Here is a 45279-nt window from a genome sequence, read left to right as displayed (position 1 = left end):
GGCACCGGCTCGGTGTCCGTGGCCGCCGGCAGCTACACCGACGCCGTCCTCAACCTCGGCGGCGCTGGCTCCGACACCGTCACCGTCGACACCCAGAATCCGACCCTGACCGTCGACATCGTCGACGGCGCCCTCAACGACGGCGACAACAGCTCGGTTGTCACCTTCACCTTCTCTGAGGCACCGGTTGGCTTCGACGCCTCCGACATTTCGGCAACCCACGGCACCGTCACCGGCCTGGCCGCCACGGGCGACCCGCTGGTCTTCACCGCCACCTTCACCGCCGACGACGGCTTCACCGGCACCGGCTCGGTGTCCGTGGCCGCCGGCAGCTACACCGACGCCGTCCTCAACCTCGGCGGCGCTGGCTCCGACACCGTTGCGATCGACAGGCTCAACCCGACCGTCGTGGTCGACGTCGTGGCGGCTTCGCTCAGCGACGGGACCCCCAGCTCGAACGTGACCTTCACGTTCAGCGAGGCGCCGGGCGCCAGCTTCACCGTGGGCGACATCACGCCGACGAACGGCACGATCACCGGCTTCACGCAGGATACCGCGACCACCTACCACGCCACCTTCACCGCAACAGACGGGGTTTCCGCGACTGGCTCGGTGTCCGTGGCCGCCGGCAGCTACACCGACACCGCCGGCAACGCCGGCAGTGCCGGCTCCGACACGGTTGCGATCGACAGGGAGAACCCTACATTTACGACTTGGACTTACGAGACGTCCGGCGGATCGAGCAAAAGGATTGTTGTGACAGGCGTTTCCGACGCGGTCTCTAGCTTTACCATCACCGATGCCGGAACACCGCTCACCTGGGCTTCGATAGTCAAGAACGGTTCCACTTGGACCTTTACAGATATCGCAAATGGGGCGCAGCTCCAAAACCACACGTTGACCGTAACTGCTACGGATCCAGCCGGGAACACGTTCTCGATAACGCATGCAGCTCCCGCCGGCACGTCCGGCGAGCCTATCAACCTTGCTCTCACCGACCCCTCGCATGAAAGCGCGCTCATCACCGTCACGGTGAAGGATGTGCCTTCGGGCTGGACCATCGACGGCGCGATCCACAACGCCGACGGAAGCTGGACGATCCAGACCAACGACCTGCACGGGCTGACCGTTACCACGCCGGCCAGTTTCACCGGGGCAGCCGTGCTCGATGTCGAGATGACCTGGATCAATGCCGACGGCACCACGGGCACCGCATCGATCGCCGATAATGTCGAGGCCTACGCACCGGGTTCGCCGATCTTTGCCTGGTCCGGCGACGACGTGCTGACCGGCTCGCACGGCAACGATCTCTTCGTCTTCTCGCAACCGATCGGCGCCGACACGGTGCACAATTTCGATGCCGCGGCCGACCAGATCGATCTCATCGGCTATAACGGATTGGCGGACTTCGCCGACCTCCAGACGCATATCGCCGACGATGCCAACGGCAATGCGGTGATCGCACTCGGCGACGGACAGTCGATCACGCTGGACGGCGTGCATTCGGGCGCACTCACAGCCAGTAATTTCGTGTTCGACCAGACGCCGATCGTCAACAATTCAGGCACCATGACGATCGGCGACGGCGCGTTGCTGCCGCTCAGCGGCATTATCAACAACAGCGGCCTCATCTCGCTCGACTCGGCCGGCGGCGATACACTGCTGCAGGTCATCCAGCACGGCGTGACCTTGCAGGGGGGCGGGCAGATCCTGCTGTCCGACAGCGCCGCCAACATGATTTCCGGCACAGGGCCGGACGTCACTCTGGTCAACGTCGACAACACGATCTCGGGCGCCGGTCAGCTGGGCGGCGGCATGCTCAGCCTCGACAACCAGGGCACCATCATCGCCACCGGCTCGCACGCGCTGGTCATCGATACCGGTGGCAGCGTCGTCACCAACTCCGGAACGCTCGAGGCAACGGGTTCTGGCGGCTTGACGGTCGCCGGCGGCCTGGCGAATTCAGGCATGCTCTGGGCCAATGGCGGCGACATCGTGATCCACGGCCAGGTTACCGGTGACGGCGATGCCACCATCGGCAATTTGTCGAAGCTGGAATTCGGCGGCGCCTCGTCAACGGACGTCACCTTCGGACACGACGCTGCCGGCACGCTGCAACTCGACGATTCCTTCGACTACAGCGGACGGATCGGGGGCATCACCAATGATGACAGGCTGGACCTCGGCGATATCCTGTTCGGTGCGGGAACGACGGCCGTCTATCAGGCAAACCAGGATGGCAGCGGCGGAACGCTGACCGTTTCGGACGGCACCCACGGCGCCGCGCTGCATCTGGTCGGCAATTATGATGCGAACGCCTTCAAGCTTGCCGATGACGGCCAGGGTCATACTGTCGTTTCGTACAATCCGGCGGAATTCACGCTGACCGGCATCGGCAATGGAGCGATTTCAAGCGACTTCGTGGTGTGAGCGAAAAGGGCCGCCGGCTACGGCGGCTCCCTGACCTGACGAGTATCGAGTGGGGTTCTGGAAGTGGATAGCAAGTCTCGAATTGTGAAGGATGCGCTTCGGGCATGCCGCCGCTATTTCCTGCTTGCGGCGGCGTTCAGCCTGGCGATCAACCTGCTCTACCTCGCTTCCCCCCTCTACATGCTGCAGATCTACGACCGGGTTGTCACCAGCGGCAGCGAAACCACGCTGGTGATGCTGACCCTGGTGTTGCTGGCAGCCTTCCTTTCGCTGGCGGGTCTCGACCTGGTCCGCGCCTGGATCCTGACGCGTGCCAGCGCCCGGCTCGACCGTCTGCTTTCGGCAAAGATCCTCGCCGCGTCCGTCGAGGCCCCATCGCCCGGTTCCTCGCCGAGCCAGCCGATCCGCGACTTCGATACGTTCAGGCAGGTCATCACCGGCAGCGGCATCCACGCTTTGTTCGATCTGCCATGGTCGCCCATCTACATCGGCATCATCTTCCTGCTGCATCCGTGGCTCGGCTTCTTCGCACTGGGCTGCTCGCTGCTCCTGATCGGCATGGCCGTGCTCAACGAGTATCTCGTGCGCTCGCCGCTGAAGCAGGCCAACGAGCTGGCGACGAACAACTATAACTTCACCGAGATGAGCCTCAGGAACTCCGAAGTCGTTCGCGCCATGGGGATGATCGACGGTCTCATCCGCCGCTGGGGGCGCGACCGCAACCTCGCGCTGCGGCGCCAGGCGGAGGCAAGCGACCGTGCCGCCTTGATGTCGGGCCTCATCCGGTTCCTGCGGCTCACCATGCAATCGCTGATCCTCGGCCTCGGCGCCTATCTGGTCATCGAACGGCAGATTACCGGCGGCACCATGTTCGCGGCGAGCCTCCTGCTGGGCAGGGGGTTGCAGCCTGTCGAGCAGATCGTCGGCCTCTGGCGCAGCCTGATCCTGGCGCGGGCAGCGTTGGCAAGGGTCGAGAGGCTGGTCGACGGGGGCGCGCGCAACGAAAGAGCGTTCAACCTGCCGAAGCCCAGCGGCATGATTTCCGTCGAGCAGGTAAGCTTTGCAATTCAAAGCCAGCAGAAAGTGCTTCTGCGCGACGTGTCGTTTCGGTTGGAAGCAGGCGAGGCGCTCGGAATCGTTGGCCCCTCCGGTGCCGGCAAGTCGACCCTGGCGCGCCACCTTGCCGGCGTCATGCAACCCAGTCGCGGCACAGTCAGGCTGGATGGCGCCGACCTGTCGCAATGGGGGCACGACGCATTAGGTGATCACATCGGCTACCTGCCGCAAGATATCGAACTCTTCTCCGATACCGTCGCCGCCAACATTGGGCGCTTCAAGGCCAATGTCGACCAGGAGGTGATCGAGGCCGCGCGGCTCGCCGGCGTACACGAGATGATTATCCGCCTGCCGCAGGGCTACGAGACGCAGATCGGGGAGGGCGGCGCCGTGCTGTCGGGAGGATATCGGCAACGGATTGCTCTTGCCCGGGCGGTGTTTGGAACGCCGAAACTGATCATTCTCGACGAGCCGAGTTCCAATCTCGACGCCGATGGCGATCGTGCGCTGAGCGACTGCGCGATCGAGCTCAAGCGCCGCGGCAGCACTGTTATCATCGTCTCGCACCGGCCCTCGACCTTGGCGAATGTCGACAAGATCCTGCTGTTGCGCGATGGCGCCGTCGAGGCGTTCGGCATGAGAAACGAGATCGTGGCGCTGCTCAACCAGCGCGCGGCTCCAATGGCGGTGGCGACCCAATGAGCTGTGGTCGGAGAGATCGATGAGCGACAGTGCCCTCACTTACCATAGCCTGCCTGGCGAGTCGGGCATCCTGGCTCCGGATTCCATCCGGGTGCCGGCCTATATTGGCCTGCTGATCATAATGGCCTTTTTCGGCATTTTCGGCGGCTGGGCGGCTTTTGCCCCTCTGAACGGTGCCGTGCTCGCCGATGCCATCGTCAAGGTGGAAGGCAATCGCAAGAGCGTCCAGCACTTCGACGGCGGTACGGTGAAGGAGATCCGCGTTAAGGATGGCGACGTCGTCAGGAAGGGCGACATAATGCTGAAGCTGGACGACACCAGGATTCGGTCCGAGTTCAATCTCTATGCCCAGCAATATGCACTGTTGCGCGCCACCGATGCCAGGATCCGCGCCGAATTGGACGGCAGCCAGGCGGTTGCCTTTCCCAAGGACATCCTCAAGGAGCACCAGGACTACCTCAAGGACGCAATGGCAAACCAGATCGCCGACCTGGAAAGCCAACGCGCCTCGATGGCCGGCGCAAGGCAGATCCTCGAACGGCGCATTGCCGAGCTCGAGGAGCAGATACGGGGCAAGCAGTCTCGGGTCGAATCCTACCGGGCCCAGCTCAAATCGACGATCGGCGAGAAGGCCAGCCTGTCGAAGCTGCTCAAGGCCGGTTTGACGACCCGCCCACGCGTCCTGGAACTGGAAAGGTCGGCCTCGGATTTGCAGGGCTTGATCGATGATAATCTCGGCGCCATCGGCGGCACCCAACAGAGCAAAGCTGAGCTCGAGAGCCAGATCGCACAATTGACCAATGAGCGCCGGACCAAATTGTCGGCCATGCTGATCGATACGCAATCGAACCTGTCCGACCTCATACCCAAGATGTTCGCCGCCCAGGCCGCCATGGACCGGGCCGAAGTGCGTGCACCCTATGATGGCCAAGTGATGGATCTCAGCGTTTTCTCGATCGGTGCGATCGTGGCGCCGGGCCAGACCATCCTTGACATCGTGCCGACCGAGAATTCACTGATCGTCCAGGCACAGGTTCGCGTCGAGGATATATCGAACCTGCGTCCCGACATGGCCGCCGAAGTTCGTTTCACATCATACAAGCAGCGTTCGATACCCATAATTCATGGACGCGTCGCCCGCATTTCGGCGGATCGCATTACCGATACCAAGACCGGCTTTCCCTATTACCTCGCGGACGTAGCGGTCGATCCCGTGGAATTGGCGGCCGCCCCACAGATTGCGCTTTATCCGGGCATGCCGGCGTCAGTCATGATCGTTACCGAGCAACGCACGGCGCTCGACTACATTCTAGGCCCGCTGGTTGTGTCGTTCCACTCAGCGTTTCGCCAGAAATGACGGATCAGTCCATCACCGCACGCGGCGAGAACTCCCGTTAAACAAGTCGCGAAGAATGCGTGTCTCCGCGTTACGGCGCGCCTGCCATCTTGTGAAAAATCGAGGAGACACTCGGATATAGGTGCGGGCGTGATGTGCGCGCTGAATTGGTTCAGCCGCTTGCGAAGCCCAATATAGAAGGCTCTATGCTGTCTCGAGTGATGTCGACCGTCGCAAGGGTGACAGGCAGCTTAAACCGTCGTGGGCCAGCGCTGCCCGGATTTAAATAAAGCACGCCATCCACTGTCTCCATCCTCGGCACATGCGAGTGACCGGACACGATCAAATCGATGCCTTGGGCAACCGGGTCGATCTGCAGCGTCTTGAGATCATGAAGCACGTAAATTGCTCGCCCGGCGAGGCGTACGAGCTCGGTTTCCGCGTATGGCAGCGCCCAGCCACCGGTGTCTACGTTTCCTCTGATCGCGGTAACCGGCGCGATACAGCGAAGCGCCGTGATGATCTCAGGGCGACCGATGTCTCCTCCATGAATGATGTGGTCGACCCCTGCCAGGCAACGCGCCGCCTCCGGCCTCAGCAAGCCGTGCGTGTCCGAGATGACGCCAATTCTGAATGTCATGGCCCTGCCACTAGACGGTGAGGGTGGTGAAATCCGTTGCGATAAGGCTGTTCGCAAACACCTGAACGGCTTCCGCGAGAATTTCTTCGTCGTAATAGCGGCCGGAGATGTGCGTAAGAACGAGCTGCTTTACATCGCTGGTCGCTGCCAGCGATGCTGCCTCCGCGGCTGTCAGATGTCCGTATTCGCGCGCCATCGCTGCATCTCGTTGCAGGAATGTGGCTTCGATGACAAGCAGGTCGGCGCCGCTCACCTTGTCGGCCAATCCATCAGTGGTTTCGGTGTCGCCTACAATGACCAGCTTCTTGCCAGCCTCGGGTGGTCCGAGGACTGCTTCGGGAGCAATCGTTCGGCCGTCGGGAAGAGAAATTGAGCGGCCTTCGGCCAAATCTTTCCGGATCGGACCGTCTGGCACACCGAGAGCTACCAAGCGGTCCGAACGGAGGTGACGACGCGCCGGCGTCTCGAAGACGAAGCCATAGCTGTCGGTGTCGCGATGGCGAACTTGAAAGCAATCGACGGTGAACTCATCCACCTCGAACACGCGTCCGGGGGCAAGCGGCACGAGTTGCAGCGGGATCGGCGCGCGTCCCTTACCCCAAAGGCCAGCGAGCATGCGGGCGACGACGTCAAGAGTGTCTGCGCTGCCATGAATGGTCACATGGTCCTTGCTCTGCCGGAGCCGAAGCGTCGAGAACAAGCCTGGAATCCCGAGCACGTGGTCGAAGTGCGCGTGCGTGAGGAGCAGGCGATCAAGTCGCCTGAATCCGGCGCCGCTGCGCAGAAGCTGACGCTGGGTGCCTTCCCCGCAATCGACCAGCACCCGTTGACTGCCGGCTTCAACGAACAGCGCCGGGTGATTGCGCCCGGCCGAGGGCACGCTGGCCGAGGTCCCGAGGAAGATAAGCCTGAAGGTCATGCGAGCAGTCTACCTCGCGGGCAACGAGACCTCAAAGCGGGCGAAGGAGCGGTCCTTGATAGACTTCGCGTAACCGGCTGGCGCCGGAGATCATTTGTCCGCTTCTGTTTTTGCGTCGAAGCGGTTCACGCGGCTTGCCTAATGGGGCAAGTTTCTTCGATTGCGGCGCCGTCAGAGCTGTATCGAGCAATGCGTCGCGGCCCGTGGAAGATTGCGAGGGTGCCATCCGGGTACTGCCTGATCCTGACCGTGGCTTTGACGAGGTGATGCCGGATCGGGCTGTGCGGCAGCTGTAATCGCAGCCGCGCGAAGGCGACCGTGTTGTCGCGGCAACGACGCGCTCCTCCTCGATGCACAGGATCTGGGCCAGTTGCCGTGGGTCGGCGACGACAAAGGCGCTGTCCTCGATCGCGGGCGGCCTGGCGAAGCGGGCATTGTGAGCCGGCAGGTAAGTCTGTGCGATGAAGCGGTTGGCGGCCTCGATATCGGCAATTCCCGCCAGCGCCAGCTCCCTCCGCAGCCGATCCTGCAAGGTGGAGAACATCCGCTCGGAGCGCCCCCTGGCTTCAGGGGAGTAGGCCGGGATATGCTCGATGCCCAACTGCCGCAGCGCTCGCCCGACCTGGGTCAGCCGGCTCTTGTCGACCGCCTCGCCGGCCTTGAGCGTCACGAAATAGTGGCTGCCGCGATCGGTGTAGAGGCTCGACGGCAATCCCTTGGCGACGAACGTCTCCAGAAGGCCCTGAAAGCTCGATGCCGTGCCTTCCTCCTCGATCAGGAAGGCCGAATAGATCGTGCTCGTGGCATCGTCCATCGTCACGATCAGATCCAGCATCGGCTCACCCGCGAGCCATCGATGGCGGCTGCCATCCTGATGCAGCATCATCCCCTCGCACGGCTTCCGCTCGCGCTTGCGCCGGTGAGCGCCGCGCCGCTTGGCCCGCTCCACCAGGCCTGCCGCATGAAGCTGCGTCTTGATAGAGGTGTAGCCCCAGCTGAAATGGTGATCGCGCAGCAAGTGCTCGTGGAAATGCTTCACATTCCACCCGAGGTAGCGATGGCGATAAAGCTCCAGCATCTCCTCGATCGCTTCCGCAGGCACCCGGCGCGTGGAAAGCTTGCCCAAACGCCGATCCAGCAACCCAGCCTCACCGGCCTCTTCGTAACGGTCGCGGTAGCGGCGAAACTGCCGCTCCGACATGCCCAGCAACTCGCCCGCCTCCATCATCGATAGATCGCCGCCATTCCAGCGGCTCAATACGTCTCGAAACTTCTGCATTCTCAGGTCCTGTAGCCATGCCGCCCGCTTCACCCCCAGCCTCCATTCGCTGGCGATAAAACCGGACAACTCATGTGCTACCTAATCCGGACAACTCATGTGCTTACGACCTGGGCCTGTCCAAACGTTGCGTCGGTGTAAGCAGGCGCTATGGACAGCGCTTGCGAAAAGGCGCTCCGCGCGGCCGGCGGTCATTGAGACCCAGTTCGGTGAAACCCAGCTGAACCAGCGCGTCGGTATTTGCAGGCTGAAGAGCAAGGACACGCTTCAGCGACCCGGCGGCTTCTTCGAAATACTGTTCCTGCCGGGCCTTGACGCCTTGCGCATAAAGACTATCGGCCCGTTTGTCCATGTGCCGCAGTCGCGCAACCGAGATACAGAACCGCGTATCCGGCAAGTGCGACAAGTCGCTTCTGGTGCATCAGACCTTCCCGCCGCGGCTATGATGGCTTGGTGCGACATTCGTGCCCCGCCCCTTCTCCAGGTTTCTTGCCTTCCGTCGCGGAAACCATGTGCTGAAATTTCAAGGCCATGGCCTAGAATGCTTCAAGTGGGAGAATTGTGTCTTCTACAATATCACCTTAAAATATGTTTAAAAAAAATATTATGAGATATACATGTTAGATGACTGAGAGCTATGCTAATGGCGACGGAAATATATACATAGATAATCACGTGTCTTGTCGAGATATATGCGTATGGTTCATATTGTCGCAAATTTTACATAAACATAGACTCGTCGCGGTTTCGTGATCGCCTTGCACTCAAGAATTTTCGGATGTACGTTTGATTTCGGTAAATTAGCCTAAACTGATATATCAGGGGGACAAAATGAACATTTTGTCGAGGTCGGCTTTTTTTGAGGCATTTCAGAAGAGATTAGCCAGCAAAGCAGAGACGCCAATCCCTGGCGTATTTGGTCGGTGGTTGGCGAGTTCGCTGCTGCGGCGCTCGCCGGGGCGAGCCCGACGGCCCAGCAAGACATCAGATCTGCCGAACCTGGCGCTTGAAGCGCTTGAGCCGCGTTATCTGCTGTCGGCCGACATCTTGCCTTTCGCGGTCGACATGAACGACTTGGCCGGCGCCGACTATTCGCTGCGCTATGACAATCTGATCCAGGCGATCCAGATCTATGACAACAAGACGGGTACGCTGGTCGACCAGCGCAACGCGCAACAGATCGACTATATCGTGGTGCACGGCACCGCTGCCGACGACAAGCTCACCATAGACTTCGGCGAAGACTTCCTGGCGGCGCTCGACGTGCGTTTCGACGGTGGTGCCGGCAACGACACGCTTGCCATGACCGGCGGCAGCTTCGACGCCGTGCGGCTGGCGACCGACACCGGCCTGTCAGGCAGCATTGCCGCGCAAGCCGGGGCGTTGACCCATAGCATTGGCCTGGCAAACGTCGGCGCGGTCGAGGACAATACGACGGCCAGCCAGCGCATTTATGCCGACACTTCCGGGCAAGCGCGGGTGATCCGCATCGGCAGTTCAGATGATTCCAGTGACGGTCTGTCGGTGCTTGACGCTGGAGCATTTAACAATCTGATCACCTACAAATTCACAACTCCGACGGTCTCGTTGACCGTTGACGCGGGCGCGGGCGACGACAGCTTTGTGCTGCGCGAGATCGACCCCGCTCTGGCTGGCAGGGTTGTGTTGAGTGGCGGCGCCGGCAGCGACGCTGTGGTCGGGCCTCCGCAGGACACCGACTGGCATCTCACCGGCGACGGTTCGGGTGATGTTGCTGGGGTGTCCTTCGTTACGGTCGAGAACCTGATCGGTTCCGCTGGCAACGAGGACACCTTTTTTGTTGGTGCTGCTGGAAAATTGAGTGGCGTCATGGCCGGCGGCGATGCCGGCTTCGACAGCATGGTTCTCGACGGCGGCACCTTCGCCTCGGTGAAGTATGTAGCCACTGGGCCGACGTCGGGCACGATCACGCGTGACGGTGTCGTGCTCCGCTATGACGGGCTCGAACCGATCACCGACAACAGTGTCGTTGCGGACCGTGTCATCACGACCAGCAATGCCGACGATGGAGCGACTCTGATCGACAATGGCGCGACACTGACGCTGTCGTCAGGCCTCCTAGGTTCATTCGAGTCGATCACTTTCAACAAGCCCAGCTCCAGCCTGACCATCAATCTCGGCGATGATTCTGGCTTTCCTATTTTTTCAAAGGATACCCTGACCATCAACAATGCGGTGAACCTCGGTTCAACCGCACTCATCATTAACGGCCAGGACGGCAAGGACGAGGTGACGATCTCCGGGACGCTGACTGCCGGCGCAGTTACCGTCAATGCCGAGAAGATCAGCGTTTCCAGCACCATAAATGCCAGTTCGGTGACCCTGACAGCAGCGGCGGCGGACGATGGAAAAATCATGGGTGGCGCGTATCTCGCGACCCCGGAGGCAATCATCGACCTGAGCGGCGCCACGATCATCGTGACGGGCGCGGCTCAATTCACCGCAACCGCGACCGCCAATGTCGAGGCTGAGACTTTCGAAGGTGGGCCGCTCGCGGGTGTCATCGCAACGATCATGCCCGAAGCGCGGGTCAAGTTCAGCAGCACCAATGTGACCGCAGCCAGCCTGTCGGCGTCGAGCACCGTAACCGTCACGCTGACCGCGAAGGACGAGTCCGATGCAGGTTCCGACAACGATGAAAAGAAGGATGCGGCGGTTTCCGTCACCGTTCTGATCAGCGACGCGATCACCGAAGTGCTCGCGGGCAGCGTGCTCAGCGTCTCGGGCGCGGTGTCGCTGACTGCGACCAGCAATTTGACGATGACCACCGAGGCCGATGGCGGTAGCGGCGGCAAGGGCGCAAGCGTTGCGGTTTCAGAAGTCAATGCGACGACCCGCGCCAATGTCTCGGGCGGTTCGACGATTGGCGCGAATGCCGGCGATACGCCCAATTCGATCGCGCTCGGCGCAACGCTGACCAGCAATATCACGACGATCGCCAAGTCGACGGCAGGCGGATCGGACCAAAGTGCAAGCGGTGACAACGAATCCGAGCAGCGCCTGAAGGACCCCAATAAGGACGGCATCACGTCTGACAAGGCGACGACCAGCAGCGGCGATATCACCTTTGCTGGCGCGGTGACGGTGTCGGATTATCGGCCGACCACCGAAGCATTCGTTCAGGCCTCCACCCTCACATCCGGTGGCACGATCACGCTGACCGCGCAATCGACGGACAAGGTGACGGCGACGGCGGACGGCACCAACACGAATTCCTCCTCCAATGGCGCAACCGGCATCGGCGTTGCAGTGGCGCTGAGCATTGCCGACGTCACGACGCGCAGCTATCTCGGCGGCGCCTCGTCGCTGTCGGCGAGTGCGGTGTCATTGAGCGCCACGATTGCGGCCGGCGACAGCTTCATCGCCCAGGCGACCTCCGGCGCCGGCGAAGGCTCCAAGACGCAGGTCGCGGGTTCGCTGGCCATCAATATCGTCATCACCGAGGCTTCCGCCGACGTCGCGGCAAACGCCTCGATCAATCTGAATGGCGCGGATCTGTCGCTCACCGCCCATTCCACCACCAACGTCGTGACCGATGCGGTTCCCGACGACGCGAGCGGCGCCGCAGGCGAACTCGGCATCGGTGGTTCGGTCGCCCTGACCATCGTCGACAATTCCACCTCGGCATCGATCCGCGACAACGCGACCATCGTTGCCGCCGACGCTGTCACCATGACTGCGACCGGCGACCATACAGCTTCGACCACGGCGGAAGCGGGCGCGGAAGGCGGCGATGTTGGCATCGGCGGTGCGGTGGCGATCGACGTCATCGACAACAATACGGAATCGTCCATCGGTTCCGGCAGCGAACTCGACATCACCGGCAATTTGTCGGCCAGCGCCAGCAATCATGGCGTGAGCACGACGCTGGCCGATGGCGATGCCATCGGCTCGACGGCGATCGGCGCGGCGATCGCGCTTGCCTTCGTGGACAACCGTGCGTTCTCGACATCGAACCGCAATCTTCGTTCGAACGGATCGATCAGTCTGTCGGCCGCCAATGACGGTTCCAGCAAGGCGGAGTCGATTGCGAGTGCCGCTGGCGCCGAGAAAGACGAGGACGGCAACACCAAGGCCGACGAGCAACGGGACAAGGAAGTCGGTCTGGCCAACAGCAAGTCGAATGATGGCGACAGCGTCAGCAAGTCGGCCAACAGTTCAGGTGGGAGCGGCGGCGGCGATGTCAGCGTCGCGGCAGCCCTTGCCCTCAATGTCTCGTCGTCACTGGCGGTGGCGTCGATCAATGACGGGCGCACGGTTGTTGCCGGTGAGGGCGCTGGCGTCGGCGAACTCAATTTGCAGTCGTCCAACAATATGGATGCGACGGCGAAAGCCGATGGCACCGCAAAGACGAGCGACAGCGGCACCGCTGTCGGTGTCGCAGTGGCGATCAATATCGCGACGATGCGCAACGAAGCGTCGATTGGGGCTGGCAGCATCATTACGGCCGACGGGGTGAAAGCCGAAGCCAAGATGAAGAACGTCGGCGGTGACGTGACGCATCGTTTCGGCGCCGAGTCGACCTCCGGTGCCAGCGGCGGCGATATTGGCGTGGCCGGTTCGTTCGCGCTGAGCTTCGCCGATACCGACACGCTTGGCGTGATTGGTCTCGACCATGCCGATCAGCCAGCAAGCGGCGCCGCGACGGTTACATTGACCGGCGGCAATGTTCTGCTCACGGCGATCAACACGACCGTAACCACAACGACGGCGACCTCCTCCGGGGCCGGAAGCGGCTCGGGCAGCGTCGGCGTCGGCGCGTCGATCGCGCTCGGCATCGGCTTGAACACCACGTTTGCCGGCATCGAGAACGGCGAGATGGTTGGCGGGACGACAGGCAATTTCACCGTCACCGCGACATCCAATGATACGCTGACGACGACGGCCAAGGCTGGCGCCGAAGGCGCTACCGGCATCGGCGGCGCGATCGCTGTTGCCTATGTCGATAACGATACGGATGCGCACATCGGCACCGGCGGCGGCGCAACGATCACGCTGACGGGCAATTTGGCCGCGCAAGCCTCGCACACCGGTACGGTTCACACGCTTGCCGATGGCGAAGCCGCCGGCAGCAGCGTTGGCGTCGGCGCGTCGATTGCACTGAATATCGGCGAAGTCACCAACGACGCTTTCCTCGGCCGCAATTTCCAGAACGTTGGCACGGTGACGATCACCGCGACCTCGACACTCGACACCAAGGCAGAGTCCAAGGCGAGCTCGAAGGGCCAATCCACCAAGAAGTCCGATGGCACAACGGACAGTGCCAGCTCCGATCAGGAGACGACCAACCAGACCGAGATGGCCAAGAACCAGAGCGGCGGCACCAAGACGCCCTCGCAGAGCGGCGGCAGCAGCCTTGGCCAGGCCGATGGCAACAGCAGTGGGCAGACCGGCAAGGGTACGCAGGGCGGCAACGGCTCCGGTGGCACCAATGTGGCCGCGACGATCGCCGTCAACTTCCTCGATGCGGACAACCAGGCGCAGATCGCCAGCAATGTGACGATCGCCGGTACAGGCGCGATGAAGGTCGAGGCGATCAGCACGACCGACGCGCGGGCATTGGCCACCGCGACGTCCACGAACACCAGTTCCAACACCGGCGTTGCCGCCGCGATCGGCCTCAACATCGTGCTGCTGGACAACAATGCGATGATCGGTTCAAACGCCGATCTGACCGCCGGATCGATCGAGGTCCGCGCCGCGACCGGCAATGGAGAGAAAAACACGTTCCAGGCGCGCGCCCTCTCCGGCGCGGTGTCGAAGAACACTGCGATCGGCGGCTCGGTTGGCGTCAACTATCTCGATGTCAACACGCTGGCATGGGTCGGCGACAATGTCGATCTCGACGCCAACACCGGCAATATCGAGATCGGCGCCGTCAGTCTCAATGAAATGCAGAACCTGGCCGGCGGTGCGGCTTTGAGCACCGGCAGCGGCGGCGGCGGCGTGGGGATCGCGGTCACCGTCAACATCGTCAACGATCTCAACACCAAGGCTCAGACCGGCATCAATCTCGACGCCGAAGCGCAGGGCGCGATCAACGTCACCTCGCATGCCGAACTGCTGCCGATCTCGGAAGACCTGCCGGTCATCGGCTCGTTGGCCGTCACCAGCTTCGCCGCCGGCATCGCCGGTGCGTCCGGCGGCTTTGCCGTCGGCGGTTCGTCCAGCGTCAACGTGATCTTCATGGAGACGCACGCCTCGGTGAACGACAACTCCGACCTCGAGGCCGGAACCGGCATCAAGATCGAGGCAACGGACCTGCTGACCGTGGTCAGCGGGGCGGGTGGCATCGGCCTCACGCTGAACGGCAATGCCGGCGTCGGCATCGGCCTGGACGTGCAGGTGATCACGCGCAACACGAGCGCCTGGATGGGTGGTGGGGCGGATCTGGATACGACTGCCGGCAACATCGTCATCAATGCCGACTCCTTCGACGACATCACTTCGATCGCGGCGACGTTCGGCGGCAGCGCCGGCGGCTCAGCCGGCGTCGCTGCGTCTGTCGGCGTGCTTTACCTCGACACATCGACCCAAGCCTTCGTCGAGGCCGGCAGCACGCTGAACAAATCGCATCTGGGCGCCGGCGGAGATGTCTCCGTGACGGCGACCGGCGACGCGGACGTGTTCCTGCTTGCTGGCGCGGCGGCGTTCGGCCAAAGCGCCGGCATCGGCATTTCCGGAACGGTGTTTGTCCATCTCGACGATGTGAAGGCGGAGCTCTATGGCGACGCCGACGTGGTCACCGGTGGCGCAAACGGCCTCTCCGTATCGGCGAATTCGACCGATGGGGTGCTGATCATCGCCGCCGCCGGCGCGGCTTCCGCGCAGGCGGCGGTCGCCGGTTCGGTCGCCGTGACAGTGCTGACCGAGACAACGACGGCTCGCATCGGCGCAAACAGCAAGGTTTCCGGCCAGACGCTCGCCAACGATCCCGGCGTCTCGGTCTTTGCAAATGACGAAACCGATATCCTGACAATCGCGGGTTCGCTCGCGGTTTCCGCCGGCAGTGCTGGCGTTGGCGCCGGCGTCAATGTGTCGACGCTGACAAAGACGACGACTGCATCGATCGAAGCGGGCGCCGACATCGACGTCGACGGCAATGTGACGGTCGAGGCAACCGGCAACGAGGACATAGGTTCGTTCTCCGTGGCCGCGGGCGCGTCCAGCGGCGCGGGCGTCACACTGACGGCCGATGTCTTCGTGCTGAACCTGAAGACCCGCGCCTTCATCGGATCGGATCCGCTGGCGCCGATCGTCGGCCTGACGGATGTGCGGGCACGCGGCAGCGTACTCGTCCAGGCAATCGACGAGACCGAGATGGACCTGATCGTTGGCGGCGTGGCGATCGGCGGCAGCGCCGGTGTCGGCGTCGCGGCCGGCGTTGCGGTTGTCGACAAGGTGACTGATGCCTTCATCGGCGCAGGCGCACGCGTCACCGGCGAGGGCCACGGCACTGTCGCGGCGAGAACCGGCCGCTACACCGTCGACTATGCGGGCAGCCAGGCTATGTCGAGCTTCGACCCGCAGGGCGGCAACAAGCCGACCGCCAGCAGCCTGGAGGCTGGTACGCCGTCGGGCCTCACCCAGTTCAAGAACCTCGACCAGGAGGGTGGCGACGACGTCCAGCAGGATCCGGGCTTGACCCAGAACCGGGTTGCGACCGCGTCGGTCGACACCGGTTTCCGTGGCGTGGCTGTCTCGGCCTCGGCGAAGGATGATGTCGAGACTTTTGCAATTTCCGTCGGCGGCGGCGGTTCGGTCGGCGTGGCTGTCGGTGCGGCGGTCAACGTCGTCGATACCAAGACGAAGGCGTTTATCGGGGCCGATGCCCAGATCAACCAGGACATGGCCGGCTCCGGAAATGCAGGACAATCCGTCCTGGTTGCGGCGGCGAGCGACTTCAGCCATGTCGGTGTCGGGGCCGGTGCGGCCTTCGGCGGCGCGGGCGCGGGCGCGCCCGGCGTCGACGTGTCGGTGATCAAGGTTGACACGTTCGCGACGATCAATGACGGCGCGGATGTGAAGGCGAACAATGACGTTGCGGTGATCGCCACGTCCAAGGAAAAAGTCATCGTCGTCTCCGCCGGCCTTGCCTTCAGCGGCACGGTCAGCCTGGCGGGCGGTGTCTCGGTGCTGTCGTTCGACACCGAGACCTATGCCCGCGTCGGCGCCAACGCGACGATTGTCGCCGGCGGCGACGTCGCCGTCATGGCCAAGGACGATTCCGAGGTGGTGGTGGTCGCCGGTGCGGTCGCCATCGGCCTGTCGGGCGGCGGTGCCGCCGGATCGGTCGCGGTCGTCAATGTCGACAAGCTCACCGAAGCGACGATCGGCGACAATGCCAGTATCGACGCGTCCGGCAACGGCACCGGCATCGGCGGCGTGCTGACCGGCACGATCGTCGGCGGCAGCAATCCGAGCGGCTTCGGCACGGCCGAGGCGCATGGCGTCATCGTTCAGGCGGAATCCTCGGAAGAGGTCACCAACGTTACAGTCGCCGGTGCCGCCGGCCTTTACGTCGGTCTGGCCGGCTCCGTCACCGTGACGCTGCTCAATTCCGACACCAAGGCGCTGATCGGCGTCGGCGCCGACATCAATCAGGGCGCTGCAGATTACCTCGCCCACCCAGGCACGGTGTCGGGTGCACAAGGCGTCTATGTCAACGCGGCCAACGAGGTCCGGGTCACGTCCTTCGCGGGCGCTCTCGGCGCCGGTTTCGTCGGTCTGGCCGGCGGCATCGACTTCGGCAGCATCAAGAACGATACGGTTGCCGCGATCAACGCCAACGCCATGGTGCGGGCGCGCGGTGACGTCTCGGTCAATGCGGTCGCAATCAAGGTTCTGCGTGGGTTCGCCTTCAGCGGCGGCGTCGGCGTCGCCGGGCTCGGCGCGTCCATATCGGTCTGGTCGATCGGCGAGGCGTTCACCGACTCCTACGAGGACAACCAGGGTGGCAGCGGCAACGCGACGAAGGACGACGGAAGCTCCAAGACCGCCAATGACGAGGCCGGCGAACAGGCCGACGGTGGCGTCGCAGGCATCACTGGGGAATTGGGCCGCTTCGGCAGCGGCGCCAACAGCAACACGGCCGACTCACGGGTCAAGGCCGGTGTTGAAGGCGCCCGCGACAAGGTCGGCGCCAACGCACTGACCTCAGGCGCCCTGACCAACAAGCTGACCGCCGCCGTCACCGACGAGCGCGGCACCACCGCCTCCGTCGAAGGCGGTGCGACGGTCGAGGCTGGTCACGACATCGTCGTGAACGCGCGTGAACAGATGAAAGCCAACATCCTGGTCGGCAGCCTGGGCGCCGGTCTTGTCGGCCTGGGCGCATCGATTTCCGTCGTCAATGTCTCGGGCCAGGTGAGAGCGAAGGCCGGCGGAAACCTCAAGGCTGGCAATGCCATCCGCGTTGAAAGCCATTTCGGCCAGAATATCGATGTCACGACCGTCGCCTTGCAGGCCGGTTTCGTCGGCCTCGGTGCATCGGTCGCGGTGGTCAACGATACCAGCCGCGTTCAGGCCGGCTTGCTCGACAACGCAGTGGTCAACGGCGCGGCCAGCCTTACGGTCTCGGCGAGCAGCAACCAGACGTTTGACGTGCTGACGACCGGCATACAAGCCGGCGCGGTGGCCGTCGGTGCGTCCTACAGCGACGTCACCATCGGCGATGACGACGACAACACCAAGGAAGTCCTGGCTACGATCGGCGCGGGCAGTCAGATTGGGCAGATCGACGCTGTCGGGGCCATCACGGTCCATGCGGACTCGACGATCAACGTGGATTCCGACACCTTTGCGCTGGCTGCCGGGCTCGGCGCGCTGACCTTCAATTTCGCTTTCGTCGATGTTCAGCCGAACGTAGAGGCATCGGTTGGCGGCGGCGCCAACATCAAGGCAACGGGCCTCCTCACGGTCGAGGCGTGGACGCTGCACGATGCGACCGGCGACATATTCGCACTTTCGGTCGGCGCACTGGCGGCCGGCACCAGCCTGGCGACAGTCAATGTCGTCCCGACGGTGGCCGCATTGATCGGGGGCAATTCGACGATTCACGCTGGCGGCATCGTCATGCTGTCGTCGCACAATTACGATGGCGAGACGGCGACCGACCGCGGGGCGAAGGCCTTTGCGGAAGCCTCCGGCGGTGGCTTGTTCAGCGGCCAGGGCTCGGTGCCGACCGCAAGGTCCAATGCGGTTGCCAACACCACGATCGGCGCCGGCGGCGCATTCACCATCACCGGTGACATCAACATCAAGTCGCGCATTCGCAACTATGCCGTCGCCAATGCCGAGGCCAATTCGTTCGGCGCGGCGGCGGTCGGTGCTTCCGTGGCTGAAGCCGAGGCCAATGGCCAGAGCAACGCCGCGATGAACGCAAACATCGTCTCGGTCACGGACATCATGATCGAAGCCCTCGCTGTCAATGGCGCGCTCGCCGTGGCTGAAGCCGCCGGTGGCGGCGTTCTCGGCTCACTGACCATCAACAGTGCGGTCGCAACAGCCAGCCCATCATCGGTCAGCGCCTCGATAGGCAATAACACCTCCATCCAGTCGGCGCGCAACGTTCGGCTGAAGGCACAGGCGCAAACCGAGGGCGACGCCAAGGTTATCGGCATTTCTATAGGTGGCATTTTCGGGGCAGGCGCTTCGGATGCGACGACCCATGTCAGCCCGACGGTTGCAAGCTCGATCGGCGCCGGCGTGGTGATCAATGCAACCGGCGATATCCTGGTCGAAGCCTCCGCGTCGCCGATCCCCGGCGAGCAACCGACTTATGAGATCCTCGATGTCGACGGCACCTCCAACACGATCACCGTGAATGGGCATGGACTGGTGACCGGCGATACGGTCGAATATGATGCCGGAAGCGGCGGCGCCGTCATTCCCGGCCTCAACTGGCCAGATCCGGATGATACGGCCGTGAACCGTCAGTACGGCGTGATCAATGTCGTCAATGCAGGCGTGACAGATCCGAACACGCTCTATTTCGGCTCCGTCTTCAACGCCGCCGACATCGATCCAAACACCGAGATCATCGAGTTCGCGGGTGGCCATAATTTCCTCAGCGGCGATGCCGTCCGCTACTTCAAAGCTCCAGGCGAGTCTGTCGGCGGTTTCGGCCTGACCGAGGGCAACCTCTATTATGTGCTGGTCATCGACGGGTCACACATCAAGCTGGTGAACACCTTCGACAAGGCGGTCAACCCACAGAACTACCTCAAGAATTTCCAGCCGGACGATGTCGCCGGCAACAGCATAACCATCGCCGGGCACGGCTTCGTCAACGGCACGGCGGTGACCTATGAGGCGCCGGACGCGCGCACCTTCGTCAGTCGCCAGGTGGACGTCAATTCGAGCAGTCTCAATCCCGACGGCTCGCCAATCGCCGATGCCAACGCCGACAATATCCGCTTCTTCGACGATGACGGAAACGCGCTGGCGCACGGCTTCGTCGAGGGCGAGCACGTTGTCTATGACGTCAAGAACGCGAGCGGAGGAACAGGACTGGCGATCGGCGGCCTGGTCGACGGCCAGACCTATCGCGTGCATGTCGTCAACTCCTCGACGGTTCAGCTCAAGCGCAACGACGCGATCACCGAAGAGGTGCAGTTCGTTCGCAATGCCGCTGGCGACCGTATCATCCGCACGGACGGCCTCAACTGGGCCGATAACGGCTTTGCAGCCGGCACGCTGTTTATCGGCGGTGGCGGCGCCAACTCCGGCACGTTCACGATAGCCAGTGTTTCCGGCAGCACGCTGATCCTTACCGTCGTGAACAGCGTCACCGAAAACACGCTGACGAAGACCTTCGATCAACCGATCATCGCGCTGGCCCCGAACAAGGGCCTCAGCGCCAATCCGGCGCTCAATGTCGGCGCCAGCGATACGCATTCGCTGGTCAATGCCAAGAATCTGCCGATCGGCGGGCTGGAAGACGGCAAGACCTATTATGTGCGCGGCGTCAGTGGCGTCGGCGACAACACGTTCGAACTTTGGAATGCGCCGAGTGGCGGCAGTCAGATCGTCCTGACGCCGACCGCAATTGGCGGGCCCTACGGCAATCATAGCCTCGCAGCTCTTGCGGTCGACATCTCGGCAGCCGCCGACAGCGAGCAGCAATTGCGCATCGACATCAATGACAGCGCCACATCGGCGTCGCCAGGACAATTCCTGTTTGGCCCGGGCGAAGTTCCGCTCAGCGAGATCGCCCCGCAATCGGGCGACGGAGTCTCTTCGGCCTATGCCAAGGGGTCAGGCGGCGGCTTTGTCGGCGTGCAGATCAACGACGCCGACATCATCAGCAATCCGAACGTCTCGGCGACGATCTCCGCGACGCAGATCACGACCGTGGGCGACGTCACCGTCAGCACATCGGCGACGACCAATACGTCGACCTATGCGGTCAACGGCACCGGCGGTTTCGTTGCCATCGGCGATGCCGACGCACGCAGCTATCAAGACATCACGAGTGCGGCCACGATCAGCGATGGGACGCGTATTGTAGCGGGCAAGAACTTCACGCTTGCTTCGGCAAGCAATGCCATTACCAGTGCCTCGTCGCAGTCGAGCGCCGGCGGCGCGGTCGGCCTCGCCGACCCGACCACCGATGTTCGCATCGAATACAATACGGTTTCGACAATCGGCTCGAACGCCATCGTTCTTGCCGGTCAGTTGGCCAAGGCCACGGCGAATGCATCCGTCGATGTGACGGCGAAATCGACCGCCTCCGGCGTCGGCTTCGGCGGTGACGGCGACGCCGTCACGCATGTCAACATTGGCTCCCCGGACGCCGATCCGGACGCCGATCAGGCCGACGCGATCGTCTCGCTGGCGGCCAATGCGGTGCTCAGCGCGCGGCGGACCTCGCTCGCGGCGCGGGTCGACAACTTCCATGTCTTCTCCGGCAGCGACGGGCGCGGCGCCGGATTCTATGGCGAAGGCGAGGCCGAAAGCACGATCACGGCACGGCCTAATGCGCAGGTGCGAGTCAATGCAGGCGCCGACCTGACGGGTTGGGAAGGCGTTGACCTCATCACCCGCTACGACAATGTCGACACGGATGCGAAATCCTATGCCCGATCGACGGGCCTGTTCGGCTTCGTCGATTCCGACGCGCATAACGATACCGACGTCTCGTCCGAAATTTTCGGTGCGGCAGGCGCGTTGGTGACAGCCGGTCCGCGCGACAACGGCGATGCCGTGCTTGGACATCCGGATTATCCGCAGGAACCTGGAAGCTCGGCCGAGCATCTGGCCTTGTTTGCCTCGACCGTGAACGGCTCGATCTCGCAGACAGATGACGCCGATGACAGCAAGCGCTCGCTCGCCGCCGGCGGGTCGAGCGGCAGCAGCCCGGATGACAGGCCGCAATCGATCAATTTCAATTCCGACGTGCTGATCCTTTCCGGCCGTTCACCCGAACTGGTCGTCAAGCAACTGAACATCGGCCTCGACGGCCAGATCGATGTCGCGGTCGAAGTGTCGGTCAACGACACCGCAGGCGGCGGCAGTGCGACCGAAGGCCAAGGCAACACGATCCAGAGCGACGACATTGTCGTCAACAACATCGTTAATCCGGGTCCCGGCGACGTCGTGTTCGACTCGAACTCGATGATCGGCGCCGGCGGTACCTGGACGTTCCGTGATACGTTGCAGCGCGTGTCGATCCGCAACGAGTCCGACAAGGACATCATTATCAACAATATCGATGTCGTCACCGACGAGCAGCCACTGGCATGGCTCAATCCGTCGCAGAGTGTGACACTGACCTTCAACGTGGTGCGCGAAGTCGCGCCGACGCTGATTGAAATCACCGACACCGGTGGCCATTCAGACATCTACATCAACGGCACGATCGACAACCCGATCGGCACGACGTCGATCGTCAATACTGACGGATCGGTGTTCGCCACCAACGATCGCGGTGTCCCGGGCAGTGATGGCCGCCAGTCGCTGATCCGTACGCACATCCTGAACATTCGCGCCGACGAAAACATCGGCGCGACCGGTGCACGGGTGAATATCGACATCGTCGACAGCTCCGGCCTGCCGCTCGGCATAGGCTTCGACACCGGCCGTGTCGCTGGCTTGACTAACCAGATATTCCTTGGAGTCGAGAACCGTTTCTACACCGGCCAGCTGGTGCGCTACGATGCCGTGACCACGACCATCGGCGGGCTCGTCGACGGCGGCTACTACTACGTCATCGCTTCGCCCGATGGGCAGAGCGTCAAGTTGGCGACCACGCTGGCAAACGCTCTGGCCGGTACGGCCATCGATCTGGCGCCGGCAGGCGCGCTGACCGATCTGCACAGCCTGATTTCGGCTGAAACCTTCACCGCCGACGCGCTCGGCAACATCAGCCTCGACCTCAAGGCGCTGTTGCGCGAGGCGCCGGCCGGCGGCTTCTACATCGTCGAGATCGACCGGATCAACGCCGGCAATACGGCGGATGTGCTGCTGCAAGCTAGCCTTGAACAGTTCGGCGACGGTCTGTCAGGCGGCCTGCTGGTCAAGGCGCCGGCGTTGCCCGCCGGCGGACAGACCTACTACAATTTCTTCCGGCCGGATGCAGGCGCAATTCCGTCGCTGAGCCGCGGCGTCTTCGCCACCGGCAACACGGAGATTGCGTCGACCTATGATTTCCGAGGCCTCGACCCGGTAACCGGCCTGCGCACGCTGGCCGGGGTGCAGGCGGGCTCGGTCGTTGCGGGCGGTGACATCATCGTCGCGGCAGCCAATCCGGCGCCCACGGCGACCACCGTCAACGTACTTGGCATCACCGAGATCGCCGGCAATGGCGACATCGACGTGCTGACCAATGGCTATATCGCGCTGACGGAAAAGACCGGTGACATGCGCATCGAGCGCATTCGCTCCAATGCCTCGGATGTGCTTTTGTATTCGCCGCGGCGCATCCTCGATGCGCGCGATGACAACGGCAACCCGGCCTTGGTCGAGGCCGATGTCTCCGGTCGCAACATCACCATGGCCTCTGGCGTGGGGCTGTTTAATCCGACCCATTTCCAAGTGGCCGCCCAGGTGCTCAGCCCCACACTGCTTGACATCAATTCCCCCTTGGGCGGCATTGGTGAACCGAGCAATTTCCTCGAGATCAACGTTGACAACCGCAATGGCGTCGGCGGACTTGGTGTGCTGCGCGCCTTCGATACCAGCGCGGATTCGACGTTAGGCATCTTCCTCGACGAAGTCGTCGGTGACATGCATGTTCATACCGTGCACACGATTCGCGATGTGTCGCTAAGGACCGTCGCAGGCTCGATCCTGGATTCACGCAACAACGGCGCGGGCGACGACTTTGCCAACGTGATGGGTCAGACCATCGACCTGGACGCCAACGGCAATGGCTCCATCGGCGCTTTTGCCAACGACCTCGAGATCGATTCATCACGCGGTTCCAGCGATGACGACGTCGCACTTGAAGCCGGCACCCACATTTACCTAACCGAAGCGCCGGAGGCTCCCGGCGGCACCGCCGGCAATCTGCGGCTGGTGTTGGCTCACGCCTACGATGGCGATATCCGCATCACTGTGCGCGAGACCTCGGTTCAGGGCGAGAACCTCGACCTGCTGCACAGTGGCAGCGCCCGCTTTGCCGAAGACGGCGCGACCTTCCCGACCTTCCAGCCCGATGCGCCGCGTGCGATCGCACACGGCCAGATCTTCGCCGAAAAGGGTTCCGTGCTGCTGCGCGTCGGCGATAACGTGACGCTCGATTCCAACAGCGAGACGCTGGCGGCCAAGAGCATCGACATCTATGGCGACGTGTCGGCGACCAACGACGTCATCCATGCGCTCGTCAATCTGGATGTCGCCTTCGGCACCGTGATGGTGCTGCGTGGCCGCATCATCGCCAACGCAACCGTGGTGCCTGGCAACAAGACGATCGGCGCGCCGGTTGGCTCGGCAACGCCGACATTGACGGCGAACTCGGTCACCGGACCGACCGTGCTGACCCGAATCTTCGGCAACACGGATGTCGACACGATCAACTTCGGCGACACCTCGGGTGCCGGCGGCACCAACACGCAGGGCAGCGCCGGCTATGTCTTCCTCGGCTCGAAGACGCGCGCCTATGGCAGTCAGAACCTCAATGTGAACAACGTCGATGGCGAAGACCGTTTCCGCGTCTACTACCTCCAGGATACCGCGACGCAAACCTCTCCGAACATGCAGACGGCGGCCGAGCATACGCTCACGCTTGACGGCGTGTCGGGCTCCGATCTCTATGAGATCTACACGCTTGGCTCCAACAATCCGGGGCAGGGCACCGCAGGCACCGACTTCCAGCGCAATTACGTCATCAACATCCTGGACAGCGGGCGCTCCATCGACGGTGTCGATGAACTGACCATCTTCGGCTACGATTCGTCGCAGAACGGTCTGGTCGGCGGCAACAAGCCGATCGACGACATCTTCCTGCTGCGCGGCGCCAACTATCTGCCGCACGAAGCCGCCGACCGTCCGGCCTACGTCGCCATGGTCTACGGACAGCCAAAGACCTATGCCGACACGATCGAGGACAACGAGCCCTCGAACGAGGTCGCGCGCATCAATTACGACACCGCGCTGAATGGCCGGATCACCATCGAGGGGCAGGGCGGCAACGACAATTTCTACTCCGACGACACCACGGCGATTGTTTCGCTGCAGGGCGGCGCCGGCGACGATTCCTTCAACATCGGCCAGATATTCGGCACCAAGCGCACCGGCGATGCGGAAAACGGCGTCACGCCGTTCTTCGGCGGCGGCTTGCTCGACCAGGACGTGTTCCCCGACATGGTGGCCACCACACGCGGCTGGCTGAGCCCCGGCATAAGTGCGCCGATGGTGGCGCAGGGCGGCACGGGCAACGACGAATTCCGGGTCTATGCCAACCAGGCCGAACTGCGGCTCGAAGGCGACGACAACAACGACCTGTTCATCGTCCGCGCGTTCGCCATCGCGGCGGTCGCCAATCAGGACTGGAACGGTGACGGCACGATCGACCAGGACGACCTGCCGGCGGTTACGCTCGACACCAACGGCGATGGCGTGATCAACTTCGCCGACGCTGACTCGACGCCTCACGACTATACCGACGACGTCATCGTGCTCGACGATTTTGGCGTTGCCAAGCCGATCATCGGGCTCGGCTTCTCTGTCGCGCGCGCCCCGGACATCCGCGCCGGCGGCGGCGAGGACGAAGTGCAATACAACGTCAACGCGCCGGTCTCGGTCGACGGCGGCACCGGCTTCGACAAGCTGGTTATCCTCGGCACGGAATTCGCCGACGATTTCGCCATCACCGAAAGGGGCATCTTCGGCGCCGGCGTCAATGTTCGCTACACCACGATCGAAGTGGTCGAGGTCGACGGACTTGAAGGCGATGACGAATTCTTCGTTCAATCGACGGCTTTCGGCGTAGCCTATCGTGTTGTCGGCGGTCTGGGTTCCGATACGATCAATGTCACGGGCGATGTCACGGAAGACATCATCACGCGCGAACTCGAAGGCGCCTCCGGCGCTGTTGACCACCTCGTCACCTCGGGCGATCCACTATACGATGGCGTGCTGGTCGACGGCTTCGACTATCACGTGGCGGGTCCGCAGGAGGGCATCGTCCGCATCGACGAAACGGATGGCTTCACCGCTGTTCGGGAAGGCGGACCGCGCAATGTCGACAGCTACACCGTCAGGCTGGCGGTGGCGCCGCTGGCCGGCCAGATCGTCTATGTGACGATCTCGGCGGCACGTTCGCCGCAACAGGAAGAAGACGGCACGCTGATCAATCCGGCACCGTTGCCGAATGGCATCGGTGACACGATCTGGCTTTCGAAGCTGGATCCCGGCCTCGTCGGAACCGACGGCGAATTCCAGCATGTCATCACCATCAACGGCGTTGCGACGATCATCAACGATCGCTCGATCGTGCTGGCCTTCGACAGCACCAACTGGAACACGGCCCAGAACGTGTACCTTTATGCGCCCGACGATTTGCGCGCCGAGGGCGACCGGGTGGTCGTCGTACAGCACAGCGTCATCTCCGACACCAGCGGTGTCGCGCCGGCACTGCTGGCCGCGGCCTATCCGAACGGCGATCCCTTCGACGCGGCGGACGTACGCAACGTCGAGGTCGACCTGCGTGACAACGACACGCCCGGAATCTATGTCACCGAAGTGACGCCCGGCACGAACACCGAGGATGGCCGCTCGCTGGTCATCGAAGGCAATGCCACGACCAAACTGAATGACGAACTCCTGGTGCAACTCGCCAAGGCGCCCGACGCGGGCGACACGATCGTCGTCAAGCTGTACGTCAACGAGTTCAGCGACGAAAACATCATGATCTACGATGTCGACGATCCGAACGGTCTCGACAATCGCATGTTCAAGGGTGCCGACGGCTACTGGCGCATCACTTTCGACAGCGGCAACTGGGACGATGCGGTGCGCGTCGGCATCGAAGCGCGCGACGACATCCCGCGTGAGGACCCGCACACAGCGGCGATCTTCTTCCAGCTCGACCAGGCGCTGACAGTCGACGCCAACCACAACTACGTGTTCCCGAACCTGCGCTCAGGCCCGGGCTATGTCGACATCGACGTGATCGACAATGACAGCGCCGGCGCGGTTGTGCTGGAGAGTGAAGGCAATACGCTGCTCAACGGCGATGGATCGGACACCGACGACTATACGATCCGGCTGACCAAGGCGCCGTCGACCAACGTCAGCGTCGCGGTCCTGACGGACGGTCTGGCGGATGTCGTTAGTGTCAATGGCGTCGCGGTCACGCCCGGCTCCGGATACGGCATCATTGGCGGCCTCAGGCCTACGCAGATATTCGACGGCAATCTTGTCTTCTCCAACGAAGGTGGCTTGGGCAAGATCACGCGTGGCACCGGTGCCGATCTCGGCAGCTTCGTCGATGAAGGCTTCTTCGTCGGCCAGCAGATACGCATCGGCAATGCCGGCGCCGGCAGCGGCGACTATTTCATCACCTCGATCGATGCGGATGGAAAGTTCTTCAAGGTCGACAGGCTGTTGGCAGCGACAGGCGCGAAGGACGACGTTATCCTGTCCGATCTGGCGCGGGACGGTGAGTACACCGGCAACATCCGCTTTGAGATGGTCATGGAGGAAGGTCTCCCGACCTACCGGATCACCATCGCCGGACTAGGCGAAAAGGATGATGGCTGGCTGTCATTCGGTTTCCTCGAAGGGCAGTGGATCCGCCTGTTCGATACGGCCGACAATTTGATCGGCGACTTCAAGATCGCGATCATCCGCGGTGACAACGACACCAAGGACACCACGATCCAGATCACCGGCACCAATGTCGCGCAGATCCTGCCGCATCTCGGCAACACGCTGAACGATGTGCGCGTGGTTCGCACTGCGGCCGTGGCCGTGTTCACGCCGGCCAACTATTACCAGCAGCAGACGGTCGAGCTGCGCGCCGACACCGAATATGAAGTGCCGATCACCCGCGAAGGCGTCAAGGTCTTCCCGGTTTCCGGCCATTACCTGTCCAAGCTGCGCGGACCCTTGGCTGTCGAGGGCGGCGTCACCGGCGCCGACCGTTCACTCGAGAACGGCCTCAAGCTGCCTGGCGAAGCCGACGACTTCCTGATCGCGATCGGCCAGCAGCCGCCGGAATCGCAACAGATCGACGTGCTGAACATCTTCAACGACACCAGCAAGGAAGATGTCGGCGGCGTGATGACGGCGACGACGCTCACCGGCTTCAACATGGCCGACAATCTAAGCCTGGGGCTCGGTGTGACCGGCGATCCGACTTTCGGTGAATCCGGCTTCTTCCCGGGTGGCATCAGCTTCGGACGCATCAGCGTCGACCAGAACGGCGATTTCGGCACCGACAGCACCAAGAGCACCATCGAGGTGGTCAACCTGATGCTCGGGGAAGGTAACGACAAGCTCGTCATCTCGGGCACGCTCAATCCCGCACCGCCGGTGCAGGTGACGAGCACGTTCGACATAACGCCATCCGGCGTCAATGGCGGCACCATCGTGCGCACCGGGTTCGATTGGAAAGCGATGGGCTTCCTCGTCGGCCAGACGGTGAAGATCGATAACCTGCCGGGCATCTGGACGATCGTCGCTATCAATGACGCGCTGATCAATCCGGCCAATCCGGCCGAAGGCGCGGATCCCAACGATAACTCGATCCTGGTTCTGAGCGGACCGAGCCTCGCCAGCGTGGCGGATGGGGCGCACACCGTCACGGCCCTCGACAAGGATGTGATCACGCTTAACAAGCCGGTGGATGTGGCCACGACGACAGCGGGCGGGATCATCACGCGGACCGACGGCGGCAACTGGGCCGGCTTTGCGGTCGGAGACTTCATCTCGATCAACCAGGACTTCGCGAAGGGCGAGTATCAGATCGTGGCGATCGCGGGCGCTGTCATGCGCGTCATAGGCGGACAACTCGCGCCGGTCTCGGAAGCACCGCGCACCATCAATCGCATCAACCCGGTGACCAATGCGGTGCTGCAGACCGTGGTGGCCGAAGTCGATGTCGAGCCGACCTATACCGGCGGCATCGTCACGCGCCACGACAACGTCAAATGGGCCGCTGAAGGCTACCTCGCCGGACATCTGGTGACGATGGTCGATGCCAACGGCAAGCGTGACTTCCGCATCATCGAGATATCGGAAGACGGCTTCTCGCTTACGCTCGAAGGCGCGCCGCTCGCGACGCAAAACGGCGCGGTGAAGAGCTTCTACGTGCAAGGCCAGCATGGCGGGCTGACGCTCGTTCATGGCGGCGGCAACATGTATCTGGAAAGCACCGGCCCGATGAACATCGCCGCCGGAACCGGTGGACAGATCATCGTCACCCGTCAGGACGGCCGCGACTGGTCGGAGGACCGCTATCAGGTTGGCCAGGTGATCCAGCTTTCGGGCGAAACCTATACGCGCACCATTCTGGCGATCTCCGATGCAACGCTACCGGCGCCGAGCAACTCCGCGCTGACATGGGGTGACGGCAGCAGGCTGGTGCTCAGCGCACCGAACACACGCACCGGCCAGCCAGCCGGCACGGTGCTCGCGCCCAACGCGTTCAACAGCTATGCCGAGCGTTCACTGCACGTCGCGGAGCCGCGCGCCATCACCGGCACGGCGACCGTCAACATCGCCACCAACAGCCTGACACGCAGTGCCGGCAGCTGGCTGGCGGATGGCTTCTATGTGGGCCAGAAAGTGCGACTGAGCGGATTTGCCGGCACGTTCACCATCCAGGCGCTCACTGCGAGCGTGATAACACTGCAGAGTGTTGCGCTGACGCCGAAAGCCGGTGTTGCGATGACCGTCTCCGGTGTCGACATAACGCTGGACGGTGGCACGCGTGTCGGTGGCGACCATATTATCGTCACCGGCGGCGCCGGGCCGAACTCGCCACTGGTCATCTATGGCGACACCAGCCAGGACGGAATCTGGTATTCCGGCCAGGCGCACAATGTCTTGGGTATGGAATTCGGCGAGAAGCCGTTCGATCCGTTCCCGCAACTGCAGGACGGCGAGAACGAGGATGACGAGTGGGTGTTCCCGCTCGCCAATCCCTACAAGCTCGCCGGCAACGACATCATCGACGCCAGCGCCTTGTTCGCCGGCACGCCGTCGGCAAACCTGCCGAGCGTCGGCCTGACGATCTATGGCGGTGCGGGCAACGATACGATCTACGGCAGCCAGGCTGGCGATCACCTCGCCGGCGGTTCCGGCGATGACCTGATCATCGGCAATCGCGGCGTGGATCACATCTATGGCGATAGCGGCGTCAACGTGAACATCTTCACGCGCCAGCTGTTCATCGACACGATCGACAACAGTCCGTTGCCTTCGGCCAATCCGAATGCCGACACCAACGGCACGACGATCAAGCCGGTCAAGTCGTCGGTTCGTGACCTGATGAATGCAGGCGACGACGTGATCTTCGGCGATGGCGCCTCACATCTCGGCTATGGGCCGAGTTCGGTCGCGGCTGCCGGCGTGCTCGGCGACTTCGACGACATCATCTTCGCCGATCATGGTGTGATAGAAATGTTCGTCGACGATCCGAATCTGCCGTCGACCTTGAAGCAGCGCATCCAGACGACCGAGCTGGTGTTGGTCACCGGCATCAAATCGGCCGAACTGCAGAATGGCGGCGACGACGTTGTGTTCGGCGGCCTCGACCGCGACGTCATCGTCGGCGGCGCCGGGCATGATCTGCTCGATGGCGACCAGCAGGACGACCGCGTCTTTGGCGACAACGTCTACCTGTCGCGCCAGGGCGGCGCTGACGGCAATCTGCTTGATGACACGTTCAGCCTGCGCTTCCAGACGCTGGCCGGAACGTTGATGTACAGCCGTACAGACCGGCCGATGCCGGCCGGCCTCGGCACGGTCAATGCCGACAACAGCGGCCTGCTGCTGGTCGACGGCATCGCGCGGCGGTATCGCGATCCGGACGGTGCTCCGTGGTGGAGCGAGTACTCGGTCGATTACGCGGCGCTGCACACTTTCGCCTTCGACGAGGGTACGGCCGGCGTCGGCAGCTTCGGCAACGACTACATCGCCGGCAGCGAAGGCCATGACGAACTGTTCGGTCAGCTCGGCCATGACGTCGTGCAGGGCGATGGCGGCATCGAGCTTGCCTTTGCCGGCACCTCGCATGTCGGCGCATCGCGCACATCCGGCGGCGTCACCGATCCGATCGGTCCGCTCACGGTGATCGCCTCCTTCGCGGCGGCGACAGACGGCCAAGATTATATCGAAGGCGGTGGCGGCGACGACCAGATATTCGGCGGCCTCGGCCAGGATGATCTGATCGGCGGTTCCTCGTCCTTCTTCAGCCTCACGGATCCGAATACGCGGCCTGACGGAGACGATTACATTTTCGGCGGCGCCGGCATCGAGATCGACCGCAATGACGACAATTTGCCAAATGACGGCACGCTCGCCAATTCGCGCTTTGCTCGCGATGCCGACTCCATGATCGGTGACAACGGCAACATCGTGCGGATCGTCGGCGTCAATCACACCGACATCAATCCGAACGGCACGGTTGGGCAGCAGCTTTATGTCCAGTACAATTACGACGTGAACGACCCGGCGCGTGCCGGTGGCGAACGCCTCGTCGTGCGTGGCATCCATCTGCTCGACTACACGCCGGGCGGCCCGGACTTCCGTCCAGACCTGTTCTCCAAAACCAACCCGAACAATCCTGCCTATCGCAACGAGTTCGGCCTATGGGCCAAGCAGGACATCGGTGGCCATGACGAGTTCCATGGCGAGACCGGGGACGACACCGCCTATGGCGGCGGCGGCCATGACCGGATCTTCGGCGATGCCGAGAACGACGATCTGATCGGCGGCTGGGGCAATGACTGGATCTCAGGTGGTACCGGTGAGGACGGCATCCTGGGTGACGACGGTCGCATCTTCACCAGCCGCAACAGCGCGACCTACGGCGAAAGCCTGTTCGGCGTGCTGCCATTGCTGGCGACCGATCCGGATACGCGCACCAGCCAGGGCGATGTGCTCAACGAGTTCATCTACACGCCCGGACAGGTGCAGACGGAGACGATCAATGTCGGCGGCAAGATGAAGAAGGCGGTCGACCTGACCCCTTACAATCTGACGCCGAACGCGCAGGGCGGCGACAATCCGCTGTTCGACGCCAATGTCGTCGACGACATCATTTTCGGCGGCCTGGGTGACGACTTCATCCATGGCGGTTCCGGCGACGATGCGGTCGGCGGCGGCGAAGCTCTGCCAGATTCCTACACGCAGCGCTTCGATGCGGCGGGCAATGTCGTCGGCATCGTGCGCACCGACTTCTCGCGGCCATGGAACCCTGGCGACGTGCTGCGGTTCGGTCCCGACAGCGATCCGTGGAACGCACCGAAGCCTGTGCAGAGCCGGCTCGGCGAGTTCTTCCTCTATGACGAGTACGATCCGCGCCGGACAATCATGTTCAACGCCGATGGTTCGGTATGGAAGGCCGGCCCGGCACCTACCACGCGCCAGTATTTCCTCAACCTCGTCGACAATGAAGGACCGCTGGTCAACGGTGCGATCGCTTTTGCGCCGAACGGCACACCGACGGCGTTTGCGCAACGCAATACCGATGGCAACGATGCGGTCTTCGGTGACCTGGGCAATGACTGGATCGTTGGTGGCACCGGCCGCGACCATATCTATGGCGGCTGGGGCAACGACCTCATGAACGCCGACGATGTACTCTCGACCAACAACTGGCTGAACGACCAGCCGGAGACGCACCCAATGTATGAGGACCGCGTTTTCGGTGGGGCCGGGCTCGACATCCTGATTGGCAACACCGGTGGCGATCGCCTGATCGATTGGGTCGGGGAGTACAACAGCTACCTGGTGCCGTTCGCACCGTTCGGTATCGCGACGGTAAGCCGCCAGGTGCCGCCGCAACTGTTCGACTTCCTCTATGCGCAGGCATTCAGCGACGGCGTCGACATCACCCGCACCGCTGACACTGGCAGCATCAACGGAGACGACAAGTACAGCCACGTCCATATGTTCATGGGCGGCGTGGAAGGTGAAATCGGCCTGATCACCCAGAAGGATCATGGCTTCTGGCAGGATCAGACCGGCGGTCCGACGGATCCCCAGGCCGGCAACATCCCGGGCGGCAAGCGAGACGTGCTGCGCACGGCTGACTTCAATGATGGCAATGCTAAGGTCGTGGCAGTCGACGAGGGCAATTTCGCCATCACCAGCGGCAAGCTCACCGTTCAGTCGGCAAGCACCTGGGATCAGGCAGCCGCGGTTCTCTATCTCGACGCCTATACGCCGATCTACTACGAGATCGCGGCGACCTTGACGGCCGACAAGCCGACCGGCGGCTGGAAGGCCAACTCCTACATCATCTTCGACTATTATTCGCCGACGGATTTCAAATATGCCGGCATCAACATCTCGAACGATCAGATCGAGATGGGTTACCGCGACGCCAGCGGCTGGCATCAGTTGGTCAAGTCCAACAAGCCGGTGCAACTCAAAGCGAACCAGGCTTACGATGTCCTGCTCGCAGTCAACGGCACGAACGTGAGTTTGACCGTGGCCGGCGTGAATTGGTTCAGCTACACCTTCGCGCCGCGCATCGTCGATGGCCAGCCGGTGGCGCTAAACAAGGGCCTCATCGGTGTCGGCAACAGCGGCTCGAAGGGTACGGTGGACAACTTCCGTGTCCAGGTCTTGCCGCCGCAGATCACGCTCGATTACGCAGCCGAGTTCAACGGGCCGCCGACCTATCCGATGTCGAAGACCGCAGCTCAAGGCTGGACGCTCTCGGGCGGCAGGCTCAATGCGGCAGCCGGCGCCGGCACCAATCTGCTGGATGTCGGCCCGGCGATCGGGGCGGACGCCTATCTGGAACTGACGGCGAGGTTGAAGACCGCCGGAACCGGTGGCATCGTCTTCGACTACTACGGCGCCAACAACTACAAGTTCGTCACCCTGGATGTGGTCGGCCAGAAGGTTTTGGTCGGACACGTGACGTCGAAGGGCGGCACGGTGATCGATCAGAGCTTCGCGCGCACGCTGAGTTCAACGACGGACTATGACGTCCAGTTGACCATACGGGGTGCTGCCCTTTCGATCGCCGTCAACGGCGCATTCGTCGGCAGTTATGGCTTCAATGCAGCCGTTGCCGATGGCGAGTTCGGTCTGGTGACAGGCAATGCAGGGGCGTCTTTCGACCGGCTGCAGATTCGCACCAACGCGTCGGCGTTCAGCACCAGCTCCAATCAGCTGGCGCTCGCTTCGCTCGGCCAGGCCGCGGACACGGCAACGGCGGTCGGCATCGATCAGGCCAAGACGATGCTGGCGCAGGCGGTGGCGATCTGGTCGGGCAGCGGTCAACTCGACGCGGCACAACTTGCCAAGCTGTCGAACCTGGATGTCCAGATCACCGATCTGCCTGGCTCGGCGCTGGCACAATCGGTGTTCGGCGCCGTGCTGATCGACCGCAACGCGGCCGGACAGGGCTGGTTCGTCGACCTGTCGCCTCTCGACAGCAGCGAATTCCAGCTCGATGCCTCCGGGCACCTCACGGCGTTGCCGGGCGGCGCCGCCGATGGACGGATGGACCTTCTGTCGGTGCTGATCCACGAAATCGGTCATCAGGCGGGCTTGGATCACGATGAGGGCGAGGCGGGCGTGATGTCGGCTGAGTTGGCCGCCGGCGAGCGCCGACTGCCGGAGGCCGGATCTGCCGGTCAGCTGACTGACACGCAGCTCTTCCATGATGGCCTGGGCGTCTTTGTCGGCGCGCAGGAGCATGGATTACTCCAGAGCGCTGGTATCGCGCCGGCCGAAGCGGTTGGTGAGGTCTCGACGATACCGAGCGCAAGACCTTCCCGCAGTGCGGCGGTGGCGCATTCCAGGTCTGACGCCGATGCAAGTGCCAAGACCGACGATATCGTGCTGACCGGGGCTCCTTCCGGCCTGCAGCCAAGCGGCCCGCTCAACTGGGTGTTTGACGAGGCCAGCGGAACCTTTGTTGCCGCACAAGGTCGGCAGCAGGACCGTCCGCACGATGCAGCGCCCGACGCGGATCAGGACGATGGCGACGCAACTTCGGACGACCTCAATGGTCTCGCCGAATGGAGCAACCGCAAGGGTTTGCTGTCGCGCCTGTCCAGTCTGTTTGGAGTGCGATGAGACAATGATGGCGGCGCAGTTCACACATTTCGCGAACTGCGCGCGCCGCTTCGAAACGGGTGTCCATGGCCGATAGCATCCTTGAAGGTGATACCCACAGGATGCTGGATGATGCCGGCATCGTCAGCTACAGTGTTCTGGACCAGGCGCTGTGGACACGCTTCCGTGCGGCCGGAACGTCGGATGAGTTCATCGGTGCATGGCTGGGCCTTCTGTGCCGCCAGATTGCCGATGCCTCGGCAGCAGCCCTGGTGCTCGGGGAAGCCGATACCGGGCCTTATGTGCTGGCCGCTGCATGGCCGAACTCACAGTCGCCGGTCAGTGGACTTCTCGCCGCCGCCGAGATGGCCACGGGAAAGCGTCAGGGCGTCAGTGTATCGGGTCCGGCGGACAACACACAGATCATCGCGTCACCCATCCTCATCGACGGGCATCTGTTCGGAGCCTGTGCCGTTGCCGTGAAGCGAAACGACGCTGCCTTCACCGACATCATGCGCAAGATCCAGTGGGCTTGCGGCTGGGTGGAGGTGCATCTGCGCCGTGGCATGAGCGATCAGAGCGAACAGGCCGCGCAGCGCAGCCGCTTTGCGTTCGATATGTTGGCGGCGGTGATCGAGAAGAAGCGGTACAAGGGCGCTTGCACCGCCCTCGTCACCGAACTTGCCATGCGGCTGAACTGCGACCCGGTCGCCGTCGGCGTGATGCGCCGGCGCTGGACGCGCGTTGCGGCGGTGTCGCATTCGGCGGCATTCGACGGCAAGGTCAGCTTCATGCGCGACATCGCGGCGGCGATGGACGAGGCAATCGACCAGCGCGCCGTGGTCGTCGCGCCACCGCGCCAGGGTCAGGAATATCGGGTCAGCATCGCGCACGAAGCCTTGACACGCCAGTACAAGAACGGCGCTGCCCTGACCGTGCCGCTGCAGAGCAACGGCACGATGACGGGCGCGCTCACCTTCCTGCGGCCCGCCGATGCAAGCTTTGACCAGGAGACGATCTATCTTTGCGATGCAGTCGCGGCCGTGGTCGGACCGGTGCTCGAGGAAAAACGCCGTAACGACCGGACGATCTTCACCAAGGCGATCGAAGCGGGCTGGATCCAGATCAAGAGGCTGCTTGGCCCGCGCTTTATCGGGCGCAAGATTGCGACGCTGGCCGCGGTGGCGATAGCGGCCTATCTGAGCGTCGCCACTTCGCCCTATGCGGTAACTGCGCCTGCTGTCATTCGAGGTTCGGTGCAGCGAACCATCGTTGCCCCATTCAGCGGCTATGTCCTGTCGGAATTCGCCAAGGCAGGCGAAACGGTGCGCAAGGATCAGGTGCTGGCGCAGCTTGACGATCAGGATCTGAATTTCGAGCGGCTGCGGCTGGTCACCACCAAGGCTCAGAAGGAAACGGAATTTGACCGCGCGCTGGCGCGTGGCGAGCGTGCCGAAAGCCAGATCATCGAGGCTCAGATCAAGCAGGCGGACGCGCAGCTGTCGCTGATTGACGAACAGCTACGGCGCACCCGGCTGGTGGCGCCGTTTGATGGATTCATTGTCTCCGGCGATCTGTCGCAGTCGGTCGGCGCGGCGGTCGAGCGTGGCCAGGAATTGTTTCACATCGCGCCGCTCGATTCTTACCGCGTTGTCCTGGAAGTCGACGAAAGCGACATCGACGACATCAAGATCGGCCAAACCGGCCAGTTGCGGGTCAGCGCGTTGCCGAGGGAACCGCTGCCATACAAGATCGAACAGATTACGTCTGTCTCGCGACAGGGCAACGGCCGCAACTCGTTCATGGTCGAAGCTTCGCTCGCCGGATCCCTCGAGCGGCTGCGCCCCGGCATGGAGGGCGTCAGCAAGACCCATGTGGATGAACGGCTGCTGTTCTTCGTCTACACCCAGCAGATGATCGACTGGCTGCGCCTGACCCTCTGGCGCTGGGCGGGCTGACCATGGACGGGAGCTATTTCAGTTCGTCTTGGTATCGCGTCGCGCAATTGAAGCCGCGGCTGCGGAGCCAAGTGAGCATCCACCGCACGATCTTCCGTAACCAGGTCTGGTATGTAATGCAGGATCGGACCTCAGGCCGCTTCCATCGCTTCACGCCGGAGGCCTATTTTATCATCAGCCTGATGACCGGCCGGCGGACCATGCAAGAAGTGTGGGACAGCGCCTGCGAACGCCTCCACGAAAAGATCATAACACAAGACGCGGTGATCCGCCTTTTGGGGCAGCTTCACGCCTCGGATGTGCTGTTTGGCGACATTCCACCCGACATTGAGGAAATCGCCGACCGCGCCAGCAAACAGCACAACCGTAAACTTCTGTCGAAATTCGCAAATCCGCTGGCTATTCGCGTCGGGCTGTTCGATCCGAACGAGTTCCTGAACGCGACCTATCCGCTGGTGCGGCCGTTCCTATCCTGGTTGGGCGGCATCGCTTTCCTCGCGCTGGTTGGCTATTCGATTTTCCTTGCTGCGATGGATTGGCAGGCGCTGACCGGCGACGTGACTGACAGGGTTCTCTCGGCCGAGAATATTGTCCTGATCCTGATCGCCTACCCCTTTATCAAGACCTTGCATGAACTGGGGCATGCCTACGCCGTCAAACGTTGGGGCGGCGAAGTGCACGAGATCGGCGTGATGCTGCTCGTATTCATGCCGGTGCCCTACGTCGACGCGTCGGAAAGCCTGGCATTCCGGGACAAGTGGCAGCGCGCCCTGGTGGGTGCGGCAGGCATTGTCGTCGAGGGGTTGTTGGCCTGTCTGGCGCTGATCGTCTGGCTGAACGCCGAGGCCGGATTGGTGCGCGCCTTCGCATTCAACGTGATGCTCATCGGCGGCGTCTCGACCTTGCTGTTCAATGGCAATCCACTGCTGCGCTTCGACGGCTATTACGTCCTGAGCGACATTCTCGAGATACCGAACCTTGGTCAGCGCGCGACCAAATATCTCGGCTATCTGGTTCAGCACTATCTGTTCGGTATCGAAAGCGCCGAAACGCCGGCAACCGCACAGGGCGAAGAGTTCTGGCTGTTCAGCTACGGCGTCACGTCATTCTTCTACCGGATCGGCGTCATGGTGGCGATCGTCACGTTGGTCAGCCAGCGTTACTTTGTCGTCGGCATGATGATGGCTGGGTGGGCGCTGGTGCTGATGGTTGGCGTGCCGCTGGCGCGCCAATTGTGGTTCCTGTTCACGAGCCCATCCCTGAGAAAAACGAGGGGGAGGGCCTTCGCCGTCGTTGCAGCCAGCCTCGCACTGGTAGCCTTGCCGTTCTTTGTCATCCCGCTACCCTACGCGACCGCCGCGCAGGGAGTCGTCTGGCTGCCGGGCGACGGCGTCGTCAATGCCGGTGTCGATGGCGTTGTGGCGGAAATTGTCGCGACGCCCGGTGCCCGGATTGAGCGAGGCGCCCCGATCTTGCGGCTGGAAGACCCTCTGCTGGAGGCGCGGACCGTCCTGCTGGATTTGAGGGTCGGGGAGCTTGAGCGCCGCCTCGAAAAGCTCGACGTCTTGGACAAGGTCAACGCCAAAGTGGTGGCCGAAGAACTCAGGCTGGCGCGCGCCGACCTGGTCCTGGCCCGCGACCGTGCCGAGGCGCTGACAGTCCGGGCTCAGGCAAGTGGAACGCTGATCGTTCCCTCTTCAAATGATCTCGAAGGCAAGTTTGTGCGCCGTGGCGAGACGCTGGCCTATGTGACGCGGTTCGACCAGCCGACATTACGCGCCGTGATCCCGGAGGGCGACGCCGACCTGGTTCGCAACCATACGGAGTTCGTCGACGTACGCTTCGTCGAAGACCTGTCGGTTTCCCATTCCGCCAAGATCATACGCGAAGTGCCGTCGTTGACCGCGACTTTGCCGAACGCCGCATTGAGCACGGTGGGCGGTGGCCAGTTCTCACTCGATCCGACCGATCATGCGCAGAAGCGGGTGCTTGCCAATTTGATGCATCTGGAACTGGCGCTGGCCAATCCAAGCAAGATCGACCGCATCGGCGGGCGAATCTATGTCCGTTTTTTTCACGGCAATGTCCCGCTTTACGAACGGACCTATCGCTGGATCAGACAGGTTTTTCTGCGGGTCTACAAGGTATGACCTGCGCTACCGGAGGAGTTAATATTTGGATTAAGTTAACTAGAACGCCTAATGAGTGCGCCAAAAATTCGATAAATTATTTACTTATACAAATAAATGAGAGACAATACTTCGGATTCAGTGCCGATATATACTGTTAAAACGACGATTGGCCCTTTTTAACCTCGAGGAGAGTTCTCATGACTGTTCAACTTCTTTTCTACCAAGACGCAAAGCCGGTGACCTCAGACCGCCACAGAGATGTTTCAATCAAGGCGGGTCACTCCTACAGCTTCGCCCGAAACGTGAATTCGGTACCGGTGACGGCTGTCGAATTCGCGCAGGCAGCGGCGGAGTACCCGATCGTTTTCGCGGGCACCGAACACTCGATCATGCCGGCGGTCATTCTCGGCGTGAAGCAGACCGAAAACCTTTATGTCGACGATGCCGGCAACTGGAGCGGCAAGTATATTCCGGCGTTCGTTCGGCGCTATCCGTTTGTTTTCTCTTCCGATGCCGGCGGCCGAACGTTCATCCTCAACATCGACGAGAGCTTTGAAGGCATCAACCGGGAGGGCCGCGGCGAGCGCCTGTTCGACAGCGACGGACAGCAGACGCGCTACCTGAAAGAGGTGCTTGGCTTCCTTCAGGATTATCAATCGCGCTTTCAGCGCACCAAGCAATATTGCGATCGTCTGAAGTCGCTCGGGTTGCTGCAGCCGATGCAGGCGCAGTTCAATTTGAACAGCGGCGAGCGTCATTCTCTGGCCGGCTTCATGACGGTCGACCGGGAGAAGCTGAAGGCGATCGATGTCGCCGACCTGCAAGCCTTGTTCGGAAATGACGAATTGGAGTGCACCTATCTTCACCTCCACTCCTTGCGGCACTTCGCCAACATGCTGGAGCGGATGCCTGCCCCGGCCCTGGATGTGGAGGACAAACCGGAACCGGCACCAGAGGCCGCCAAAGCGAAACGGGAAAACGGCAAATCGCCGGCGCACAAAGGCGGTGGACGAAGCGCGGATGCCGGGCTGCAGGCCGAGGCCGAGGATAGTGGGCAGCAGGCTTGACCAGGTGACGACCGGGATATCACTCGAGCGTAGTGGAGTAGGAGCTTGACTGCGGCCGGGCAACCGGCCGGCGTCTTGCTTCCCGCCCTCGATCTCGGCGCCGAGCGGGAAGACCCGGCGCCGAAATTCCTCGACTGGCTGGATCAGTGGCTGGTCGGCGTGACCTCGCCGCTACGGGAGCGAGCGAGGCTCAGGCGGATGTATCGCGCACTGCCTCGCATCGAGGTCCTGGGGCGTGACTATGCGGCCATAACCGAAGTTGAGCTTCTCGAGCGGGTCGCGGCGTTCCGCGGGGTGATGCGTCGCGGCGGCCTCACCCAGGCGAACATCGAACGATGCTTCGCGATCGTGCGCGAGATATCCTGGCGCAAGCTCGGACTGCGCCACCACAACGTTCAAATTCTGGGCGGCCTCGCAATGCTTGACGGACGGGTGGCGGAAATGGCGACTGGCGAAGGAAAGACGATCACCGCCGGTCTCGCCGCATCGGCAGCGGCGCTGGCTGGCACGCCGGTTCACGTCATAACCGTGAACGACTATCTGGCGGAACGCGACCTTGCGACGCTCAAGCCCGTCTATGACTTTCTCGGCCTGACCACGGGCCTGATCCAGAGTGGCGACAGGGCAGGGCGGCCACGAATCTATGCGTCGGACATTGTCTATGCGAGCAACAAAGAGGTTACGTTCGACTACCTGCGCGATCGCATGGCGCTTGGCCAAAGAACCGGGCTGCTGCACCGCAAGCTCAGCGGCTTCGGCCAGGTCGGCAATGAGAATTCGCAAACGGTCATGCGCGGTCTGCACCTGGCAATCGTCGACGAAGCCGACAGCGCGCTGGTCGACGAGGCGCGTACGCCACTGATCATCTCCCAGGAAAGCAACTCCGTCGACGAACGCGACTGGGCGGAAAAGACGTTTCGTCTGGTCGAGGACCTTCAGCAGGATGTCGACTATTCGCTGTTGCCGGACCGGCGCCGTATCGAATTGACGGAAGCAGGCAAGGACAGGCTCTGGACGCGCGCTGAGGCGGCCGACGGATTCTGGCGCAACCGCATCCGACGCGAGGAATCGGCCAGGCAAGCACTCTCCGCCTTGCTGCTTTTCCGACGCGGCGAACACTATCTGGTCGCCGACGAGACAGTCCAGATCGTCGACGAATTCACCGGACGCATCATGGCCGACCGCACCTGGAGCGATGGCCTTCATCAGTTGATCGAATTCAAGGAGGGCTGCAAGGTGACGCCGCGCAAACGCACCGCCGCGCGGATCACCTATCAGCGCTTCTTTCGTCGCTATCTGCGCCTCGCCGGCATGTCCGGCACAGCCTACGAGGTCAAAGGCGAACTGGGCGCCGTCTACGGGCTGTCGGTTCTCGCCGTGCCGACCCATGTGCCGCCCCGGCGCGCGAAGCTCGCGCCAATTGTATGTGCGACGCGCGAGGAGAAATGGAACCGCATCGTGCAGGAGGTTGAGACGATGCGGACCCTCGGACGGCCGGTACTGATCGGCACGCGTTCGGTCTCGGCGTCGCAGGAACTCAGCGCGTGTCTCGACCGCGCCCGCATCGAGCATGCCGTGCTGAATGCCGAACAGAGCGCGGACGAGGCGAATGTCATTGCGGGCGCGGGTCGTGTCGGAACGGTGACGGTCGCGACCAACATGGCCGGGCGCGGCGTGGACATCAAGGTCGATCCAGAGGCGCTGGCAATGGGTGGGCTTCATGTCGTGCTGAGCGAGCGCCATGATGCCCGTCGGATCGACCGGCAGATGGAGGGGCGGACGGCGCGCAAGGGAGACCGGGGGTCAACGCGGGCCATTCTTTCGCTGGAGGATCCGATCCTCGATCTCGCGCCGCCACGCCTTGTCGAGTGGGCCAGCCGGCGTCAAGGCTGGTTCAGGCGCCGCGCCGCGCTTGCGCTGTTTCGGGTGGCGCAGATGCGCGCCGAACGCGCGCACGCATCGGAGCGCAAGGACCTTCTCGATCAGGACCGGCGGCTGGGTGTGCTGCTCGCCTTCTCCGGCAAATCCGAATAGACTTGGGCTGGCGGCTGGAGAGGCCGCAGCGGGCAGGGAGCCACGTTAAATGCTGCGAGCTATCTTCTCCATAGGCACCGTGTTTCTGGCTGGCGCAACTCATGCAGCGGCGTTCGATTGCGTCGTCAACCCTTCGATCGTGGTGGGTGTAGGCAGCCCTGTACCTGGCCTTCTGGAGGAGGTACTGATCGATCGTGGCGACATCGTCAAGAAGGGTCAAATCCTGGCCCGGATGAATGCCAGCACCGAGCTGTCAACGGTTGACTTGATGTCCGAACAGGCGGCCAACACGTCGGAAATCGAGGCTCAGCAGGCACGCTATCAACTGGCCTTAAGCCGCATGGACCGCTCCAAGCGGTTGGCCAGTCTGAACGTCGCCTCGAAGGATGCCGTCGAGGAAGCGGTCGCGCAAATGGAGGTTTCCAAGCGCGAAGTGGCCCTCGCCGAAACGCGCAAGCGCATTCTGGAACTCGAACTCGCTCGAGCAAAAACGGTGCTGGGCCAGAAGGTTATCTTCAGCCCGATCGACGGTATTGTGATGGAGCGCAAGCTATATGCCGGGGAATACCTCGACCAGAACGGGAAACTGGCCACGATCGCACAGCTCGACCCGTTGAGCGTAGAAGCTTTCGTCGCCGACAGCGAATACAGTAAGTTCAGCGTCGGCCTCGCCGTCAAGGTGACCGTCAGCGAGCCGCGCGATGAAGTCCAGGTCGGCACGGTTCAGGTGATCGACAGGGTGCTGGACGCTGCCAGCAGGACGTTCGGCGTGCGCATCATGCTGCCCAATGCCGGCAACCGTTTGCCCGCCGGCCAGCGATGCAAGGTCGAATTCGACACCAACTCGAACTGAAGCGCCCCTACCGCAGCCGAAGCCTACCGCTGTCGCGCATCCGGCCAGCGGGAAAGTTTCTGATTATTGTCCATAAAAAAGCAATAAAATCAATAGAATAGCCGCGTCTATAAGCGTGCCCGGGATCATTGATTTCCAACGAAAATACCTTTGTTGGAGTGGTGACGGTACTTTCGAAACTCTATGGTGCCGCCCTCGGACTCCGCCAGGAGCAAAAAATCGCCCGATTGGTCCCGATAGTTGGTGCAACCTCAAATATTTTTTGCGGCGATTTTCGCTTTAAAATCAAAAGCGTAACATTTTGGCGGCCTATAGGTCGGCGTAGCGCGTCACAAATAAGAAAAACCGAGATAGATCAATGACCTACTTGAGTTAGAAACAATCGAGTGGGAGTGAGGGATCCTAGGTCGCCGATAGCGCCGATAGACTCTAGACTAGGCGACCCGCAGATCTGCCGCGAGGCCTGGCCTGCCTTACCGAATCCTGCAATCGCATAGCTCACAATCTTCTCCGATCCGCGTTGACACTAATTTTCTCCTGTTCAAGAGGGCTGCGTTACACCAGCACCTTTGCTCAAGAGAACGGACAGCCAAGGCCCCTCCGTGTGGAAACGGCAACGCTTTCACGCTTGCGGGAGCTGAGCCACTGTGGGGCGGATGACTCACTGTCAGGGCCTCAGGAAGCGAAAGGCGAAGCGATCGGTCTTGCCCTTGATCGAAGGATCGAACACCTTGCTCGAGTGCGGATCGTCCTTGTTCGCCAGCATGGTGCTTTCCGCGTCCAGGATGAAACCGGCCGCCTCCACCTCCTCGCGAACGGATGCAGGCTCGATCCGATGTAGCGACTGTGCCTCGCTCGTGCCGGCCCCAACGGCGGCGGCGTGGTCCACGATAACGTAGGAACCACCGGGCTTCAGCCGCTCATAGACGGCTCGATTGAAGTCGGCTGCCGTCGCGCCCCTGGCCTGAATCAAAGCGGTGTGGAGATCGTGGTAGAACAGATGCAGCCATATAACATCCGCTGGCTGCGTGACCTCCGGCATCGCCACAAGGTCCGCCGAGACGGCTTCGATGTTCTCTCGGCCCGGCTCCTTCGCGAGCGTCCGCATGCGGCCGACCGGATCGTCCTTGAAGTGGGCCACTTCGGCCGGCACGAAGCTGTAGACACGTCCTTGGGGTCCCACGATGTCTGAGAAGACGCGGGTCCAGTCGCCGTTGCCCGGGTAGACGTCGATGACGGTGAAGCCCGCATCTGCGCGTGCGAACCGGATCAACTCGGATAGCTTGGATTGGTCGTACATCGAGATCTCCTTTCGATTGAGCATTCGACGAGCGCCAGCGTGCGAGGGGGCGATCCACGGCTGATCCGCCGTCTACCCCATTCGATGGCCGCAGACGGCAAGCGCTACGCCGATCCGGACGCGTCCATCTGCGAGGCGCGTGCCAGTGCTTGTGTGTCGACGTATTCCCGGATGTTGGTCAATCTGCCGTCCCGGACCGTGATGGCGAAGATCCAGTCGTCCTCGAACGTCTTGTTCGTGGCTTTGATTCTTCCCCTCCCGGAGCCGACGACCAAAACCCGGCCGATCGCGGCGAAGAAGTCCCTCACGGTCTGGATGGTCTTCTCGACAGTCATGGGAATTTCCTATTTCGCACGGACCGGATCACGCTCGGTCCGATCCGTGCATCGTGACCCTGCCGGTGGGCACGTCGTGTTCATCAGTCGAACTTGACCAGGTCCTTAAAGATCAGATGACCCCAGCTATTTCCGCGCGCCTGGACCAGCCGCCCACCTTCCGAAAGCCCGCCAAGTTTGATCGGCGAGAAGCCGAGATTTTCCGCGAGCGTACCAATCTCCGCTGCGGCAGCGTCATCGTCGCTCGCCAGGAACACGACTCTCTTGCCACCATGCACTGCTGGATCTTGGTCAAGGGTGGCAGCGCCCAAATGGTTGAAACCCTTGACCAGTCGTCCACCGGGGAAAGCCTGCGCGATGAACTTGGAAGAAGGTTGTCCTCCCAGATCCTCAGGAGGCACGCCGTAGGCATTGGTCACATCGACGATGGTCTTCCCCTTCCAGGTGGACAGCGCCTTCGCGACATCGGGATGCGACTCGAAGCGGACTGCCAAAAAGATGATGTCCG

Annotated in this window: 14 protein-coding genes and 1 pseudogene (1 of these 15 running past the window's edge); 9 read left to right on the top strand and 6 right to left on the bottom strand. The window is 62.4% G+C overall.

All coding sequences use genetic code 11. From position 1 onward, the window contains the following. The 3 genes from LB524_RS04685 to LB524_RS04675 form a co-directional block, all read left to right on the top strand. Positions 1–2430, top strand: a 2430-nt coding sequence (locus tag LB524_RS04685; RefSeq protein WP_263486490.1) for an Ig-like domain-containing protein, incomplete at its 5' end; no start/stop codon positions are given. Between the two features lie 63 nt (positions 2431–2493). Beyond that, the gene (locus LB524_RS04680) at positions 2494–4188 is read left to right on the top strand and encodes a type I secretion system permease/ATPase (RefSeq protein WP_224524008.1); all 1695 of its coding nucleotides are present in this window, start codon (positions 2494–2496) and stop codon (positions 4186–4188) included. Between the two features lie 19 nt (positions 4189–4207). After that, positions 4208–5545: an HlyD family type I secretion periplasmic adaptor subunit gene (locus LB524_RS04675; protein ID WP_015319210.1), complete on the top strand. Its 1338-nt coding sequence runs from the start codon at positions 4208–4210 to the stop codon at positions 5543–5545. 151 nt (positions 5546–5696) lie between these two features. On the opposite strand, the gene LB524_RS04670 is transcribed toward LB524_RS04675, so the two are convergent. Genes LB524_RS04670 through LB524_RS04660 form a run of 3 tightly spaced genes read right to left on the bottom strand, consistent with a single transcriptional unit; the run spans position 5697 to position 8362 of the window. Further along, entirely contained in the window at positions 5697–6164 is a 468-nt protein-coding gene (locus tag LB524_RS04670) for a metallophosphoesterase family protein (protein WP_140665582.1), read from the bottom strand. Between the two features lie 10 nt (positions 6165–6174). Further along, positions 6175–7083, bottom strand: coding sequence for a ribonuclease Z (locus LB524_RS04665; protein ID WP_224524007.1), 909 nt, complete (start codon positions 7081–7083; stop codon positions 6175–6177). Positions 7084–7114: 31 nt separating this feature from the next. Then, positions 7115–8362, bottom strand: coding sequence for an ISNCY family transposase (locus LB524_RS04660; RefSeq protein WP_224524005.1), 1248 nt, complete (start codon positions 8360–8362; stop codon positions 7115–7117). A gap of 927 nt (positions 8363–9289) precedes the next feature. Here LB524_RS04660 and LB524_RS04655 point away from each other — a divergent pair. The 6 genes from LB524_RS04655 to LB524_RS04630 all read left to right on the top strand — a co-directional run bounded on the left by LB524_RS04655 (position 9290) and on the right by LB524_RS04630 (position 43136). Beyond that, positions 9290–35113, top strand: coding sequence for an LEPR-XLL domain-containing protein (locus LB524_RS04655; RefSeq protein WP_224524003.1), 25824 nt, complete (start codon positions 9290–9292; stop codon positions 35111–35113). Between the two features lie 65 nt (positions 35114–35178). Further along, positions 35179–37050 (top strand): HlyD family efflux transporter periplasmic adaptor subunit, encoded by a 1872-nt coding sequence (locus LB524_RS04650; RefSeq protein WP_224523999.1) that lies wholly within the window; start codon positions 35179–35181, stop codon positions 37048–37050. A gap of 47 nt (positions 37051–37097) precedes the next feature. Continuing rightward, positions 37098–39200, top strand: coding sequence for a peptidase M50 (locus LB524_RS04645; protein ID WP_224523996.1), 2103 nt, complete (start codon positions 37098–37100; stop codon positions 39198–39200). Between the two features lie 179 nt (positions 39201–39379). After that, on the top strand, positions 39380–40249 hold the full coding sequence (locus LB524_RS04640) for a SapC family protein (RefSeq protein WP_224523986.1): 870 nt from the start codon (positions 39380–39382) through the stop codon (positions 40247–40249). Between the two features lie 45 nt (positions 40250–40294). Continuing rightward, the gene (locus LB524_RS04635) at positions 40295–42283 is read left to right on the top strand and encodes a prepilin peptidase (protein ID WP_224523984.1); all 1989 of its coding nucleotides are present in this window, start codon (positions 40295–40297) and stop codon (positions 42281–42283) included. Between the two features lie 49 nt (positions 42284–42332). After that, positions 42333–43136: an efflux RND transporter periplasmic adaptor subunit gene (locus tag LB524_RS04630; protein ID WP_224523981.1), complete on the top strand. Its 804-nt coding sequence runs from the start codon at positions 42333–42335 to the stop codon at positions 43134–43136. Between the two features lie 667 nt (positions 43137–43803). On the opposite strand, the gene LB524_RS04625 is transcribed toward LB524_RS04630, so the two are convergent. From LB524_RS04625 to LB524_RS04615, 3 genes and pseudogenes are all read right to left on the bottom strand, one after another. Continuing rightward, complete coding sequence (locus tag LB524_RS04625) at positions 43804–44436, bottom strand: class I SAM-dependent methyltransferase (RefSeq protein WP_224523979.1); 633 nt, start codon at positions 44434–44436, stop codon at positions 43804–43806. Positions 44437–44540: 104 nt separating this feature from the next. Further along, positions 44541–44729 (bottom strand): annotated as a pseudogene (locus LB524_RS04620) (nuclear transport factor 2 family protein); the annotation flags it as partial. A 125-nt stretch (positions 44730–44854) separates the two neighbouring features. Continuing rightward, positions 44855–45279: the 3' portion of an NADPH-dependent F420 reductase gene (locus tag LB524_RS04615; protein WP_224523976.1), read on the bottom strand. Its footprint extends 175 nt past the window's final position; 425 of the gene's 600 nt are visible here — the last part of the coding sequence; its start codon lies beyond the right edge, outside the window; its stop codon occupies positions 44855–44857.

The sequence above is a fragment of the Mesorhizobium sp. ESP6-5 genome, assembly GCF_020164695.1.
GTDB classification, from domain to species: Bacteria; Pseudomonadota; Alphaproteobacteria; order Rhizobiales; family Rhizobiaceae; genus Mesorhizobium; species Mesorhizobium australicum.
Note: the sequence above shows the minus strand (reverse complement) of the source record. Positions and strands in the feature narration are given on the sequence as shown.

Bases quoted from the DNA above. Each gene is read 5' to 3' on its own strand.
- LB524_RS04675 (WP_015319210.1), top strand. From the start codon at position 4,208: ATGAGCGACAGTGCCCTCACTTACCATAGCCTGCCTGGCGAGTCGGGC.
- LB524_RS04670 (WP_140665582.1), bottom strand. From the start codon at position 6,164: ATGACATTCAGAATTGGCGTCATCTCGGACACGCACGGCTTGCTGAGG.
- LB524_RS04665 (WP_224524007.1), bottom strand. From the start codon at position 7,083: ATGACCTTCAGGCTTATCTTCCTCGGGACCTCGGCCAGCGTGCCCTCG.
- LB524_RS04660 (WP_224524005.1), bottom strand. From the start codon at position 8,362: ATGCAGAAGTTTCGAGACGTATTGAGCCGCTGGAATGGCGGCGATCTA.
- LB524_RS04650 (WP_224523999.1), top strand. From the start codon at position 35,179: ATGGCCGATAGCATCCTTGAAGGTGATACCCACAGGATGCTGGATGAT.
- LB524_RS04640 (WP_224523986.1), top strand. From the start codon at position 39,380: ATGACTGTTCAACTTCTTTTCTACCAAGACGCAAAGCCGGTGACCTCA.
- LB524_RS04630 (WP_224523981.1), top strand. From the start codon at position 42,333: ATGCTGCGAGCTATCTTCTCCATAGGCACCGTGTTTCTGGCTGGCGCA.
- LB524_RS04625 (WP_224523979.1), bottom strand. From the start codon at position 44,436: ATGTACGACCAATCCAAGCTATCCGAGTTGATCCGGTTCGCACGCGCA.